Source organism: Pseudomonas sp. AC211, from assembly GCF_979258055.1.
In genome coordinates, this window is record NZ_OZ409830.1 from 4,233,404 (window position 1) to 4,290,328 (window position 56,925).

General features: G+C 62.3%; 47 protein-coding genes and 9 pseudogenes (1 of these 56 running past the window's edge). 25 read left to right on the forward strand and 31 right to left on the reverse strand.

The window, feature by feature from the left end; all coding sequences use genetic code 11:
* The first annotated feature begins 119 nt into the window (after positions 1-119).
* The 7 genes and pseudogenes from ACZZZP_RS20065 to cueR all read left to right on the forward strand — a co-directional run bounded on the left by ACZZZP_RS20065 (position 120) and on the right by cueR (position 7,621).
* Positions 120-1,007 carry a transporter substrate-binding domain-containing protein gene (locus ACZZZP_RS20065; protein ID WP_463383879.1) on the forward strand — a complete coding sequence of 296 codons (888 nt, stop codon included), beginning with the start codon at positions 120-122 and terminating at the stop codon, positions 1,005-1,007.
* A 658-nt stretch (positions 1,008-1,665) separates the two neighbouring features.
* Positions 1,666-2,307, forward strand: a complete 642-nt coding sequence (locus tag ACZZZP_RS20070) for an amino acid ABC transporter permease (RefSeq protein ID WP_122493215.1) — start codon at positions 1,666-1,668, stop codon at positions 2,305-2,307.
* Positions 2,308-2,319: 12 nt separating this feature from the next.
* On the forward strand, positions 2,320-2,982 hold the full coding sequence (locus ACZZZP_RS20075; RefSeq protein WP_463383880.1) for an amino acid ABC transporter permease: 663 nt from the start codon (positions 2,320-2,322) through the stop codon (positions 2,980-2,982).
* Positions 2,975-3,744, forward strand: a pseudogene (locus tag ACZZZP_RS20080) (amino acid ABC transporter ATP-binding protein). Before ACZZZP_RS20075 ends, ACZZZP_RS20080 begins: the two are co-directional and overlap by 8 nt.
* Positions 3,745-3,779: 35 nt before the next feature.
* Entirely contained in the window at positions 3,780-4,541 is a 762-nt protein-coding gene (locus tag ACZZZP_RS20085; RefSeq protein ID WP_122493218.1) for an SDR family NAD(P)-dependent oxidoreductase, read from the forward strand.
* A 284-nt stretch (positions 4,542-4,825) separates the two neighbouring features.
* Positions 4,826-7,226: pseudogene (locus ACZZZP_RS20090) on the forward strand (heavy metal translocating P-type ATPase).
* Positions 7,223-7,621: a Cu(I)-responsive transcriptional regulator gene (cueR, locus tag ACZZZP_RS20095; protein WP_122450727.1), complete on the forward strand. Its 399-nt coding sequence runs from the start codon at positions 7,223-7,225 to the stop codon at positions 7,619-7,621. Before ACZZZP_RS20090 ends, cueR begins: the two are co-directional and overlap by 4 nt.
* A gap of 72 nt (positions 7,622-7,693) precedes the next feature.
* On the opposite strand, the gene bfr is transcribed toward cueR, so the two are convergent.
* The 4 genes and pseudogenes from bfr to ACZZZP_RS20115 form a co-directional block, all read right to left on the reverse strand.
* Entirely contained in the window at positions 7,694-8,158 is a 465-nt protein-coding gene (gene bfr / locus ACZZZP_RS20100) for a bacterioferritin (RefSeq protein WP_122493220.1), read from the reverse strand.
* Between the two features lie 58 nt (positions 8,159-8,216).
* Complete coding sequence (locus ACZZZP_RS20105; protein ID WP_463383883.1) at positions 8,217-9,077, reverse strand: EamA family transporter; 861 nt, start codon at positions 9,075-9,077, stop codon at positions 8,217-8,219.
* 152 nt (positions 9,078-9,229) lie between these two features.
* On the reverse strand, positions 9,230-10,123 hold the full coding sequence (locus ACZZZP_RS20110) for a PA4780 family RIO1-like protein kinase (RefSeq protein WP_463536795.1): 894 nt from the start codon (positions 10,121-10,123) through the stop codon (positions 9,230-9,232).
* A gap of 112 nt (positions 10,124-10,235) precedes the next feature.
* A pseudogene (locus tag ACZZZP_RS20115) lies at positions 10,236-11,128 on the reverse strand (LysR family transcriptional regulator).
* Between the two features lie 103 nt (positions 11,129-11,231).
* On the opposite strand from ACZZZP_RS20115, the pseudogene ACZZZP_RS20120 reads away from it, so the two are divergent.
* Positions 11,232-11,874, forward strand: a pseudogene (locus tag ACZZZP_RS20120) (NAD(P)-dependent oxidoreductase).
* Between the two features lie 115 nt (positions 11,875-11,989).
* Here the strand turns inward: ACZZZP_RS20120 and ACZZZP_RS20125 are convergent.
* From ACZZZP_RS20125 to ACZZZP_RS20145, 5 genes and pseudogenes are all read right to left on the reverse strand, one after another.
* Complete coding sequence (locus ACZZZP_RS20125) at positions 11,990-13,180, reverse strand: response regulator (protein WP_463383886.1); 1,191 nt, start codon at positions 13,178-13,180, stop codon at positions 11,990-11,992.
* 28 nt (positions 13,181-13,208) lie between these two features.
* Positions 13,209-13,754, reverse strand: coding sequence for an Hpt domain-containing protein (locus tag ACZZZP_RS20130; RefSeq protein WP_463536968.1), 546 nt, complete (start codon positions 13,752-13,754; stop codon positions 13,209-13,211).
* Positions 13,715-16,723, reverse strand: coding sequence for a response regulator (locus ACZZZP_RS20135; protein ID WP_463536796.1), 3,009 nt, complete (start codon positions 16,721-16,723; stop codon positions 13,715-13,717). The genes ACZZZP_RS20130 and ACZZZP_RS20135 overlap by 40 nt, the downstream gene beginning before the upstream one ends.
* A 55-nt stretch (positions 16,724-16,778) precedes the next feature.
* Positions 16,779-17,667: pseudogene (gene yedA / locus ACZZZP_RS20140) on the reverse strand (drug/metabolite exporter YedA).
* Between the two features lie 539 nt (positions 17,668-18,206).
* A complete protein-coding gene (locus ACZZZP_RS20145) occupies positions 18,207-18,533 on the reverse strand; it encodes a DUF1820 family protein (RefSeq protein ID WP_122450718.1) in 327 nt (108 codons plus the stop codon).
* Positions 18,534-18,676: 143 nt separating this feature from the next.
* Here ACZZZP_RS20145 and miaB point away from each other — a divergent pair, with 143 nt between their 5' ends.
* From miaB to lnt, 5 genes and pseudogenes are all read left to right on the forward strand, one after another.
* Positions 18,677-20,044, forward strand: coding sequence for a tRNA (N6-isopentenyl adenosine(37)-C2)-methylthiotransferase MiaB (miaB, locus tag ACZZZP_RS20150; RefSeq protein ID WP_463383889.1), 1,368 nt, complete (start codon positions 18,677-18,679; stop codon positions 20,042-20,044).
* An 87-nt stretch (positions 20,045-20,131) separates the two neighbouring features.
* Positions 20,132-21,157: a PhoH family protein gene (locus ACZZZP_RS20155; RefSeq protein WP_122493229.1), complete on the forward strand. Its 1,026-nt coding sequence runs from the start codon at positions 20,132-20,134 to the stop codon at positions 21,155-21,157.
* A complete protein-coding gene (ybeY, locus tag ACZZZP_RS20160) occupies positions 21,150-21,605 on the forward strand; it encodes an rRNA maturation RNase YbeY (protein WP_122493230.1) in 456 nt (151 codons plus the stop codon). Before ACZZZP_RS20155 ends, ybeY begins: the two co-directional genes overlap by 8 nt.
* A gap of 41 nt (positions 21,606-21,646) precedes the next feature.
* Positions 21,647-22,487: pseudogene (locus ACZZZP_RS20165) on the forward strand (HlyC/CorC family transporter).
* A gap of 88 nt (positions 22,488-22,575) precedes the next feature.
* A pseudogene (gene lnt, locus ACZZZP_RS20170) lies at positions 22,576-24,096 on the forward strand (apolipoprotein N-acyltransferase).
* A gap of 163 nt (positions 24,097-24,259) precedes the next feature.
* Here lnt and ACZZZP_RS20175 read toward each other — a convergent pair.
* Both ACZZZP_RS20175 and ACZZZP_RS20180 read right to left on the reverse strand, forming a co-directional pair.
* Positions 24,260-25,021, reverse strand: a complete 762-nt coding sequence (locus ACZZZP_RS20175) for a YdcF family protein (protein ID WP_463383891.1) — start codon at positions 25,019-25,021, stop codon at positions 24,260-24,262.
* Between the two features lie 26 nt (positions 25,022-25,047).
* On the reverse strand, positions 25,048-25,485 hold the full coding sequence (locus ACZZZP_RS20180) for a hypothetical protein (protein ID WP_463536797.1): 438 nt from the start codon (positions 25,483-25,485) through the stop codon (positions 25,048-25,050).
* Between the two features lie 223 nt (positions 25,486-25,708).
* Between ACZZZP_RS20180 and leuS the strand changes: the two genes are divergently transcribed.
* From leuS to ACZZZP_RS20205, 5 genes and pseudogenes are all read left to right on the forward strand, one after another.
* Positions 25,709-28,330: a leucine--tRNA ligase gene (gene leuS / locus ACZZZP_RS20185; RefSeq protein ID WP_463383893.1), complete on the forward strand. Its 2,622-nt coding sequence runs from the start codon at positions 25,709-25,711 to the stop codon at positions 28,328-28,330.
* Between the two features lie 93 nt (positions 28,331-28,423).
* Entirely contained in the window at positions 28,424-29,035 is a 612-nt protein-coding gene (locus tag ACZZZP_RS20190; RefSeq protein WP_463383894.1) for an LPS-assembly lipoprotein LptE, read from the forward strand.
* Between the two features lie 54 nt (positions 29,036-29,089).
* Positions 29,090-30,127 (forward strand): DNA polymerase III subunit delta, encoded by a 1,038-nt coding sequence (gene holA, locus ACZZZP_RS20195; RefSeq protein ID WP_463383895.1) that lies wholly within the window; start codon positions 29,090-29,092, stop codon positions 30,125-30,127.
* Positions 30,128-30,217: 90 nt separating this feature from the next.
* Positions 30,218-30,403 carry an alternative ribosome rescue factor ArfA gene (arfA, locus tag ACZZZP_RS20200; RefSeq protein ID WP_122493236.1) on the forward strand — a complete coding sequence of 62 codons (186 nt, stop codon included), beginning with the start codon at positions 30,218-30,220 and terminating at the stop codon, positions 30,401-30,403.
* A 59-nt stretch (positions 30,404-30,462) separates the two neighbouring features.
* Positions 30,463-31,775 (forward strand): annotated as a pseudogene (locus tag ACZZZP_RS20205) (lytic murein transglycosylase).
* A gap of 159 nt (positions 31,776-31,934) precedes the next feature.
* Here ACZZZP_RS20205 and lipA read toward each other — a convergent pair.
* The 12 genes and pseudogenes from lipA to ACZZZP_RS20265 all read right to left on the reverse strand — a co-directional run bounded on the left by lipA (position 31,935) and on the right by ACZZZP_RS20265 (position 43,106).
* Complete coding sequence (gene lipA, locus ACZZZP_RS20210) at positions 31,935-32,939, reverse strand: lipoyl synthase (protein WP_122493238.1); 1,005 nt, start codon at positions 32,937-32,939, stop codon at positions 31,935-31,937.
* Positions 32,936-33,589 (reverse strand): lipoyl(octanoyl) transferase LipB, encoded by a 654-nt coding sequence (gene lipB, locus ACZZZP_RS20215; RefSeq protein ID WP_463383897.1) that lies wholly within the window; start codon positions 33,587-33,589, stop codon positions 32,936-32,938. The genes lipA and lipB overlap by 4 nt, the downstream gene beginning before the upstream one ends.
* Positions 33,589-33,861 (reverse strand): DUF493 domain-containing protein, encoded by a 273-nt coding sequence (locus ACZZZP_RS20220; protein ID WP_122493240.1) that lies wholly within the window; start codon positions 33,859-33,861, stop codon positions 33,589-33,591. Before ACZZZP_RS20220 ends, lipB begins: the two co-directional genes overlap by 1 nt.
* Before the next feature lie 97 nt (positions 33,862-33,958).
* Positions 33,959-35,119, reverse strand: a complete 1,161-nt coding sequence (locus ACZZZP_RS20225) for a D-alanyl-D-alanine carboxypeptidase family protein (RefSeq protein WP_463383898.1) — start codon at positions 35,117-35,119, stop codon at positions 33,959-33,961.
* 69 nt (positions 35,120-35,188) lie between these two features.
* Positions 35,189-36,191, reverse strand: a pseudogene (locus ACZZZP_RS20230) (septal ring lytic transglycosylase RlpA family protein).
* Positions 36,192-37,202 (reverse strand): lytic murein transglycosylase B, encoded by a 1,011-nt coding sequence (gene mltB, locus ACZZZP_RS20235; protein ID WP_122493243.1) that lies wholly within the window; start codon positions 37,200-37,202, stop codon positions 36,192-36,194. It lies immediately after the preceding pseudogene.
* Between the two features lie 17 nt (positions 37,203-37,219).
* Positions 37,220-38,323: a rod shape-determining protein RodA gene (rodA, locus tag ACZZZP_RS20240; protein WP_463536969.1), complete on the reverse strand. Its 1,104-nt coding sequence runs from the start codon at positions 38,321-38,323 to the stop codon at positions 37,220-37,222.
* A 60-nt stretch (positions 38,324-38,383) separates the two neighbouring features.
* Complete coding sequence (mrdA, locus tag ACZZZP_RS20245) at positions 38,384-40,276, reverse strand: penicillin-binding protein 2 (RefSeq protein ID WP_463536798.1); 1,893 nt, start codon at positions 40,274-40,276, stop codon at positions 38,384-38,386.
* 9 nt (positions 40,277-40,285) lie between these two features.
* Positions 40,286-40,753 (reverse strand): 23S rRNA (pseudouridine(1915)-N(3))-methyltransferase RlmH, encoded by a 468-nt coding sequence (rlmH, locus tag ACZZZP_RS20250; protein WP_122493246.1) that lies wholly within the window; start codon positions 40,751-40,753, stop codon positions 40,286-40,288.
* A gap of 9 nt (positions 40,754-40,762) precedes the next feature.
* On the reverse strand, positions 40,763-41,143 hold the full coding sequence (gene rsfS, locus ACZZZP_RS20255) for a ribosome silencing factor (protein WP_122450763.1): 381 nt from the start codon (positions 41,141-41,143) through the stop codon (positions 40,763-40,765).
* Positions 41,144-41,178: 35 nt separating this feature from the next.
* Positions 41,179-41,823 (reverse strand): nicotinate-nucleotide adenylyltransferase, encoded by a 645-nt coding sequence (gene nadD, locus ACZZZP_RS20260; protein WP_463384760.1) that lies wholly within the window; start codon positions 41,821-41,823, stop codon positions 41,179-41,181.
* 17 nt (positions 41,824-41,840) lie between these two features.
* Positions 41,841-43,106, reverse strand: a complete 1,266-nt coding sequence (locus ACZZZP_RS20265) for a glutamate-5-semialdehyde dehydrogenase (protein ID WP_463383901.1) — start codon at positions 43,104-43,106, stop codon at positions 41,841-41,843.
* A gap of 294 nt (positions 43,107-43,400) precedes the next feature.
* On the opposite strand from ACZZZP_RS20265, the gene ACZZZP_RS20270 reads away from it, so the two are divergent.
* On the forward strand, positions 43,401-44,630 hold the full coding sequence (locus ACZZZP_RS20270) for an alpha/beta fold hydrolase (RefSeq protein WP_463536799.1): 1,230 nt from the start codon (positions 43,401-43,403) through the stop codon (positions 44,628-44,630).
* Between the two features lie 89 nt (positions 44,631-44,719).
* Here the strand turns inward: ACZZZP_RS20270 and ACZZZP_RS20275 are convergent, their stop codons facing one another.
* The gene (locus ACZZZP_RS20275) at positions 44,720-45,559 is read right to left on the reverse strand and encodes a class I SAM-dependent methyltransferase (RefSeq protein ID WP_463383903.1); all 840 of its coding nucleotides are present in this window, start codon (positions 45,557-45,559) and stop codon (positions 44,720-44,722) included.
* A gap of 63 nt (positions 45,560-45,622) precedes the next feature.
* On the opposite strand from ACZZZP_RS20275, the gene ACZZZP_RS20280 reads away from it, so the two are divergent.
* Positions 45,623-46,360, forward strand: a complete 738-nt coding sequence (locus ACZZZP_RS20280; protein ID WP_463383904.1) for a DNA-3-methyladenine glycosylase — start codon at positions 45,623-45,625, stop codon at positions 46,358-46,360.
* Entirely contained in the window at positions 46,357-47,688 is a 1,332-nt protein-coding gene (locus ACZZZP_RS20285; protein WP_463383905.1) for a bifunctional DedA family/phosphatase PAP2 family protein, read from the forward strand. Before ACZZZP_RS20280 ends, ACZZZP_RS20285 begins: the two co-directional genes overlap by 4 nt.
* 78 nt (positions 47,689-47,766) lie before the next feature.
* On the opposite strand, the gene ACZZZP_RS20290 is transcribed toward ACZZZP_RS20285, so the two are convergent.
* From ACZZZP_RS20290 to ACZZZP_RS20300, 3 genes are read right to left on the reverse strand one after another with little or no spacing between them, the layout of a single operon-like run.
* The gene (locus tag ACZZZP_RS20290) at positions 47,767-48,354 is read right to left on the reverse strand and encodes an LON peptidase substrate-binding domain-containing protein (RefSeq protein WP_463383906.1); all 588 of its coding nucleotides are present in this window, start codon (positions 48,352-48,354) and stop codon (positions 47,767-47,769) included.
* Positions 48,355-48,408: 54 nt separating this feature from the next.
* Positions 48,409-49,122 (reverse strand): LrgB family protein, encoded by a 714-nt coding sequence (locus tag ACZZZP_RS20295; protein ID WP_463383907.1) that lies wholly within the window; start codon positions 49,120-49,122, stop codon positions 48,409-48,411.
* Positions 49,115-49,483 carry a CidA/LrgA family protein gene (locus tag ACZZZP_RS20300; RefSeq protein ID WP_122493255.1) on the reverse strand — a complete coding sequence of 123 codons (369 nt, stop codon included), beginning with the start codon at positions 49,481-49,483 and terminating at the stop codon, positions 49,115-49,117. The genes ACZZZP_RS20295 and ACZZZP_RS20300 overlap by 8 nt, the downstream gene beginning before the upstream one ends.
* A gap of 222 nt (positions 49,484-49,705) precedes the next feature.
* Between ACZZZP_RS20300 and ACZZZP_RS20305 the strand changes: the two genes are divergently transcribed.
* The 4 genes from ACZZZP_RS20305 (at position 49,706) to ACZZZP_RS20320 (ending at position 53,065) form a co-directional block, all read left to right on the forward strand.
* Positions 49,706-50,161, forward strand: a complete 456-nt coding sequence (locus tag ACZZZP_RS20305; protein ID WP_122450688.1) for a MaoC family dehydratase — start codon at positions 49,706-49,708, stop codon at positions 50,159-50,161.
* Positions 50,162-50,265: 104 nt separating this feature from the next.
* Positions 50,266-51,987: a C13 family peptidase gene (locus tag ACZZZP_RS20310; RefSeq protein WP_463383908.1), complete on the forward strand. Its 1,722-nt coding sequence runs from the start codon at positions 50,266-50,268 to the stop codon at positions 51,985-51,987.
* Positions 51,988-52,023: 36 nt separating this feature from the next.
* On the forward strand, positions 52,024-52,665 hold the full coding sequence (locus ACZZZP_RS20315; RefSeq protein WP_122493257.1) for an oxidoreductase: 642 nt from the start codon (positions 52,024-52,026) through the stop codon (positions 52,663-52,665).
* A 79-nt stretch (positions 52,666-52,744) separates the two neighbouring features.
* Complete coding sequence (locus ACZZZP_RS20320; RefSeq protein WP_463383909.1) at positions 52,745-53,065, forward strand: DUF5629 family protein; 321 nt, start codon at positions 52,745-52,747, stop codon at positions 53,063-53,065.
* 1,117 nt (positions 53,066-54,182) lie between these two features.
* Here the strand turns inward: ACZZZP_RS20320 and ACZZZP_RS20325 are convergent.
* The 4 genes from ACZZZP_RS20325 to ACZZZP_RS20340 form a co-directional block, all read right to left on the reverse strand.
* The gene (locus tag ACZZZP_RS20325; RefSeq protein ID WP_463383910.1) at positions 54,183-54,479 is read right to left on the reverse strand and encodes a YceK/YidQ family lipoprotein; all 297 of its coding nucleotides are present in this window, start codon (positions 54,477-54,479) and stop codon (positions 54,183-54,185) included.
* Complete coding sequence (gene ubiX / locus ACZZZP_RS20330; RefSeq protein ID WP_122493391.1) at positions 54,472-55,101, reverse strand: flavin prenyltransferase UbiX; 630 nt, start codon at positions 55,099-55,101, stop codon at positions 54,472-54,474. The genes ACZZZP_RS20325 and ubiX overlap by 8 nt, the downstream gene beginning before the upstream one ends.
* Positions 55,102-55,108: 7 nt before the next feature.
* The gene (gene mpl / locus ACZZZP_RS20335; RefSeq protein WP_122493259.1) at positions 55,109-56,461 is read right to left on the reverse strand and encodes a UDP-N-acetylmuramate:L-alanyl-gamma-D-glutamyl-meso-diaminopimelate ligase; all 1,353 of its coding nucleotides are present in this window, start codon (positions 56,459-56,461) and stop codon (positions 55,109-55,111) included.
* A 125-nt stretch (positions 56,462-56,586) separates the two neighbouring features.
* A protein-coding gene (locus ACZZZP_RS20340; protein ID WP_463384761.1) for a methyl-accepting chemotaxis protein crosses the window boundary here: on the reverse strand, positions 56,587-56,925 show its 3' portion. It continues 399 nt past the right edge of the window; 339 of the gene's 738 nt are visible here — the last part of the coding sequence; its start codon lies beyond the right edge, outside the window; its stop codon occupies positions 56,587-56,589.

The following is a 56,925-nucleotide window of genomic DNA, read 5'->3' on the forward strand; positions in this document are numbered from 1 at the left end:
ATGGCCAAAACTGCCCCTATCCCCTCGCTTCCAGCGCTCTCTATGGTGAATACCAGCCAACCCGAAGGCCCGTTTAAAAGTGGCCAGGCTCACCCTTCAAGACAACTGGAGCAGCACTTATGAAGCACACGAACAACGGTTCGCTGGCCCTCAAATCGCTTGGCCTGTTGCGCAAGCTGACCCTCGCCACGCTCGTGCTGAGCGCCCCGTTTGCCCACGCCGATCTGGACGAGGTGAAAAGCAAAGGCGTGCTCACGGTTGCGACCGAGGATGACTACGCGCCCTTCAACTTTATCGTCGACGGCAAGCCCGACGGTTTCCACAAGGAACTGCTCGAAGACCTGGTGGCCTACGCCAAGGAACAGAAGATCGACGTGAAGCAGGACATCCTGCCGTGGACGGGTCTGCTCGCCTCGGTGTCGTCCGGCCAGTACGACGTGGCCTTCACTGGCGCCCTGGTCACCGACGAGCGCCTGCGCGTGTTCAACTTCACCCCGCCGTTCGCCAGCGCCCAGCACTATTACGTCAAGCGCGCCGACGACAAGAGCCTGAGCGACATCGCCAGCCTGTGCGGCAAAACCGTCGGCGTACAAGCCGGCAGCGCCCTGCTGGCGCGCTTGCCTGAGCTGAAGGCGATGATGAAAGAGAAAGGCTGCGAGATGGGCAAAGTGGTGGAGTACCAATCCTATCCAGAGGTGTACGCCGACCTCGCCAACGGCCGCCTGGACTACGCCGTCAACGCGCTGATTTCGGTGAACGATTTGATCAAGACCCGTGGCGACACCTTCGCCAAAGGCATCCCGGTTTCCGGCCCTGGTTTTGCGGCTTGGCCGATGCCGAAGAACAGCCCGGAGCTGCTGAAATTCCTCACTGGGTTTATGGACAAGGTGCGCGGCAATGGACGTTTGGCGGCGTTGCAGACCAAGTGGTTTGGCGAGGCGTTCCCGGATATGCCGAAAGAGCCGATTACCAATGTGGAGCAGTTTCATACGTTGGCGGGGATGTAACACCGTTGACCCTTCTAACACCGTCATTCCCGCGAAAGTGGCGGGGATAACGGCGGGTTGGTGGGGATCGGGGATGTATGAACGCAGGTATCAAACCCCGTACATCCGTCATCCTCGCGAACGCGGCGGTCCGACGATTCGGGATCCAAAGTGGAGCGTCGTGCACCGTTCTCCTGACAGATTCTGGATCCCCGCTTTCGCGAGGATGACGGTGGGTTGGTTGGAATCGGGATGTATGAACGCAGCTATCAAATCCCATACACCCGTCATCCTCGCGAACGCGGGGATCCAGAGTGGTCCGTCGTGCACCGTTCTGACAGATTCTGGATCCCGCTTTCGCGGGAATGACGGTGGGTTGGTTGGAATCGGGGATGTATAAACGCAGCTATCAAACCCCATACATCCGTCATTCCCGCGAACGCGGCGGTCCGACGATTCGGAATCCAGAATGGAGCGTCGTGCACCGTTCTCCTGACAGATACTGGATCCCCGCCTTCGCGGGGATGACGGTGGGTAGGGTCGCGATTTTTGTATGACTGGAGTGGCAATACCGCCACAAGCCCCACCTGGCCCCCGCTTTGCTTCTCTTTCCCCAAGCCTTAAAAACCACCCCCGGTCTGGCTCGCATTAACCCTCGTTGTAAATAAGGAGCCGAGGCATGAACGCTCAAGCCTGGTTGTTGCTGTTGGAAGGCGCCTGGACCACGTTGTGGCTCTGCGGTATCGCCATTTCCATTGGCGTTGTGTTGGGCCTTGGCGTGGCGCTGTTGCGCATGGCCAAAATTCCGTTTGTGGAGCAATTGCTGGTGCTTTACATCAGCCTGGCCCGCGCCACGCCGCTGGTGACCTTTGTGTTGTTCCTGTTTCTGTCGGCGCCGATGTTTGGCATCAACATGAACCGCAACACCGCAGCCATCGTCGCCATGACGCTGAACACCGCCGCCTTCAATGCGGAAATATGGCGCGCGGCGTTTATGAGCTTTTCTCGCGACCAACGCGAAGCCGCACTGGCCTGCGGCATGACCGGCGGGGTGTTTTTCCGTCGCATCATGCTGCCGCAGATGATTACCAGCAGCTTGCCCGGGCTGGTCAATGAGATGTCCTTTCTGATCAAGGGCAGCCCGGCGATTGCGGTGATCGGCATTGTCGATCTCACCCGCGTGACCAACCGTATTTCGGCCGTCACCTACGAACCGCTGCCGCCCATTCTGTGCGCCGCTTTGCTGTACATGCTGATCATCAGCGTGCTGCTCAAGCTGCAAGCGATGGCGGAAAAGAAAGCCAACCGACTGGCTATGTAAGGGAGGCTCGCTATGACCGAATGGACGATTTTGTGGGAAGCGCGCGAGACCTTCGTCAACGGCCTGATCGGCACGCTGGTGCTGTTCGTGTTGGCGACGCTGTGCGCATTTGTGCTGGGCTGCCTGGCGGTGTATCGCCTGGAGGAAGGCGACCGTATCTCCTGGGTGATTCGCGCGCTGATGAACCTGATGCGCACCCTGCCGTTTCTGATTCTGGCCTATTTGCTCTACTACGGTTTGCCGCAATTGGGCGTGCGCCTGGACGCCTGGACCGCCGGGTTTATCGCGCTGGTGATTTACCACGCGGCCTACTTTGGCGAAATTCTGCGTGGCAGCCGGTTGGTGATGCCAGCCGGTTACGTGGAGGCGGCCAAGGCCCATGGTTTTACGCCGGGGCGACTGTTCTGGCGCATCATCCTGCCGCAGCTGGTGATCAAGACCCGGCCGTTGCTGGGCAACCAACTGATCATCGCGCTGAAAGACACCGCGTTCCTGACCATCATCACCGTGCAGGAATTGACGGCCGCCGCCAACTCGGCGCAGTCCACCTACTTCATTCCAACCCAGGCGTTTGTGCTGGTGATCATCCTGTATTGGTTGATCAGCATCGGCCTGGAATTGGCACTCAAATGGGCTGGCCGCTTCGGCGCCAAACGAGGTTTTGATTATGTCTAACGCCCCGGCGGCACCTGCCGTCAGCATCAAGCGCATGTCCAAGAGCTTTGGCGATATCGAGGTGTTGCGCGATATCGATCTGGAAGTGAACAAGGGTGAAGTGGTGAGCGTGCTGGGCTCCAGCGGCTCGGGTAAATCCACCATGCTGCGCTGCATCAACTGGCTGGAAGTACCTGATCGCGGCAGCATTCATATCGCTGGGCAACGCATCGGGGTGAATGAAGAAGCCGGCCGCAAAATGACCAGCAAAGAGCTGGCCACGCTGCGCGCCAAGACCGGCATGGTGTTCCAGGGCTTCAATTTATGGCCGCACCTGAGCGTGATCCAGAACGTGATGGAAGCGCCCATTTATGTGAAGGGCATGCCCAAGGACCAAGCCCACGCCATTGCCGAACAGTTGCTGGAAAAGGTCGGCATGAGCGAGCGCAAAGACGCCTACCCGTTTACCCTGTCCGGCGGTCAGAAGCAGCGCGTGGCCATTGCTCGCGCGCTGGCGATGAGCCCGGAGGTAATATTGTTCGACGAGCCCACCTCCGCCCTGACCCCGAGCGGGTCGGCGAGGTGTTGCAGGTGATGAAAAACCTGTCGAGTGAGGGTTACACCATGATCGTGGTCACCCACGAAATGGAATTCGCCCGCGCTGTGTCGGACCAAGTGGTGTTTCTGGAAAAAGGCCTGATCATCGAAAAATCGGCCCCGGCAAAATTCTTCAGCAACCCCGAGACCGAGCGGGTGCGCAAATTTCTCGAGCTGTCGCACTGACCGCTCCATCAAGTCTCCGTGAAGGCGAGGTAAACATGAGCAAGGTGGTATTTATCACAGGCGCAACATCGGGTTTTGGTCGGGCCACCGCACGGCGTTTCGCCGAAGCGGGCTGGTCGCTGGTACTGAGCGGTCGCCGCGAAGAACGCCTGATCGAGTTGCAAAAAGAACTGGCCGCCAAGGTGCCGGTGCATATCGCGGTACTCGACGTACGTGACGCCGCCGCCGTGCAGAAAATGGTCGACGACCTGCCCGAAGGTTTCCGCACCATCCGCAGCTTGATCAACAACGCCGGCCTGGCACTGGCGCCGGAGCCGGCGCAAAAGGTGGCCCTGGAAGACTGGCACACCATGATCGACACCAACATCACCGGCCTGGTCAACGTCACCCACGCGGTGCTGCCAAAGCTGCTGGAAACCGGCAAAGGCGCGAGCATCGTCAACATCGGTTCGGTGGCCGGCGAGTGGCCGTATCCGGGCGGCCATGTGTATGGCGCGAGCAAGGCGTTCGTTAAACAGTTCAGCTACAACCTGCGCTGCGACCTGATCGCCACCGGCGTACGCGTCACCGACATCGCCCCCGGCATGGCCGAAACCGAATTCACCCTGGTGCGCACCAAAGGCAACCAGGCGGCGTCAGATGCCATGTACGGCACCACTACGCCGCTGAGCGCTGAAGATATCGCCGAGCAGATTTATTACGTGGCGAGTTTGCCGGATCACATCAACATCAACCGGCTGGAAATTATGCCGAGCCGGCAGGCGTGGTCGGCGTTTGCGGTGGATCGGGATAAGTAACGGGCGCGGTTGTAGGCGTTGCGACGGGTACCGATTCATCCGGAAGCCTGATCCCCGCGTGCGCGAGGATGACGGTGGGGGGGTTAGAGATGCAGGCCATCCTGACATAGCGCGTCACCAAAACCTCCGTCATCCTCGCGCACGCGGGGATCCAGAGTTTTGGATCAGCGTGCGATCCCGAACCCCACTTCATAGCCCCCTCGCTCCGCCAGACCGACCTTTCCCCTTGACCTTCCCCTCCGGTCAAGGTTGATTCTATGGGCGAACTCACTGGAGACCGCCCGATGTCCAGCCCCCAAGCGTTCGACCTTCCCATCCAAGGCATGACCTGCGCCGGTTGCGCCGGCCGTGTTGAGCGCGCGTTGCAAGCCGTGCCCGGCGTCGCCCAGGCCAGCGTCAACCTGGCCACCGAACACGCGCGCATCACCGCCAGCCCCGACGCCCTGCCGCGTTTGCTTGAGGCGGTAAAAGCCGCCGGCTACCACGTGGCCAGCCAACGTATCGACCTCACACTCACTGGCATGACCTGCGCCGGTTGTGCCGGGCGCATCGAACGCGCTTTGGCGCAGGTACCAGGCGTAAGCGCCGCTAGCGTCAACCTCGCCACCGAGCACGCGAGCGTTGAGGTGATCGGCACCGTTGAACCGTCGACGCTTATTGCCGCCGTCGCCCACGCCGGCTATGGCGCCAGCCTGATCGGCGACATCGTCCCGCCCTCCGACCCGCGCCCCGCCCTGCAACGCGAGCGCTGGACCGTGATCATTGCCCTGGCGCTGTGCGTGCTGCTGCTGGCGCCAATGCTGCTGGAATGGTTCGGCCTGCATTGGATGCTGCCGGCCTGGGCGCAGTTCGCCTTGGCCGCGCCGGTGCAATTTATCTTCGGTGCGCGCTTCTATGTGGCGGCATTCAAGGCCGTGCGCGCTGGCGCCGGCAATATGGATTTGCTCGTGGCCCTTGGCACCAGCGCCGGCCTTCGGCCTAAGCGTTTATCAATGGTGGGCCGCGCCTGCGGGCACCCAGCCGCATCTGTATTTCGAAGCGGCGGCGGTGGTCATCAGCCTGGTGTTGCTGGGCAAATACCTGGAAAGCCGCGCCAAGCGCCAGACCGCCAGCGCCATCCGCGCCTTGGAAGCGCTGCGCCCGGACAGCGCTGTGCGAGTGCGTGATGGCGTCGAAGAAACTGTCTCCATCACCGCGCTAAAGGTGGGCGATCTGATTGTGGTGAAACCCGGCGAGCGCTTCGCCGTGGATGGCGAGGTGGTAGACGGCCAAAGCCATGCCGACGAAGCGCTAATCACTGGCGAAAGCCTGCCGCAAGCCAAGCAGCCTGGCGATCGTGTGACCAGCGGCGCCATTAACGGCGAAGGCCGCTTGCTGGTACGCACGCAAGCGCTGGGCGGCGAAACGGTGCTGGCCCGCATCATTCGGCTGGTGGAAGACGCTCAGGCCGAAAAAGCGCCGATTCAGCATCTGGTTGATCGCGTCAGCCAGGTGTTTGTGCCGGTGGTGCTGGTCGCTGCCCTGCTCACTCTGGCCGCCTGGCTGTTGGCGGGCAGCGGTGTGGAAACCGCGCTGCTTAACGCCGTGGCAGTTTTGGTCATCGCCTGCCCATGCGCCCTGGGTCTGGCCACGCCGACGGCAATCATGGCCGGCACCGGCGTGGCGGCCAAACACGGCATTTTGATTAAGGATGCCCACGCCTTAGAAATCGCCCACCAGGTCAGCGTGGTCGCTTTCGACAAAACCGGCACGCTCACGTCGGGCTCCCCGCGCGTGGTGCATATGCAGGCCAGCGCTGCTGAAACCGAGTTGCTCAGCTTGGCCGGCGCGCTGCAACGCGGCAGCGAACATCCTTTGGCCAAAGCGGTATTGGCAATGTGCAAAGAGCGCGACGTGCAAATACTCCCAGCCAACGCCAGCCGAGCCTTGGCCGGGCGCGGCATCGCCGGCACAGTTGAAGGTCGCCAACTGGCGCTCGGTAATCGCCGCTTGCTGGAAGAAAGCCAAATGCCCGGCGAGCAGTTCGACGCCCAGGCCCGCGCCTGGGAAGCCGAAGGCCGCACCGTGTCGTGGCTACTGGAACTGCAACCGAACCCGCAGGTGCTCGGCGTGCTGGCGTTTGGCGACAGCCTGAAGCCCGGCGCCGCGGCGGCCATCGCCGCCCTGCAGGAACGGCAAATCGCCTGCCACCTCATCAGCGGCGACAACGCGGGCAGCGCCCAGGCGGTGGCATCGGCGCTGGGCATCGACTCGGTACACGCGCAGGTATTGCCCGGAGAAAAATCGGCGCTGATCAATGGCCTTAAACAGCAGGCCACGGTGGCGATGGTCGGCGACGGCATCAACGACGCACCGGCACTGGCGGCGGCGGACGTAGGCATCGCCATGGGCGGCGGCACCGATGTGGCCATGCATGCGGCCGGCATTACGCTGATGCGCGGGGATCCACGTCTGGTGGCCGCCGCGTTGGATATCAGCCGGCGCACCTATGCCAAGATTCGGCAGAATTTGTTCTGGGCGTTTATCTATAACGTGGTCGGCATTGCGCTGGCCGCCTTCGGCCTGCTCAACCCGATGCTGGCCGGCGCCGCCATGGCGCTGTCGAGCGTCAGCGTGGTGAGCAACGCGTTGCTGCTCAAACGTTGGAAACCCGATTTCACTGCCTTACAGGAGACCGCGCCATGAACATTGGCCAAGCGGCAAAACGCTCAGGCCTGAGCGCCAAGATGATTCGCTACTACGAAGCCATCGGTCTGCTGCAACCGGCGCACCGCAGCGAAGCCGGTTATCGCCATTACCAACCGCAAGACCTGCACACACTGGCGTTTATCAAACGCTCGCGCGACCTGGGGTTTTCGCTGGAAGAAGTCGGCAAGCTGCTGACCTTGTGGCAAGACCGGCAACGCGCCAGCGCTGATGTGAAAGCCCTGGCACGGGATCATATCGACGAGTTGAACCGCAAAATCGAAGAACTCACCAGCCTGCGCGACACCCTGCAGGAGCTGGCGCAAAGCTGCCACGGCGACGACCGCCCGGATTGTCCGATATTGAAAGACTTGGAGCGGGGGTGTTGTGCTTGAAAAGCATCGCGGCTAAAGCCGCTCCCACAGGTTTTGCGCTATCTGTGGGAGCGGCTTTAGCCGCGATGGGTTTTACGCCTGCGATTGCAGGTAGTTTTCCAGACCAATGCGGTCGATCAGGCCGAGTTGCTGTTCCAGCCAGTAGGCGTGGTCTTCCTCGGTGTCTTGCAGTTGCAGAATCAGAATGTCGCGGCTGATGTAGTCCTTATGGCTTTCGCACAAGGCCACGCCTTTGCTCAGGGCGGCGCGCACTTCGTATTCCAGCTTGAGGTCGGCGCGCAGCATGTCGGGCACGGTGCGGCCGGGGAACATGGGCTTGGGCGTCATGTCCGGGGTGCTTTCCAGGAACAGAATGCGTTGCAGCAGGGCATCGGCGTGCTGGGTTTCTTCTTCCATTTCGTGGTTGATGCGATCAAAGAGCTTGTTGAAGCCCCAGTCCTGGTACATGCGCGAATGCAGGAAATACTGATCGCGGGCGGACAACTCGCCGCGCAGCAGATCCTTGAGGTATTCGACGACTTCGCTATTGCCCTGCATTGCTGTTTCCCCGCACTAAAAACCAGAACCGAAAGCTTCGGCCGACAACACCGAGCGGTCAAGCCCGGCGTTTGGGCAATACCGTCACGGCCAGGCCGACAAACACCAGCGCGCACGCCAGCCAGCTCAGCGTACTGAGCTGTTCATTCAGCAGCAGCCAACCGGCCAACAGCCCGGAAACCGGCACCGCCAGGGCAAACGGCGTGACCACGCTGGCCGGGTAACGGCGCAGCAAAAAGCTCCAGATGGCAAAGCCGACAGTGGTGGCGAGAAAGGCGATAAACAGCAGCGCGCCGATGCCACGCCATGTCAGGTGGGTTAGCGCATGGCTGATGGCGTCCGGCCCTTCGAATATGTAGGAAAGCGCCAGCAGCGGCAGCGGAGGAATAAGGCTGATCCAGCAGATCAGGCGCAGCATGTCGGTGGCACCCGAGCGCTTGGTGGCGATGTTGGCGCAGGCCCACATCAGCGCCGCGAACACCACAAGGGCGAAGGCCAGCAAGCTGTCGCCCATCGGCCGCTGCCAGCCGATCAACACCAGCCCGCTGGCGGCCAACGCCAGGCCCGCCAAGGCACGGTGGCTGGGGCGTTCGCCGAGCATCACGGCGGCAATCAGAATGGTGAAAAACACCTGGCTTTGCAGCACCAGCGACGACAGCCCGGCCGGCATGCCCAGGTGCATGCCGACAAACAACACACCGAACTTGAACACGCCGAGCAGCAAGCCAATCTGCACGATTCGCCACAGCGGCGCCGGCATCGGCCCACGCAAAAACAGCAACGGCAAGGCGGCCAGGGCGAAGCGCAGCGCGCAGAACAACAGCGGCGGGAAGTCTTCCAGGCCGACCTTGATCACCACAAAATTCACACCCCAAATCAGGGTGACCAACAGGGCAAGCAAGGCGTGGCGTAGCGGCATGGCGAGGCTCCAGAAAAACTGGGGCGTACGCTAGCAGGTGAGCGGGGAAATGTATGGATACAGCTGGAGGCGAACAGTTGTGGCCTGGCCTGTGGAAGCGGCTGGGCGGAATGCCGATCAGCCGCTCCTACGGGTATTTCATCGTCTGACGATCATTGCAACCAAGGCGGCGGTGGCGGCTCGTCGCTTTTGGCTGGCCCTTCGGCATCGGCCCGCGCCGCTTGCTTGCGTTGCTCGTCGATGCGCGCGGCCTCGATTTCACGCATCACGGCGCCCACGTCAGCGCTCTCCTCTTCTTCGGCAAACTCACCAGTCAGCACGCTGCCGGGGTGCAACGTGCCGGCCTCGTACAGCGCCCACATTTCCTTGGCGTAACGGGTTTCTTTGAGCTCCGGTGCGTAACGACCGAAGTAGGCAGCCATGTTGCCGACGTCCCGTTCCAACATGCTGAAGGCGTGGTTGCTGCCAGCGGCGTCGACGGCTTGCGGCAAGTCGATGATGACCGGGCCGTTGGCGTCGAGCAGTACGTTGAATTCCGAGAGGTCGCCATGCACCAGACCGGCACACAGCATCAGCACGATCTGGCGAATCAGAAAGGCGTGATATTCGCGCGCTTCGTCGGGCTCCATCACCACGTCGTTCAAACGCGGCGCGGCATCGCCGTCGGCGCCGGCAATCATTTCCATCAGCAGCACGCCGTCGAGGAAGTCGAACGGTTTAGGAACCCGCACGCCGGCGCTGGCCAGACGGAACAGCGCAGCCACCTCGGCGTTCTGCCAGTTTTCTTCCTGTTCCTTGCGCCCGTGCTTGGAGCCCTTGGCCATGGCGCGAGCGTCACGGCTGTTGCGCACCTTGCGGCCTTCCTGATACTCGGCTGCCTGGCGGAAGCTGCGTTTGTTGGCTTCCTTGTAGACCTTGGCACAACGTAACTCTTTACCGCAGCGCACCACATACACCGCTGCTTCCTTACCGCTCATAAGCGGGCGCAGCACCTCATCGACCAAGCCATCTTCAATCAGGGGTTCAATGCGTTTAGGAGTCTTCATCAGCTTTTTATCAAGGGTCCTTATGTGCCAGAAGTCGAAGGGCATGCCTGGGCGCGAGCGCCGGCTGGGGTCCATCCTCTCACAGCCGCTGGAAGATGCCGACCCCGCACACCTATCCCTTCTGCAAATTCTGTCTCAACGCTTCCAAGGCATAGCGCACCTTGGCCGGTTGCGCATCGCGCCGGGGCGTAACCAGGTAAATCGGCATGGGCGCCGGCTGCCAGGCGGGCAACACCCGCTGCAAGCGGCCGCTGGCCAGTTCGCCGCGCACTTCCGGTTCCGGCTGCACCGACAAGCCCATGCCCGCCAAGGTGAATTCCCGTGCCGCAATCAGGTTGTTGCAGCTCACCCGGCTGAGCAGCTTGAGCCGCCGTTCCTCACCGTCTGCACTCACCAGCACAAGCTGCTGCGGGAGGTGCTGAGTGCTCAGGCTCAGCCAGTCGTGGTCGGCCAATTGCTCTGGCGTTTCGATGGCCGCGTGCTGCGCCAACTAAGCCGGCGAAGCGCAGAGCACCGCGTTCCAGTCGGCCACATGGCGAGCGACCAGACTGGAGTTTTCGAGCCGACCCACGCGCACGGCAATGTCGATGCGCTGCTCGATTAAGTCGACCTGCTCGTCATCGAAAAACACGTTCAGCCGCAGTTGCCGATGGGCCGCCAACAACGGCGCCAGCGCGCGGCTCAAGTGTCCGCCGGCAAAGCCTACCGGCGCGGTAATGCGTAACTCACCCACCGGCGCATCGCGCAGTTCGAGCAAACGTTGCTCGGCTTCCTGGGCCAGCGCCAGCACTTGGCGCGCAGCTGCGGTAAAACGCGGCGCCGGCCTTCGGTGAGTGTGAGCTTGCGGGTGGTGCGGTGCAGCAGGCTGACCTGGGTGCTGGCTTCGAGCTTGCTGATTTGCTGGCTGACGGCGGATGAGGTCATGCCCAACTCCGCCGCCGCAGCGACCATCGAGCCTTTGTCGACCACCGTGGCAAACACGGCCATGCGTTTTAGCTGTTCCATTGTTAAGCCGCTGCTTAATTGTTCAAGCCGTTTTAGCCTATTTCTCACGCGTTTATCCATCGCTGATGATGGCCGCCAGTTCATCACTCACTTGGAGACACCCATGAAAATCGCCTTGATCGGTGCCAGCGGCTTTGTTGGCGCAGCCGTTTTGCAAGAAGCCCTGAACCGTGGCCACGACGTTAGCGGCATCGTTCAGCACCCGGAAAAACTGCCTGCGCACGCGAAGCTCAAGGCCGTGAAGGCCGACGCCTACGACGCCGAAGCCCTGGCCGCCGCCCTTAAAGGCCACGACGCGGTGGTGAGCGCCTTCAATCCGGGTTGGGACAAAGCCGACATCCTGCCGCTGTTCCTTAAAGGCAGCGCGGCCATCGTGGCCGCGACCAAACAGGCCGGCGTAGATCGTCTGCTGGTGGTGGGCGGTGCGGGCAGTTTGTATGTGGCGCCGGGGCTGCAACTGATCGACACGCCGGACTTCCCAGCGGCCTACAAAAATGGCGCCGAGGGCGCACGCCAGCATCTGAATCAGTTGCGCGAAGAACAGCAATTGGCTTGGACCTTCCTGTCGCCGCCCGCGCTGCTGAAGCCGGGCATCCGTACCGATAAATACCGAGTGGGCGGTGAACAGCTACTAATGGACGGCGAACGGCCGGCCAGCATCAGCGTGGAAGATTTGGCGGTGGCGATTATCGATGAGCTGGAAAACGCCAAGCACGTGCAGAGCGCGGTTTACCGTAGCGAATTGATCGATAACTGCTCTGTCCGTAGGAGCCAGCTTGCTGGCGAACCCTGCAACCTTCGATTGCCGAGGTTTGCAGGGTTCGCCAGCGAGCTGCCTCCTACAAAAGCATTAAGGCGTTGTTAGGCAGGCTCTTGCGGCAGCGTTAGCTCAATCGTCTCGCCGAACGATTCATCCAACCGCTGCAAATCGGTGTTGATCGCTTCGGTGTCGTCGGCCAGCCCCAGCGCCAGGCTGCAAAACTCATCCGCGGCGCCGAGGAAGGCCAGCACGATCATGGGGTCGAACTCGGTGCCGCTGGCGGCGCTGATGTGTTCCACCGCTTCGGCATGGCTGCTGGTTTGCCGGTACGGGTGGTGGGCGGTGAGTTCTTCGTAGCGGCCGACCACGGCCATCAACCGCGCTGGCAGTGGGATCTGTTCGCCGCGCAGGCCTTGCGGGTAACCGCTGCCATCCCAGCGCTCGTACTGGCTGTGCACGATGTGCTTGGCGTCGCTGAGAAAGGTTTCGGTGGTGCCGAGTTTGTCTTCCGCCGCTTGCAGGGCGTGATAACCCGCCACCGCGTGACGGTGCAGCACTTCGATGTCGGCCGGCGTCAGCGGCACCAGGCTGTGCAGGATGCGGTCGGGCAAGGTCAGCCGGCCAATGCCGTGCAGCAGGGCCGATTTGCCCAGGCGAGCAATGCGCGCCGGGCTCAACTCATCCGCAAGCGCCGGTTGTTGGCGGGCCAAGGCGCTGGCCAGCTCCACCATGTACGGTTCAATGCGGGCGAAGTGCCCGCCGCCCGGGTTCTCGCGCATCCGCGCCAGGCCGGCCATGGCTTCGATGGTGACGTCTTGCAGCTTCTCGATATCGCGCGTGCGACGGCGCACTTCCAGTTCGAGGTATTCGCTTTTGTCGCGCAGAAAGTCGGCGCTGGCTTTGAGCTGTAGCTGCGCTTTAACGCGCGCAAGCACCAGCGGCGGGCTGATGGGTTTGGTGATGTAGTCCACGGCGCCCAGGTTGAAGCCGTGCTGCTCATCGGCCAACTCGGTTTTGGCGGTGAGAAAAATGACCGGAATATCCCGTGTTTGCGGATCGGCCTTCAGGCGTCTGCACACTTCGTAGCCGTCCATCAGCGGCATCATGATGTCGAGCAGAATCAGGTCTGGCGGCGGGCTGCTGATGGCAATGCGCAGCGCTTTGAGCCCGGAACTGGCGACTTTGACGCGATAGGTGGGCAACAGCAGCTCACTCATCAACTCCAGATTTTCCGGGGTGTCGTCCACCAGCAGCACCAGCGGCTGCTCCGGTCGGTCGAGTATTCCGTCCATGCCATCTCCTGTCGTTCTAGGCTGAGCGTCAGAGGCTCAGACCACGCTGTTCACCGGTTTGCCGCAATAACGTCAGGGCCTGTTCAAAATCGTAGCAGCGAACCGCCTCGGCGAGCGGCGGATAGTCGCCATCGAACGCGCTGCGTAACAGGCCCGCCTGGGCCTCGAACACCTTGCCGGCACGCGGGTCGTCGTGAGCGAACAAGCCCGCGAGTTCCTGACACACCGCACTCAGCACGTCGGGATCCACCGCGACCGGGCCCCCGTCCATCGCCGTCGGCCATTGCGCGGCGATGGCCTGGAGCAAGGCGCTGAGGCTGTCGCTGACGTCGTTGATCAACGGCTCCAGCTCGTCGCTGGCGTAGGCGTCTTTCAACGCGTTTTCCAGCAAGGCGGCCTGGGTGTGCAAATCGACGGCGCCGAGGTTGCCGGCCAGGCCCTTGAGGCTATGGGCCAGGCGTTCGGCAGCTTCCTCGCCTTGGTTCAACGCCAACTCGCAGCCGCGCGGTGAAATCTTTTGGCTGCTGGCAAACTTCAGCAGCAGGCGCTGATACAGCTCCGGTTTGCCGAGCACCCGGCGCAAGCCGCTGGCCAGATCGACCCCCTCGGCAACTGCCAGGTTGGCGGCGCGGCTGAGCGCGCGCTGCCAGCCGCCGGCGCTGCGATGCGCAGCCAGTGCGCGAGGGTGCGCCAGAGCTGCTCGGGGTCCAACGGTTTACCGAGGTGATCGTCCATGCCCGCTTCCAAACAGCGCTCACGGTCGGCGGGCATGGCGTTGGCCGTCATGGCAATGATCGGCAGCTGGGCGAATTGCGCTTCAGCGCGCACGCGGCGCGTGGCGGCGAGGCCGTCGAGCACGGGCATTTGCATGTCCATCAGCACGGCATCGAAATAGCCTTCGCCTTTGCTCAGTAGAATTTCCACCGCGCGCGCACCGTTCTCGGCCTGTTCAATGTGCAAACCGCTTTCCTCCAGCAGCCCGCAGGCCACTTCGCGGTTCAGCTCGTTGTCTTCCACCAGCAGCACCCGCTTGCCGGCCAGGTTGGGCAAAGCGCCGTTGGCGGACAGCGCCACGCCGGCCGGGCCGGGCGCTTGATGACTGGCTAAGGTGCTGACCACGGCGTCGAGCAGCACGGAGGGGTTGAGCGGTTTAAGCAGCACGTCATCGACACCCACGGACCGCGCCTCTTGCAGCACCTCTTCGCGGCCGTGGGCAGTCACCATTAATAGACGCGGTTGGGCCTGCAAGCCGATTTGCTGCAATTGGCGGGCGGTTTCGATGCCGTCCATGTCGGGCATCTGCCAGTCGAGCAGCACCAGGTCGAAGGGGCGGCGCTGGTCGGCCAACTGCACCTGGCGCAGGGCGGCGCTGCCCGACACGGCGGTTTCCACCCGAAAGCGCATGCCCACCAACATGTCGTGCAGCACGCGGCGGGCGCTGTCGTTGTCGTCCACCACCAACACGCGGCGCCCGCGCAAGCTGGGCTGCGCCTGCAACACTTGCTGCTTCTGCGCAGAAATGCCCAACGGCAGCCGGCACCAGAACAGGCTGCCGCGCCCGGCCTGGCTTTGCACGCCCACGCGCCCGCCCATGGCCTCGGCCAGCCGTTTGCAAATCGCCAGGCCCAACCCGGTGCCGCCGTATTTGCGCGTGGTGGAGCTGTCGGCCTGCTGGAACGATTCGAACAATCGCTCGAGCTGTTCGTGGGTGATGCCAATGCCGGTATCGCGCACCGCGAAATACACCTGCACCTGATCGGCATCCTGCTGCTCGGCGCGAATGAGCAATTCAATTTCGCCGCGCTCGGTGAATTTCACCGCGTTATTGGCGTAGTTGATCAATATCTGACCAATGCGCAGCGGATCGCCCACCAGTTGCAGCGGCAATTTCGGGTCGAGGTTGAACACCAGCTCCAGGTGCTTGCCCGCGACTTTCTCGCCAATCAGGTTGGCGACGTTTTCCAGCACCTGCTGCAGGTTGAAGTCGATGTGCTCGATGCCCAGCTTGCCGGCTTCGATTTTCGAGAAGTCGAGAATGTCGTTGATCACCCCGAGCAGGTGCCCGCTGGCTTGCTGAATCTTGTCAATGTAACTGCGTTGGCGTGGCGCCAGTTCGGTTTTCTGCACCAGGTGCGCCATGCCAATAATGGCGTTCATGGGCGTGCGAATTTCGTGGCTCATGTTGGCGAGAAAGTCCGACTTCAAGCGCGCCGCTTCTTCGGCCAACTCCTTGGCATCGGCCATGGCCGCTTCGGCTTGTTTGCGTGCGGTGATGTCGCGGCTTACACCAACCAGGCCCAGGGGCACGCCCCGGTCGTCGCGAAAAATGGTGCGCAAGGTATCGAACACCACCCAGTGGCCATCGGGGTAACGCACCCGCCCTTCGCTTTCATAGGTGCCGTCGCGGGTCAGCGCCGTGTAGTCGTGCTCCTCGCGTTTGGACGCCCATTCGACGTTGAGCAATTCATGGTCGCGCTTGCCCAGCACTTGCTCGCTGCTTTGCCCGAACAGATCGGCGCAGGCCTGGTTGATGCCCAGATAGCGGCCCTGAATGTCTTTGAACCAGATCGGATCGGGAATGGCATTGATGATCGCCAGCAAGGTACTGCGCTGGCGCACCACCTCCGCCTCGGCCAGTTGGCGCTGGCGAATCTGCGTGCGCAGGTGGCGGTTCCACAGCACCACAACCACGAGCGCCACCAATACGCCGAGCAGGTAAGGCCAACCCACCGCAAACAGCCCCTGCCAGCTGAAGGCAGTCAGAGGCGGCAGCCAGCGATCGAGAATCTGGTCGTGCTCCTCGCGCTCGAGGCTGTCGAGGGCTTTGTCCAGCACACCGACCAGCTGCGGCCAGTCCCGGCGCACGGCAAAGTGCAACTCGCTGCGCAGCAGGCCCGACTCACCGCGCAGCTCAAGGTTGGCCAGGCTGAGTTTGCGGATCAGGTAACTGGCCACAATCATGTTGCCGACATAGGCATCGGCGCCGCCGGACGACACGGTTCGCAGCGCCTCCTCAGCGCTGCCCACTTCAACAACCTGCGCCAGCGGCACGGCCGCGCGCAGCAGGCTTTCGGTGACGTAGCCCCGTTCTATGGCGACGCGCTTGCCGGCGAGGTCTTGTGTATTACGAATGGGGGATTCGTGACGGGTGAATATCAGGCTGTTGCTGGTCAGGTAGGAGTCGGTGAAGGCCATGCGGCCCTCACGCTCAGGCGTCTGCGCCACCGAGGGCAGCATGTCGACCTGGCCAGAACCCAGCGCCGCGAGGGTGGCGTTCCAATCGTCGAACTGCACCGTTTCGAAACGAATGCCCAGACGCTGGCCGAGCAAGGCCAGGTAATCGCCGGAAATGCCCGTGTGCTGGCCTTGTGCGCCCATGACATCGAACGGCTCCCAGCCACCGCGCTGCAAGCCAACGCGTACCACCGGATGCGCCTGCACCCACGCGCGCTCCTCGCTGTTGAGCTGCAACGGCGCGGCCCACGCCTGAACACCGCACAGCGCGACCAGCAGGCCGACCAGCCATGCCTTGCAACCACCCATACTGCCTCCATTGCGTGATCTTGCTCAGCTAGCTTAGTCAGCCACGGCGGGGGCGCTACTGCTTGGCGGACCCGCGCCGCCACTGCGGCAGACCGATCAACACCACCGCGCTGATGATCACCAGCATGGCCAGCCATTCCTCGATGCCGATCTGCTCATTGGCAAACCAGATACCCAACAACACCGCGACCACCGGGTTGACGTAGGCATAACTGGTGGCGGCGGCCGGGCGCACGTGTTTAAGCAGGTACACGTACGAGCTGAACGCGATAATCGAGCCGAAGAAAATCAGATACAGCAGCGCGCCCCAGCCAGCGGCGCTGGGCAGTTGCGTCATGCGCTCACCGCTGAGCGCGCTGCCCACCAACATCACCGCGCCGCCGCCAAGCATCTCCGTCGCGCTGGCCATGGGACCGTTCGGCAGCGGTAAGGTTTTGCCCCACACCGACCCGAACGCCCAACTGGCGGCGGCAAACAGAATCAAGGCCGCACCGGCCGGGCTGGCCTGCAAGTTGGAACCGAGATTGAGCAGCGCGATGCCGGTCATACCGAGCGCGATGCCGGCCCACTCAAGCTTCGAATTGCAGGTGCCCGAACCAGCGATTGAACACCAGCGTGAACAACGGCACGGTCGCCACCGCCAACGCCGCCACACCGGACGCCACGCCCGCATGTTCCGCCAACGTGACTCCGCCGTTGCCCAACGCCAACAACAACGTGCCCACCAACGCCGCCGCCCGCCACTCCCGCCACGTCGGCGCCGGCGTACCACGCCAGCGCAGCCAGGCATACATCAACCCGCCGGCAATCAGAAAACGCACCGCCGCCATTAACAGAGGCGGCCAGGTTTCTACGCCGATGCGGATGACCAAGTACGTGGAACCCCAAATGACATAGAGCGCAGCGAAGGCGGCGATGAGTAACAGCGGGAAACGCGAGTGCATGAGAAGGCTCGGCGGGCGGCAGGCAAGAGAGGGAGTGTAGAAGCGCGGGCGGTGGGGCGAACAGAGACAGTGGGGGGTGGGATTGGGGATACAGCGGTGGATTGTGGCCGAACGGAGACCGCGTTGGGGCTTGCCCTCACCCCCTAGCCCCTCTCCCGCAGGCGGAGAGGGGAATTTAATCGCGGTCTGGCTTGTGATTTTGATCTGGCTTGTGATCGCGGTCTGGCTTGTGATCGTGATCTGGCTTGTGATCTACCCGCCCCGTTTATCGCAGGCCGAGTGGAGTCGACGTGGAGGGGGTTGAGCGGCCGGGAGCCGCGAGAGGAACATCGGGCCATGGATGGCCCGTTGTGACGTGCCCCCGGAGCGGCGGCGGAACGAGGGGAGTCGCAGCGCAGCGCAGACCCAAGGTAGGGGCAAGCCGTTTTTGCTTACTTTTTAGGGCGACTGCTGAAAGTGAGTCGCGCGTAAGGCGCGAAAGCAAACGTTCAGCACACGCGGTAATGAATACCAGCGCAAAAACCGCAAAAACGAAACACTTACTTATCCGGCATAGGCATCGGAAACGGCATCACATTCCCCGCCCCCGGCCGTGCCTCGCTGATCTTCGGCGTGCCCAACCGCTCCACCTCATCAATCCGCACAATCGCATGCATCGGCACAAAACTGCGCACAACCCCCTCAAACTGCGCCTTCAGCTTTTCTTCGCTGGGATCAACCACCACCTGCGTGCGCTCACCAAAAACGAATTCCTCCACTTCCAGAAAGCCCCACAGATCGCTTTGGTAGATCTGCTTGGCGTACATCTCGAACACCTGGCCTTGGTTGAGGAAGATCACCTTATAGATAGGTTCACGCTTGCTCATGGGAGGGAGAAAAACCGGGGGAAATTTTGGGGGGGCGCGATCATAGCATAGGCTCCCGTCAGGCAATGCTAGGCCGCAGCCATCGGCGTCCCTATAATACGCGGTTCGTTTTACACCCCATCTCGTTGAGATCCGGAACGCGCATGAGCAAGAAGCTGTATATCGAAACCCACGGTTGCCAAATGAACGAGTACGACAGCTCGCGCATGATCGACCTGCTGGGCGAACATCAGGCCCTGGAAGTGACCGCCCGCGCTGAAGACGCCGATGTCATCCTGCTCAATACCTGCTCCATCCGCGAGCGCGCTCAAGACCGGGTGTATTCGCAACTGGGCCGCTGGCGCGAGCTGAAGCTGGCCAAACCCGACATGGTGATCGCCGTTGGCGGTTGCGTGGCCAGTCAGGAAGGCGCCGCCATTCGCGACCGCGCGCCCTATGTGGATGTGGTGTTCGGCCCGCAGACGCTGCACCGCTTGCCGGAAATGATCGACGCCGCGCGCGTCACCCGCCTGCCGCAGGTGGATGTCAGCTTTCCCGAAATCGAAAAATTCGACCGCCTGCCCGAGCCGCGCATCGACGGGCCCAGCGCCTTCGTGTCGATCATGGAAGGCTGCAGCAAGTACTGCACGTTCTGTGTGGTGCCTTACACCCGTGGCGAAGAGGTCAGCCGGCCATTCGATGACGTGCTGGCCGAGGTGATTCACCTGGCCGAGCACGGCGTGCGCGAAGTGACGCTGCTGGGGCAGAACGTCAACGGCTTCCGTGGCGTGACCCATGACGGCCGCACGGCCGATTTGGCCGAGCTGATCCGCGTGGTCGCCGCCATCGATGGCATCGACCGCATTCGCTACACCACCTCGCACCCGCTGGAGTTTTCCGACAGCCTGATCCGCGCCCACGCCGAAGTGCCGGAATTGGTGAAGCACCTGCACCTGCCCGTGCAGGCCGGCTCCGACCGCATTCTGGCGGCCATGAAGCGCAACCACACGGTGCTGGAGTACAAGTCGAAAATCCGCAAGCTGAAGGCGGCGGTGCCGGATATCAGCATCACCTCGGACTTTATCGTCGGCTTCCCCGGCGAAACCGAAAAAGACTTCGAGAACACCATGCAACTGGTGGCCGACGTTGGTTTCGACTTCTCCTATTCCTTCGTTTATAGCGCTCGCCCCGGCACGCCAGCGGCGGATTTGCCCGACGATATTCCGGCCGAAACCAACCGCGAACGCCTGGCCCGCTTGCAGCATCGGCTTGATCAGCAAGGCTTTGAAATCAGCCGCAAGATGGTCGGCAGCATTCAGCGCGTGCTGGTCAATGACTTCTCCAAGCGCGACCCGGGGCAGCTCACCGGCCGCACCGAGAACAACCGTATCGTTAACTTCCGCTGCGATAATCCGCGCTTGATCGGGCAATTCGCCGACGTACGGATCGACGAGGCCAGACCTCACTCCTTGCGCGGCAGCCTGGTCGTGGAAAACGACGCGCAAGCGGCAGCTGTGGCCGAGTGCCACTAACGGCGCAGATGCCCGAGCTTTCCCACTCGGGCATCCGGAGTTATCCTGCGGTTCTTCCTACTTGCCGAGTGGCGGCTACACACGACCTTGAACGCACCCATAGAACCGCATCGTTTTATCCTCGAACCCTTTGAAGCGCGCCGCTTCGCTAATCTGTGCGGGCAATTCGACGAGCACTTACGCTTGATCGAACAGCGCCTCGCTATCGAAATCCGCAACCGCGGAAATCAATTCGAATTGGTGGGTCCACCCGAAACCACCCAGGCCGCCGAGCAACTGCTGCGCCGCCTGTACCGCGAAACCAACGCCACCCAACTGTCGCCGGACATCGTCCATCTGTTCCTGCAGGAATCTGCGGTTGAGCAATTGGCTGCCAGCAGCACAGTAGAAGCGAACGTGGCGCTGCGCACCCGCAAGGGCATGATTCGCCCGCGCGGTTTGAATCAGCAGCGCTACGTTAAATCGATCCTCGATCACGACATCAACTTCGGCATCGGCCCAGCCGGTACGGGTAAAACCTACCTGGCCGTGGCCTGCGCCGTGGATGCGCTGGAGCGCGAACAAATCCGCCGGATTCTGCTGGTGCGTCCAGCGGTCGAAGCTGGCGAGAAATTGGGCTTTTTGCCAGGCGACCTGTCGCAGAAAATCGACCCGTATCTGCGCCCGTTGTACGACGCGCTGTACGAAATGCTCGGCTTTGAACAAGTGGCCAAGCTCATCGAGAAACAGGTGATCGAAGTTGCGCCGCTGGCTTATATGCGCGGCCGCACGCTGAATAACAGCTTCATCATTCTCGACGAAAGCCAGAACACCACGCTGGAACAGATGAAAATGTTCCTCACGCGGATTGGCTTTGGTTCTACGGCGGTGATCACCGGCGACATCACCCAGGTCGACCTGCCGCGCGGCACCAAGTCGGGCCTGACCCACGTGATCGACGTGTTGAAGGATGTGCCTGGTATTTCCTTTACGCACTTCCTGTCCAAAGACGTGGTTCGCCACCCGCTGGTGCAGCGCATCGTCGAGGCGTATGAAGCCTTCGAAACCGCAGCCGAACGCAAAAGCGCCGACAGCAAAAAAGCAGCCTCCGAGGCAGACCGCGGCGATGCTTGAGCTTGATCTGCAGAACGCCAGCAGTGCCGCCAGCCCCACCGAAGCCCAGTTCCGCCAATGGTGTGAACTGGCGCTGCGCCAACGCACGGCAGATTCGGAGCTGACCATTCGCCTGGTCGACGAAGCCGAAGCGCGCGAACTCAACCACACCTACCGGCAGAAAGACTACGCCACCAACGTGCTGTCTTTCCCCGCCGACGTGCCCGATGAACTGCTCGACATTCCCCTGCTCGGCGATCTGGTGATCTGTGTGCAGGTGGTCGACCGTGAGGCCGCCGAACAGGGCAAAAGCCTGGAAGCGCACTGGGCGCACCTGGTGATTCACGGCTGCTTGCATTTATTAGGCTACGACCATATCGACGAGGAAGAAGCCGTCGAGATGGAAACCTTGGAACAACAATTGCTCGCTGAACTGGGTCACCCCGACCCATACGCCAGCGACGAATAGCCTGATTCACAGGCACCAGAACGGAACACTGAGTACACAGCATGAGCGAAGACCGATCGAGCAACCGGGCAAAAATCCTGGTTAGGCAAACTCACCCAGGCTTTTGCCCATGAGCCGAAAAACCGCCAGGAGCTGCTGGAGCTGCTGCGCGACGCCCATCAGAACAAACTCCTCGACAGCGAAGCGCTGGCCATTGTCGAAGGCGCCATTCAGGTAGCCGACCTGCAAGTGCGCGACATCATGGTGCCGCGCTCGCAGATGGTCAGCATCAAAGCGGGCCTGACGCCCAAAGAGCTGATTCCGGCCATTATCGAATCGGCCCACTCGCGCTACCCCGTCGTCGGCGAAAGCCTGGACGACGTGATCGGCGTGCTGCTGGCCAAAGACTTGCTGCCCCTGGTGCTGCAAGACGAAAGCCAGCCGTTCAACATCAAAGACATGCTGGCGACCGGCCACTTTGTGCCCGAGTCCAAGCGCCTCAACGTGCTGCTGCGCGAATTCCGCGCCAACCATAACCACATGGCCATCGTCATCGACGAGTACGGCGGCGTGGCGGGGTTGGTGACGATTGAAGACGTGCTGGAGCAGATCGTCGGCGACATCGAAGACGAGCACGACGTCGAAGAAGACAGCTACATCAAACCGCTGCCCAGCGGCGATTTCCTGATCAAAGCGCTGACGCCCATCGACGCCTTCAACGAGTCGTTCGACAGCGAATTCACCGACGACGAGTTCCACACTGTCGGCGGCCTGGTCATGAGCGCCTTCGGTCATCTGCCCAAACGCAACGAAATTGCCGAAATCGGCGACTTCCGTTTCCGCGTACTGAGCGCAGACAGCCGCCGCATCCACCTGCTGCGACTGACCCGAATCGACCGTTAAAAAACATTGCTCACGTAGGTTGGGTTGAGCCAAAGGCGAAGCCCAACGCCGTGCGCACACTCGATACCGAGCTACGAACAGGAAAACAATGAACTGGATTTCCAGGAGCGGCTGGGTTGGCAACCTGATCGCGCTCGCCGCCGGCGCTTCCACCACCCTCGCACTCGCCCCCTTCGACATCTGGCCCTTGGCCCTGCTCGCCATTGCCGTGTTCTACCTCGGCCTGCGCGACCTCACGCCACGTCAGGCGTTGGGCCGTGGTTGGTGCTATGGCTTCGGCGTGTTCGTGGCCGGCACCAGCTGGATTTACGTCAGCATTCACGACTACGGCGGCGCCTCCGCGCCGTTGGCGTTGTTCCTCACCGTAGGTTTCTGCGCCTGTATCGCCTGGTTCTTCGCCCTGCCCGCCTTTGTCTGGGCGCGTTGGTTGCGCCGGGTTGAAGCGCCATTGGCCGACGCCCTGGCCTTCGCCGCGTTGTGGCTGGCACAGGAAGCGTTTCGCGGTTGGTTCCTGACCGGCTTCCCCTGGCTGTACGCCGGCTACAGCCAGCTCGACGGCCCGCTCAGTGGCTTGGCGCCCGTTGGCGGCATGTGGCTGATTTCCTTTGTGCTGGCATTAACCGCCGCGCTGCTGATCAACCTGCCGCGCCTCGGTCAGCGCAAGGCCTTTTGGCAGTTGGCGTGGTGATGCTGATCGCACCCTGGCTGGTGGCGTTCGGCCTGAAGAATCACGCCTGGACCGAGCCGGCTGGCGCGCCGCTTAAAGTCGCCGCCATCCAGGGCAACGTTGCCCAGGAAATGAAGTGGAATCCCGAGCACCTAAACGCACAGCTGGCGCTGTACCGCGACATGACCTTCAGCGCCAAACCGGTGGACCTGATCGTCTGGCCAGAAACAGCGGTGCCGATTCTGAAAGAGTTCGCCGAAGGTTACTTAAGCGTGATGGCGCGTTTCGCCAACGACCGTAAGGCCACGCTGATCACCGGCGTGCCCGTTCGCGAAACCAACGAGCGTGGCGACAAGCGCTACTACAACGGCATTACCGTAGTGGGCGATGGCAGCGGCACTTACCTGAAGCAGAAGTTGGTGCCATTTGGCGAGTACGTGCCGCTGCAAGACCTCGCTGCGCGGCTTGATCGCCTTCTTTGATTTACCGATGTCCGACTTCGCGCGCGGCCCGGCAAATCAGGCGTTGCTGGAGGCCAAGGGCTACAAGATCGCGCCGTTCATTTGCTACGAAGTGGTGTACCCGGAATTCGCCGCGTCCTTGTCGGCACAGAGCCAGGTGCTGCTCACGGTGAGCAACGACACCTGGTTCGGCACCTCCATCGGCCCTCTGCAACACCTGCAAATGGCGCAGATGCGCGCGCTGGAAGCGGGCCGCTGGATGATTCGCGCCACCAACAATGGCGTGACCGGGTTGATCGACCCGTTTGGCCATATCACCACGCAGATTCCGCAGTTCCAGCAAGGCGTGCTTTACGGCGAAGTGGTGCCGATGCAGAAGCTCACGCCCTACCTGCAATGGCGCTCGTGGCCGCTGGTGATTGTGTGTCTGCTGATCTTTGGCTGGGCGCTGCTGGCGAGTCGGATAGCGAAAACGGTTTAACCGGGGAATGGCTGAACGGCATTCCCATTAGCCGGCGTTCAAAATCAAGAGCATCGCGACTGAAGTCGCTCCTACGGGACGGTGTCGTTGCGTGGGACGCTGATGCGCTTTGGGTGGGAGCGGCTTTAGCCGCGATGCCCTTGATCTTTCCCCGCCTCGCGACTCACCGGTAAAACAACGGATAGGCAATCTGCCCCGCCACTTCGTTTAACAGCTGCCCGGTCTGCCACATGGCTTTGCTCTCGGGCAACCAGCCGCCTAAGGGCCGCTGGTTAGGCACGCTGATAAATCCGACTGGCGCGGCCACCACTTCGAATCCGGCGCGTTCGAAACACCAGCGCGCGCGGGGCATGTGCGCAGCGTGAGTGACCAACACCACGCGCCGAATGCCCTCGTCGCGCAGCATCTGCGCGCTGTAGTCAGCGTTTTCCAAGGTCGTGCGGCTGCGGCCTTCTTGCCAGCGCACGGGCACTCGCAAGTCACGCACCATCACCTCCGTCATCAGCTCGGCCTCGCTCACGCGTTCGCCATACGGCGCGCCGCCGCTGATCAGCACCGGCAGGCCGGACGCGCGCGCCAGCCGCGAGGCATAGCGCACGCGCTCCACGGCCAGGTGGCTGGCTTGGTCGCCGGCCCAGGCCGGATCGTCGCGTTCGCGGCCAACGCCGAGCACCACAATGGCGTCTGCTTGCTTGGCCAGCTCGCCCCATTGCGCGACTGCGATGGCGGGCTCGCGCTCGACGATTTTCGCCAGGTTTTCGACGGCTATCGGCAGGCTGCTCAACCACAAGCCGCCAAAGCCCAGCACGAAACAGCCCAGGGCAAAACGCGGCATGCGTCGACGCAACCACCAGGCCAGTAGCAGCAGCAGAAACAGGCAGCCCGGCGGCAGCAGCAGTTGTTTGAAAAAGTAGCGCAGGATCATCGAGCACCTCCCAGGGTGCGCGAAGCCTACCGGGGTTTGGCGGCGCGGAACAACTGTGAGCCGCAGGCGCTACAGGCCTGAACGCCTTCGCCCGGACGCCATATCGCGGGGGTGCCGCACAGCGCACATTGCAGCTTGTTGCGCCGCTTCATCAGGCCTTTGGGCTTGACCACTTTGGCGCTCTGCAAGGAACGCGGCGGCTTGAAGGTGGGCGCGGGACTTTGCTCGATCAGGGCCACTTCCTTGGCCGCTGCATGCCAGCCACGCAGCCAGTGCAGGTCTCGATCCAGATAGGCGCGAATCAGCTCCAGCTCGGCCGGGCTGAGGCCGCGCAGTTCGAGTTCTTCGGGGGTTTGGTTACGCAGGCGGGTGTCGCTGTCGGCTTCGTCCAGGGCGATGGCAAGCCGGTGCAAAAGACGCTCGTAAAGACCGCCCTGTGCGTTTTCCCGCCCGAACTGCGCCATGCTCACCCTCGCCCGCTCCGTGCTCTTGATGCTTTCAGCAAGCTTAGCGCTGCCCCCATAACCAGCCGGCTGCTGCGACCAACGGCGAAGCCTTGGGCGACAGGCGTAATCAGGGTTTCCCAGCCCCCAGCGGGCTCATGTATGCTACGGCGTTCTTCGAACAGGCCGCGCCCGAACACCGCTGCTGCGCCCTGTAGCTCACTTATTTCAGCCAAAAGTAGCCATGCACGAACACTATCAGCCCCGTGAAACCGAAGCCGCCGCGCAAACCTACTGGGACGAGCAGAAGTCCTTCGTGGTCAGCGAACAGCCAGGCAAAGACACCTTCTATTGCCTGTCGATGTTCCCCTACCCCAGCGGCAAGCTGCACATGGGCCATGTGCGCAACTACACCATCGGCGACGTAATCGCTCGCTACCAACGCATGCAAGGCAAAAACGTGCTGCAGCCCATGGGCTGGGACGCCTTCGGTATGCCGGCGGAAAACGCCGCGATGAAAAACAACGTCGCGCCCGCCAAGTGGACGTACGAAAACATCGCCTACATGAAGAACCAGCTCAAAAGCCTGGGCCTGGCGGTGGACTGGACGCGCGAAGTCACCACCTGCAAACCGGACTACTACCGCTGGGAACAATGGCTGTTCACCCGGCTGTTCGAGAAGGGCGTGATCTACCGCAAAAACGGCACCGTGAACTGGGATCCGATTGACCAGACCGTGCTGGCCAACGAGCAGGTTATCGACGGCCGTGGCTGGCGTTCGGGCGCGCTGATCGAGAAGCGCGAAATCCCGATGTACTACTTCAAGATCACTGCGTACGCCGAAGAGCTGTTGACCAGCCTCGACGACCTGGATGGCTGGCCGGAACAGGTCAAAACCATGCAGCGCAACTGGATCGGCAAATCGCGCGGCATGGAAGTCAGCTTCCCCTACGACCAAGCCTCGATTGGCCAGACCGGCGCATTGAAAGTCTTCACCACCCGCGCCGACACGCTGATGGGCGCCACCTATGTGGCCGTTGCCGCCGAACACGCGCTGGCAACCGTTGCCTTGCAAAAGCTGCCGGCCGTCCAGGCTGCCGAGCTGCAAGCGTTTATCGATGAATGCAAACGCGGCGGCGTGGCCGAAGCCGACATCGCCACCCAGGAAAAGAAAGGCCTGGCCACTGGCCTGTTCGTAGAGCACCCGCTGACCGGCGAGAAGTTGCCTGTGTGGGTCGCCAATTACGTGCTCATGCACTACGGCGACGGCGCTGTGATGGCAGTGCCCGCGCACGATGAGCGCGATTTCGAATTCGCCCACAAGTACAACCTGCCGGTTAAAACCGTGGTGCGCACCAGCGCCGGCGACGAAACCCCGGCGCCGTGGCAAGCCGCGTATGGCGAGCACGGCCAGCTGATCAATTCCGGTGAGTTCGACGGTCTGGATTTTGCCGGCGCGTTCGATGCCATCGAAGTGGCCTTGCAGAAAAAATCGCTCGGCCAGGCCCGTACCCAATTCCGCCTGCGCGATTGGGGTATCAGCCGTCAGCGTTACTGGGGCTGCCCGATCCCGATCATTCACTGCGACGCCTGCGGTGACGTGCCGGTGCCGGAAGACCAACTTCCCGTCGTGCTGCCAGAAGACGTGGTGCCCGATGGCGCCGGCAGTCCGCTGGCGCGCATGCCCGACTTCTACACCTGCACCTGCCCGAAATGCGGCGGCGCAGCCAAGCGCGAAACCGACACCATGGACACCTTCGTGGAGTCGTCGTGGTACTTCGCCCGCTACGCCTCGCCGAACTACACCAAGGGCATGGTCGACCCAGCCGCAGCCAACCACTGGCTGCCCGTGGATCAGTACATCGGCGGCATCGAACACGCGATTCTGCACCTGCTCTACGCACGTTTCTTCCACAAGCTGATGCGCGACGAAGGCCTGGTCGACTCCAACGAGCCGTTCAAAAACCTGCTCACGCAGGGCATGGTCATCGCCGAAACCTACTACCGCCTCGAAGCCAACGGCAGCAAAACCTGGTTCAACCCGGCAGATGTGGAAATCGAGCGCGATGCCAAAGCCAAGATCATCGGCGCCAAGCTGAAAACCGACGGCCTGCCCGTCGAAATCGGCGGCACCGAGAAAATGGCCAAGTCGAAAAACAACGGCGTTGATCCGCAGTCGATGATCGACCAGTACGGCGCCGATACCTGCCGTCTGTTCATGATGTTTGCCTCGCCGCCCGACATGAGCCTGGAATGGTCCGATTCCGGCGTGGAAGGCGCGCACCGTTTCTTGCGCCGCGTCTGGCGTTTGGCCCAGGCGCACGTCGCGCGCGGCGTGCCCGGCAGCCTCGATGTCGCCAGCCTCAGCGATGCGCAGAAAGACATCCGCCGCGCCATTCACCTGGCCATCAAGCAAGCCAGCCAGGACATTGGCCAACACCACAAATTCAACACCGCCATCGCCCAGGTGATGACGCTGATGAACGTGCTGGAAAAAGCGCCGCAAGAGAGTGACACCGACCGCGCCCTGTTGCAGGAAGGTCTGGAAACTGTGGCCCTGTTGCTCGCCCCGATCACGCCCCACATCAGCCATGAATTGTGGTTGGAGCTGGGCCATGAGAGCGCCGTGATCGACGCCCAATGGCCGGTGCTGGACGAAAGCGCCCTGGTGCAAGACAACCTGCAACTGGTGGTGCAAGTGAACGGTAAGCTGCGTGGCCAGATCGACGTGCCGGCAACGGCCAGCCGCGAAGAAGTCGAAGCCGCCGCGCGGGTTAACGAGAACGTGCTGCGCTTCCTCGATGGCCTGACCATTCGCAAGGTCATCGTGGTGCCAGGCAAGTTGGTCAACATCGTCGCGAGCTGATGACGCATCGCGGCTGCCAAGCGCCGCGATCACAAATTGATGTAAGCGCTGCGCCGATTCGCAGCGCTACCGAAGGGTTAAGGGGATACACACATGATCAAACGGAATCTGATGGTAATCGGCCTGGCTACCATGCTCAGCGCCTGTGGCTTCCAGCTGCGCGGCTCAGGCGACATGGCGTTCGCCCTTAGCGACATCAACCTCACCGCCCGCGATGCCTACGGCCCGCTGGTCAAAGACCTGCGTCAAACGCTGATCAACAGCGGCGTTAACGTGCACCCGGGCGCGCAGTACACCATGGCCCTGACCAGCGAAACCGCCAGTTACCGTACCGTCAGCTACACCGGCAGTGCCCGTAGCGCTGAATACGAAGCCAACATGGCCGTGGCCTACGAACTTCGCGGCGCTAACAATACGGTGTTGTTGAAGAATTCGGTCGACGTGCAAAACACCTACGTAAACGATGAAAACAACCTGATCGGTTCGGAGCAGGAAGCGACACAGCTGCGAGACGAACTGCGCCACGAGTTGGTGCTGCAACTGGCGCAACGCATGCAGCTGATTACTCCAGCGCAACTGGACCAGCTGCAACAGGCCGCCGACGCCAAAGCCCAGGCCGAAGCCGACGCCATCGAAGCGGCGCGCAAAGCCGAAGCCGAACAGCCGCAGCAATCGCCGCTGCAACTGCCGATCCAAACCCAGTAAGTTCGCTCAGGCCGCTGCGGCGGCCCAGCCTCCCCTTCTTATGTTTCCCCGCCTATGAAGCTCGCCCCCGCGCAACTCGCCAAACACCTGCAAAGCGGCCTCGCGCCCGTTTATGCCATCAGTGGCGACGACCCGCTGCTGTGCCAGGAAGCGGCCGACGCCATCCGCGCCGCCACGCGCAGCCAGGGTTACAGCGAGCGCCAGGTATTCAACGCCGACGCCAGCTTTGACTGGGGCACGCTGTTGCAGGCGGGAAACAGCATGTCGTTGTTCGCCGAGAAGCGCGTGCTTGAATTGCGCATTCCTAACGGTAAGCCGGGCGACAAGGGCACCGCTGCCCTGCTGGAATACCTGTCGCGTCCGCCTGAAGACACCTTGCTGCTGATCAGCCTGCCCAAACTTGATGGCAGCACGCAAAAAACCAAATGGGCGAAAGCCGTTATCGACGGGCCGAACTCGCAGTTCGTGCAGATTTGGCCGGTGGACGTTCACCAATTGCCGCAGTGGATTCGCCAGCGCATGAGCCAGGCCGGCATGACCGCCAGCCAGGAAGCGGTGGACATGATTGCTGCGCGCGTCGAGGGCAACTTGCTCGCGGCCGCGCAGGAAATCGAAAAGCTCAAACTGCTCGCCGACGGTAACCAGATTGACGCCAGTACCGTACAAGCGGCGGTCGCCGACAGTGCCCGCTATGACGTCTTCGGCCTGATCGACGCCGCCCTCAATGGCGAGGCCAGTCATGCCCTGCGCACGCTCGAAGGGCTGCGCGGCGAAGGCGTCGACAGCACCGTTGTGCTCTGGGCGCTAGCCCGCGAGTTGCGCTTGCTGGCGACCATCGCTCAGCAATACGGTCAAGGCGTGCCGCTGGAGAAAGCCTTCAGCCAGGCTCGCCCGCCCGTGTGGGATAAGCGCCGTCCGCTTGTGAGCAAAGCGCTTCAGCGTCACTCGGCCGCACGTTGGAACCTGATGCTTAGAGATGCCCAGCGCGTCGATGCGCAAATCAAAGGCCAGGCGCCGGGCGATCCGTGGTTGGAGATCAGCCGACTGACGCTGATGCTCGCCGGACAACGTTTGTCGCTTCCTCAGGAGTGATAAACGGCTCTGGACAGCGGCCTCCAGCAGGCCGATGATCCGCGCCGCGGGGCACGCCTCCTCAATCACCCGCCCCGCCCGAGGATTGTCATGGCCACATCGAAGAAACGTCCCAATAAAGCGAAATCCATCATTGCCCAGCCTCTGTTCCGCAGCCGTCAGGAACGCGCGAAGAAAGGCAAAGGCAGTTACCGCCGCGAAGCCTCCCAGCAAAACTGGGGGGCTTCTGTCTTTACGGGCACTGGCTTTTCGCTCACCGGCTTTATCGCGGCGTGAAGGCTTCGCCCCCGGCAGCGTGATAAGGTGGCCGCTGTTTACCGTCTTGGGACCTGCTGATGTTTAACCTGTCACCGCGCATCCTGGCCTGCGCCGCACTGAGCTTTCATTTCAATCTGCTCACCGCTTGCGCCGAAGCGCCACAAGCGCCCCAGCCAACGCCGCCTGCCATTCCCGCCGCCGCCCATGCACCGACCGCTGCCGGCACAACCACCGCGCCCGCGCCTGTCTTGCCACAACAAAGCTTCGAAGAATGGCGCAACCAATTGCGCAGCGATGCAGTGAACGCCGGCATCAGCGCCGCGCTGTTCGACCGCGCCTTTGCCAACGTCACCCTCGACCCGGCCGTGGTCGCCGCCGACAATAGCCAACCTGAATTCACCCGCCCGATCTGGGAATACCTGGACGGCGCCGTCTCGGCCCGCCGCATCGCCAACGGCCAGGCGCAATACGCGCAGCAGCAGGCCACGCTGAGCCGCATCGAACAACGCTACGGCGTGCAAGCCGAAACCCTGGTGGCCATCTGGGGCATGGAAAGCGCGTACGGCAACAACATCGGCAACAACAGCGTGATCCGCTCGCTGGCCACCCTGGCGTATGAAGGACGCCGCGCCGCGTTCTGGCGTGAACAACTGATCGCCGCGCTGCAAATTCTTCAACATGGCGACATCCAGCCGGAGCGCCTCGTGGGCTCCTGGGCCGGCGCCATGGGCCAGACCCAGTTCATGCCGACCACCTACAACCAGCACGCCGTGGATTTCGACGGCGACGGCCGCCGCGACGTTTGGTACTCCTCCGCCGATGCCCTCGCTTCCGCTGCCCATTACTTGCAGCAATCAGGCTGGCAGTTGGGCAAACCGTGGGGCTTCGAAGTGCGTTTGCCGCAAGGGTTCGACTACGCCCTGGCTGACCCCGAGCAGCGCAAAAGCGTGGCTGAATGGACGCGCCTTGGCGTGATGCCCGCCAGTGGCTCGGCCGTTGCGCCGACGCTCGCCGGCGAGTCGGCGACCTTGCGCTGTTGCCCGCCGGCCATCGCGGCCCGGCGTTTTTGCTGCTGAGCAATTTCCGCAGCATCCTCAAGTACAACAACTCGTCGTCCTACGCGTTGGCTGTAGGTTTGCTCTCCGACGGCATTCGTGGCGCCAACGCCGCCGTGATCGCCGACTGGCCACGGGACGACCCGCAACTGGGCCGCAGCGAGCGCATTGAACTGCAGGAACTGCTCGCCGCCCATGGCTTTGAGCCGGGCAGTGCCGACGGCATTGTTGGCGCCAATACTCGCAAAGCAGTTCGGGCCTATCAGCAGCAGTTGGGGTTGCCGGCGGATGGGTATGCGGATCACAGCTTGTTGAATCGGTTACGCGGGAAATAAACGGCGCCCCGCTGCTTTTGTGGAGCCAGCTTGCTGGCGAACCTTGGAAACGCCGAGGTGTGCAGGGTTCGCCAGCAAGCTGGCTGCTACAGAGCATGAATATTCAGGCAAATAAAAAGGGCGACCCATGGGCCGCCCTTTTTGTTTGCTCCGAAAGGCTTAGCCTTTCTTGGCCTCATGCGCTTGCTGATCAGCGTGATAGGAAGAACGCACGAGCGGGCCGGACGCCACGTTCTTGAACCCCATCTTCGTACCCTCTTCGGCAAACCAGGCAAAAATGTCCGGGTGCACGAAGCGCTGTACCGGCAGGTGGTTGCGCGACGGCTGCAGGTACTGACCGAGGGTGAGCATGTCGATGTCGTGTTCGCGCATGCGCTTCATCACTTCAATGACTTCTTCGTCAGTCTCGCCCAGGCCGAGCATCAGGCCCGATTTGGTCGGCACGTGCGGTACGCGTTTTTTGAAGTTTTCCAGCAGGTCCAGTGACCACTCGAAATCCGAGCCCGGACGCGCGGCCTTGTAAAGGCGCGGTACGGTTTCCAGGTTGTGGTTGAACACGTCTGGCGGCTCTTGCTCGGTGATGGCCAACGCCACGTCCATGCGGCCGCGGTAGTCCGGCACCAGCGTTTCCAGCTGCACGCCCGGCGACAGCTTGCGGATTTCGCGCAGGCAGTCGACGAAGTGCTGGGCACCGCCGTCGCGCAGGTCGTCACGGTCTACCGAGGTGATCACTACGTATTTCAAGCGAAGGTCGGCGATGGCCACCGCGAGGTTCATCGGCTCGTCTGCATCCAATGGTTTTGGACGACCATGGCCAACGTCGCAGAACGGGCAGCGACGGGTGCAGATGTCGCCCATGATCATGAACGTGGCGGTGCCGCCGGAGAAACATTCGCCCAGGTTCGGGCAGGACGCTTCTTCGCACACGCTGTGCAGTTTGTGTTTACGCAGCAGTTGTTTGATGCGGTCGACTTCCGGCGAGACCGGCACGCGGACGCGGATCCAGTCTGGCTTGCGCGGCAATTCCGCGGTCGGCAGGATCTTCACCGGGATACGCGCCATCTTCTCGGCACCGCGCAGTTTCACGCCCATTTCCACCTTGGCCGGTGGGGCTTTAACAGCGGTGCCGGTTGCTTCGTTGCCAGCTACTTCGAGGGTGCTCATAGCGATTCAATTCCGCCCGTCAGGGTCGTCTGTTCAGCGTAGTCGAGGTGTGTGACGAGCTGCGCGCGCAGCCGGGCACTTACTTCGGCAAATTCTATCGGTCCCACCAGTTCACGCAGTTGGGTCATGGGCAAGCCGGCATAACCACAGGGGTTGATGCGCTGAAAGGGTTGCAGGTCCATGTCCACGTTCAAGGCCAGGCCATGAAACGAGCGGCCGTTGCGGATACGCAGGCCAAGCGAGGCAATTTTCGCCCCGTCCACATACACGCCCGGCGCGTCGGGCTTGGCTTCGGCTTTTACGCCGTAGCTGGCCAGCAGTTCGATCAAACTCAGTTCGATGCGGCTGACCAGCTCGCGCACACCGAGACTGGAACGGCGGACATCCAGCAGCAGGTAAGCCACCAGCTGACCAGGACCGTGGTACGTCACTTGACCGCCACGGTCCACTTTCACCACCGGAATATCGCCGGGGAACAACACATGTTCGGCCTTGCCAGCCTGCCCTTGGGTAAACACGGGCGGGTGTTCCAGCAGCCAGACTTCATCGGGCGTGTCCGCCACGCGGCTGTCGGTGAAGTGCTGCATGGCATGCCAGGTGGGTTCGTAGGGAACCTGGCCGAGCTCGCGAAAGCCCAGGCGTTGGCTCATCAGAGCACCATGTGCACGCGGCCAGTGGCGCGCAGGTCGCTGTTGATGTCTTGCAGTTGTTCGATGCCGGTGGCGGTGATCAGGTATTGCACGGTCAGGTATTTACCGTTGCGGCTGTCACGCTGCACCAGGGTGCCGACGTCCAGGTCCGGGGCGTGGCGTTGCAGAATCTCGGTTACCAGCGCAACGAAACCCTCGCCGGCATCGCCGATGACTTTGATCGGGTAGCGCTCGCAGGGAAATTCGATGGTGACGTTTTGGGCATCGGTCATGGGCGGTCTCGGCGAACTTGTGGTCCGCAAAAGCGGACACCGGCCCGCTCTTTTGGAGCGAAAGGCCGGTGCCTCGGTTATTCGGTGAACGCGGCGATCAGTTGAACAAGCCGAAGAAGAATAGGCGGATGCTATCCCACACGCGGCGGAAGAAGCCACCTTCGTCCACGGTCTCGAGGGCGATCAGGTCGGCGCTGTGCACCACCTTGTCTTCGAGCTTCACTTCAACTTTACCGATCACGTCGCCCTGCTTAATCGGGGCAACCAGTTGCGGATTCAAGGTCATGCTGGCAGCGAGCTTTTTCAGCTGACCGCGCGGCAGGGTCATGGTCAGGTCTTCGGCCAGACCGGCTTTCACCTGGCGGCTCGCGCCTTTCCACACAGTGCCTTGCGCCAGCTCCGCGCCCTTCTGATAGAAGGTCTGGGTTTCGAAGAAGCGGAAGCCGTAGGTCAGCAGCTTCTGGGTTTCAGCAGCGCGGGCTTGTTCGCTGTTGGTGCCGAATACCACGGCGATCAGACGCATACCGTCGCGCACAGCCGAGGCCACCAGGCAGTAGCCGGCTTCGTCGGTGTGGCCGGTTTTCAGGCCATCAACGGTTTTGTCGCGCCACAGCAGCAGGTTGCGGTTGGGCTGCTTGATGTTGTTCCAGAAGAACTCTTTCTGCGAGTAGATGGCGTAGTGCGCCGGGTCTTCGTAGATGATCGCGCGGGCCAGACGCGCCATGTCGTGCGCCGTGGAGTAATGCTCGGGGTTAGGCAGGCCGGTGGCGTTCATGAAGTGGCTGCCGGACATACCGAGTTTTTCGGCGGTGGTGTTCATCATGTCGGCGAAGGCGTCTTCGCTGCCAGCGATGTGCTCGGCGGTGGCGACGCTGGCGTCGTTACCCGACTGAATGATGATGCCGTGCAGCAAGTCGCCCAGCGACACCTCGGTGCCCACTTTGATGAACATGCGCGAGCCGCCGGTACGCCAGGCGTGTTCGCTGACCATCACTTTGTCGTTTTCGCTGATCTGGCCACGACGGATTTCCAGGGTGGCGATGTAGGCGGTCATCAGCTTGGTCAGGCTGGCCGGCGGCAGGCGCTGGTCACCGTTGTTCTCCACCAGCACGTTGCCGCTGGCGGCGTCCATCAGCACGTAGGCCTTGGCGGCCAGCTCCGGTGCGGCAGGAACGGCCGTTTCGGCGGCCCAGGTGGCCGGGGCAGTGATCAGGAGGGCGAACAGACTCAGACGACGGGTAAAGGCGGTGATATTCATCAGTCTCTCAAGTTACTAATGGCAAACAGGCTCTGGCGAGCAAGTCGGTCGAAGCCGGCGCGCGAGGCGCTATTCCGGCTTCACTAAAGTCGGCTGGCCAAGGTTGGCCGACCGCACACTGTTCTGGATGTTCTGGGCTTCACCCTGCGTGTTTACCGGGCCCATCCGCACGCGGTGCAACGTCTGCTGATTGCGCACGATAGAGCTGATAAAAACCGGCGCACTCACCACGGTCGTCAGCTTGTCCTTCAGGAGCTGCGCAGCGTCCGGGTTGGCGAAGGCTCCGACCTGGAGATACAGGCCAGATGGAGCGAGTGAAGCGTTTTTTTGCGTCGATTTGCACGGGCACCACCGCAGCGGCGTGCTGCTGTGGCGGCGGAGTGTATTGCTCGATGGGCTGGCCCATGATCTGCGTGGTGGTGGTCTTCACCGGCTGCACTTGAGCCATTTTCGGCTGCGCCAGCACCATTGGCACCGGGCGACCCTGCTGGGCCCACCACTCGGCTGGGTCGATGCCTTCGACCTTCACGCGGGCGGTGCCGATTTCGGCGTAACCGAGTTTTTTCGCGGCGGCAAACGACAAGTCGATGATGCGATCCGAGTAAAACGGCCCACGGTCGTTCACCCGCAGAATCACGCTTTTGCCGTTATCCAGATTGGTCACGCGTACATAGCTGGGCAGCGGCAGGGTTTTGTGCGCGGCGCTCATGCCGTACAGGTCGTACTTCTCGCCGTTGGCGGTGGCCTGGCCGTGGAATTTGGTGCCGTACCAGGAGGCGGTGCCGGTGGCCAGGTAGCGCTTGCCGTCGGGCATCGGGTAATAGGTTTTGCCGAGCACGGTGTACGGGTTGGCCTTATAGGCGCCGTAGTGCGGCATGGGCACGGCATCGGGCACTTTGGAAATGTCGACGTCCCACCATGGCGCGCCGTCGCGGTGCGGACGGGCGAAGTCGCCAGGGCCGGAAACAGTGGTGGGCGTTGGGGTCGGCTGCGGCGCACGGCTGCTGGAGCAGCTGACCAACATTACGGCCAGTGCGCCAAAGGCGATGAGCTTGAACGGCGTTGCCTGCATTTACTTCGTGCCCCGGGCCTGAACCAACAAATCGGATAACTGATGCACCGCCATGGCGTACATCGCGCTGCGATTGTAACGAGTGATGACATAAAAATTGGGTAAGCCTAACCAATATTCCGGTCCCGCTTCACCCTCCAGACGAAAGGCAGTCACGCGCTCGTCGTCGCGCACCGCTTCGTGGCTCGACCAGCCCATGGCACGCAGCTCGCCCACGGTTTTTACCGGGTCCAGCCCTTGGGTCAATCCTTGCTCGGCTTGCTCGCCGCTGATTTGCGCGGTGCTGACCACCGCTTCACCGGTGACCCAGCCGTGACGTTTGAAATAGCTGGCGACGCTGCCGATGGCGTCGTCTGGGTCGCTCCAGATATTGATGTGGCCGTCGCCGTCAAAATCCACGGCGTACGCACGGAAGCTGCTCGGCATAAATTGCGGCAAGCCCATGGCGCCGGCGTAGGAGCCTTTCAGGGTCAGCGGATCGACCTGCTGCTCGCGGGCCAGCAACAGGAATTGCTTGAGTTCTTTGCGGAAGAATTCGGCGCGTGGCGGGTAGTCGAAGCCCAGGGTCGACAACGCGTCGATCACCCGGTAGCTGCCGGTGTTGCCGCCGTAGGAGGTTTCAACGCCGATGATGGCCACGATCACCTGCGCCGGTACGCCGTATTCCTGCTCGGCGCGGGCCAGTGCTGCTTCGTGCTGACGCCAGAATTCGACGCCTTGGGAAATGCGCCGGTCGGTGATGAAGATCGGACGGTATTCGGCCCAGGTTTTTACCTTTTCGGCCGGACGGGAAATGGCGTCGAGAATCGACTGTTTGCGTTCCACTTCACGGAACAGGGTCACCAGCTGCTCGCCGGCAAAACCGTAGTCGCGGGTCATTTCGGAAACGAATTCGGCAACCTGCGGCGACCCTTCGTAATCAGCGGCGACAGCCTGCTGGGCGAAACCGCAGATACCAGCAAGGCTGGCCAAATGTGCCGTGCGCGTAGCCCAGCGACGCAAACCTAGCATTAAATCCCTCACCCCAATCAAACCTGAGCGATCCACTTACGGTGCGTGTGGACAGCCATTAAAAGCCCAAACCCTGACATCAGCGTCACCAGCGAAGTTCCGCCGTAGCTAATGAAAGGAAGCGGCACCCCAACCACCGGCAACAGGCCACTGACCATGCCGATATTGACGAACACATAAACGAAGAAGGTCATCGTCAGGCTGCCGGCGAGCAGCTTACCGAACAGCGTCTGCGCTTGGACAGTAATTACCAGACCGCGCGCAATCAGCAGCGCGTAAACCAGCAACAACAAACAGATGCCGACCAGGCCGAACTCTTCGCCCAAAACCGCGATGATAAAGTCCGTATGGCTTTCGGGCAAAAAATCCAGGTGCGATTGCGTGCCCAACAGCCAGCCTTTTCCGAAAACGCCGCCCGAGCCGATGGCCGCTTTCGATTGAATAATGTTCCAGCCGGTGCCCAGCGGATCACTCTCCGGATCGAGGAATGTGAGCACCCGCTGCTTCTGGTAATCGTGCATCACGAAGAACCACATCGCGATCGCCACCGGCACTACAGCCGCCACCGCGCCTAGGATCCAGCGCCATTGCAGCCCGGCCATAAACAGTACGAACGCACCCGAGGCGAGAATCAACAGCGAGGTGCCAAGGTCGGGTTGGCGGATCACCAACACGAACGGAATGCCGATCAAGGCGAGGCTGATAACGATGTGTTTAAGCCGTGGCGGTAAATTGTGTCGAGCCATGTACCAGGCGATGGTCGCGGGCATGAGGATCTTCATAAACTCCGCCGGCTGGAACCGAATGATGCCGGGGATGTTGATCCAGCGAGTCGCGCCCATGGCGTTGTGGCCCATGACGTCCACCACCACCAACAACCCGACGCCCGCCAGGTAACCGAGCGGCACCCAGCGCGCCAGGAAGCGCGGTTCGAACTGAGCGATCACACACATGGCCACGGCGCCCAGGCCGAACGAGGTGGCTTGTTTCAACAGCAGGTCAACGTCCTTGCCGCTGGCCGAATACAGCACGAACAGGCTGCCGGCTGCGAGCACCGTAAGCAGCACGAACAGTTGGCCGTCGATGTGCAGGCGCTGCAACAGGCTGGCGCGCCGACGCATCACGTCTTCGTTGGAAATTGTCCGGTCGAAGTTATTACTCATGCTGCCCCACAGTAAGCGCTATTCATGACGGGGCGCCTCAGCCGTAACCGGCGGTGCGTATTGCGGTTTCAGTTGGCCGTTTTCGCCCAGCAGCCAGGCGTCCATCACAGCCTTGGCCACCGGCGCCGCCACGCTGGAACCGCCCTCGCCGTTTTCAATCATCACAGCCACGGCAATTTTCGGCGATTCGGCCGGCGCGAAGGCGATGAACAGCGCGTGGTCGCGGTGGCGTTCGTCGAGCTTGGAACGGTCGTACTTCTCGCCCTGCTTGATCGCCACTACCTGCGCGGTGCCGCTCTTGCCGGCGATGCGGTAGGTCGAGGTGTCGCCGACTTTGTGCGCAGTGCCGCGCGGGTTGTGCATCACCTGCTGCATACCGGCGCTCACTTGCGCCCAGTCGCCGGGGTTACGCAGCACGATATCGGGCATGGGGTTGGGGTCGACCGGCGGCACGCCGTCCACGGTTTTCGCCAAGTGCGGACGAATCCATTTGCCGTGGTTGGCCACCAGCGCCGACACCTGCGCCAACTGCAACGGTGTGGTTTGCATGTAGCCCTGGCCAATGCCGAGAATCAGCGTTTCGCCCGGAAACCAGGCTTGGCGATAGCGACCGCGCTTCCAATCGCGGCTGGGCATCAGGCCGGGCGATTCTTCGAACATGTCCAGCGACACCTTCTGGCCGATGCCAAAACGGCTCATGTAGGTGTACAGGCGGTCAATGCCGAGCTTGTGCGCGAGGTCGTAAAAGTAGGTGTCGTTGGACCGCATGATCGCGGCTTGCAAGTCCACCGAGCCGTCGCCACTGCGGTTCCAGTTGCGGTATTTGTGGTCGTAGTTGGGCAATTGGTAAAAGCCCGGGTCGTACACGCGCGTGCTCGGTGTCACCACGCCGGAGTCCAGCCCGGCAATCGCCACGGCGGGCTTGATGGTCGAGCCGGGCGGATACAACCCGCGCAGCACGCGGTTGAACAACGGCCGGTCCGGCGAGTCGCGCAGCTCGGAGTAAGCCTTGAAGCCGATGCCGGTGACGAACAGGTTGGGGTCGAAACTCGGCTGGCTGACCATCGCCAGCACTTCGCCGGTGTTTGGGTCCAGCGCCACAACGGACCCTCGACGCCCGCCCAGCGCAGCTTCTGCCGCTTCCTGCAGATGAATGTCCATGCTCAGCACAATGTCGGCGCCGGGCACCGCGTCGGTGCGTTTGAGCACGCGCAGAACGCGGCCACGGGCGTTGGTTTCAACTTCTTCGTAGCCCACCTGGCCATGCAACTGCGCCTCGTAGAAGCGCTCGATACCGGTTTTGCCGATATGGTGGGTGCCGCTGTAATTCACCGGGTCAAGCACCTTCAGCTCGGCCTCGTTGATGCGCCCCACATACCCCACCGAGTGCGCGAAGTGTTCGCCTTGCGGGTAATGGCGAACCAACTGCGCCACCACTTCCACGCCCGGCAGGCGGAATTGGTTCACGGCGATGCGGGCGATCTGTTCTTCGCTCAGCTCGAACAGAATGGGCACCGGCTCGAAGGGGCGACGGCCCTGACGCATACGCCGCTCAAACAGCGTGCGGTCTTCGGGGGTCAGCTCCAGCACTTCGACGATGACGTCGAGCACTTGCTGCCAGTCGCCGGCACGCTCGCGGGTCATGCTCAGGCTGAAGCTTGGCCGGTTGTCGGCCACCACCACGCCATTGCGGTCGAAAATCAGCCCACGGGTGGGCGGAATCGGCTGCACGTGCACGCGGTTGTTTTCAGAAAGGGTCGAGTGGTACTCGTATTGAATGACCTGCAGGTAATACAGGCGCGCAATCAGCACCACGATCAATAAACAGATGGCGACCGCCCCCACCACCACGCGATTGCGAACTTGGCGGGCGTCTTTCTCGTGGTCCTTGAGGCGGATCGGCTGCGGCATTACGAGGCTTTATTTGTGATAAGGGTGCCCGGACAACACGGTCCAGGCGCGATAAATCTGTTCGCCGAGCAGAATGCGCACCAGCGGATGCGGCAAGGTCAGCGGCGACAACGACCAGCGTTGTTCGCTGCGAGCCTGCACTTCGGGCGCCAGACCCTCCGGGCCGCCGACCATCAAGTTGATGGTGCGCGCATCCAGACGCCAACGCTCCAGCTCCGCCGCCAACTGCTCAGTGCTCCACGGTTTACCCGTGACCTCCAGCGTGACGATCTTTTCCCCCGGTTGCACCTTCGCCAGCATGGCCTCGCCTTCCTGACGGATCAGGCGCGCCACGTCGGCATTCTTGCCACGGGTGTTCAGGGGAATTTCCACCAGTTCAAGCGGCAGCTCGGCAGGCAGACGTTTGGCATATTCCTGCCAACCGTCCTCCACCCAGCGCGGCATGCGCGAACCAACAGCGATCAGTCGTATACGCAAGGGGTGCCCTTACTCGCCGTCGCTGTTGAACTGTTCCGCGCTGTTCTGGTTCTGCGCACGGCTTTGCTCAGCGCCCTGCCACAGACGCTCCAGGTCGTAGAACTGGCGAGCGGTTGGCAGCATCACGTGAACGACGATGTCGCCCAGGTCGAGCAGTGCCCATTCGCCGGTGTCCAGGCCTTCGCTGCCCAGCGGGCGAACGCCCTTTTCTTTGACCTTTTCCAGCACGTTGTCCACCAGGGACTTCACGTGACGGTTGGAGGTACCGCTGGCGATCACCATGAAATCGGTGATGCTGGTTTTGCCGCGTACATCGATGGTGGTGATGTCTTGGGCTTTGATGTCTTCAAGGGCGGCGACGGCCAATTTGACCAGGTCTTCGCTCGGCATTACGGGCTTGCTCATAGTTAACTCGTTTCTCGTGTCTAGTTCTGCGCGCGGTACAGTCCGTGCGCATTGATGTAGGCCAGCACCGCGTCGGGCACCAGAAAACGCACCGACTTTCCGCTGGCCAGCAGATTCCGGATCTGGGTGGCAGACACCGCAAGCGGGGTCTGCCAGATAAAAGCAATCTGGCCGCCGGGACCGCTCATGGTCAGCGGATCGCTGACACTGCGGGCTGCCAGAACATCACGCAGCGCTTGCGGCGCTTCGCTGTCGGCATCCGGGCGTTGCAACACCAGGATGTGACAGTGGTCCAGCAATTCTTCCCAACGATGCCAGGTCGGCAGGCCGCAAAACGCGTCCCACCCCAGCAGTAAAAACAGTTGATCCTCAACCGCCAGTTCAGCGCGCAACGACTCTAGCGTTTCGATGCTGTAAGAGGGCCGATCGCGCTTGAGTTCGCGGTCGTCCACCGTCAGCAACGGCACGCCGGCAACGGCCTGCTCGACCATGGCCAAGCGGTCCGGCGCCGACACTTGCGGGGCGTCGCGGTGCGGTGGGCGCGCGTTGGGAATCAAGCGCAGCTCGTCCAACCCCATGAACTCCGCCACTTCCAGGGCGCTGCGCAAATGGCCGACGTGCACGGGATTGAACGTGCCGCCGAGCACGCCAATGCGTTTGCCCACCGCTGTCGGTTCAGTGTTCAAGTACGGATGTGACCGTCGCCGAACACCACGTACTTCTCGCTGGTCAGCCCTTCCAGGCCAACCGGACCGCGCGCGTGCAGCTTGTCGGTGCTGATACCGATTTCTGCGCCCAGGCCGTATTCGAAGCCATCGGCGAAGCGCGTCGAGGCGTTGATCATCACCGAGGCGGAATCCACTTCAGTGATAAAGCGCCGGCCGTGGGTGAAGTTCTCAGTGACGATGGAGTCGGTGTGCTGCGAGCCGTAGGTGTTGATGTGCTCGATGGCCTCGTCGAGGCTGTCGACGATACGAATCGACAAGATCGGCGCGGTGTATTCGGTGCGCCAGTCTTCTTCAGTGGCTTCCAGCACATCGCTGCCCAGCAGCGCGCGAGTGCGCGGGCAGCCGCGCAGCTCAACCTTTTTGTCGCGATAAATAGCGGCCAGCGGCGGCAACACGCGCTCAGCAATAGCGGCGTGCACCAGCAAGGTTTCCATGGTGTTGCACGGCGCGTAGCGCTGGGTTTTGGCGTTGTCGGCAATGCGAATGGCTTTGTCGATATCGGCCGCGGCATCGATAAACACGTGGCAGATGCCGTCCAGGTGTTTGATCACCGGCACCTTGGCGTCGCGGCTGATGCGTTCGATCAGGCTCTTGCCGCCGCGCGGCACGATCACATCCACATACTCGGGCATGGTGATCAGCGCGCCCACGGCGGCGCGGTCAGTGGTTTCCACCACTTGCACCGCAGCGGCCGGCAAGCCGGCTTCGGCCAGACCTTGCTGAATGCAGGCGGCGATGGCGCGGTTGGAATTAATCGCTTCCGAGCCGCCGCGCAAAATGGTGGCGTTGCCCGACTTCAGGCACAGGCTGGCGGCGTCGATGGTCACGTTCGGACGCGACTCGTAAATGATGCCGATCACACCCAACGGCACGCGCATTTTGCCCACCTGAATGCCGGAGGGCAGGTAACGCATGTCGCGGATTTCGCCGATGGGGTCTGGCAGCGTAGCCACCTGACGCAAGCCTTCGATCATCTCGTCGATGCGCGCAGGGGTCAGGGCCAGGCGGTCCAGCAGGGCGGGTTCAAGGTTGTTGGCGCGGCCGTTGGCGAGGTCTTGCTCGTTGGCGGCGGTGAGGTCGGCGCGGGCTGCATCCAGGGCAGCGGCGGCGGCGTGCAGGGCACGGTTCTTCTGCGCAGTGCTAGCGCGGGCCACCACACGGGAGGCCTCACGGGCAGTGCGACCCAGGCGGGTCATGTAGTCGAGCACGGACTCAGTCATGTCGAGGCGGTCTGGCAGTCGGGAAAGCGGCTGATTATAGCGGCGCGGCGGGCCCACGCCCAGCGGCGTCTGGCGGGTGGTAAACAGCGCGTTACAACTCAGCCGCCGGTAACACTGGCAAGCACAGCGCGCGCGCCTTGCCGCGAGACGGTGACACTTGCCACGCCACCGGCCCGCTGCTCCCCCCGAAGGTTAGGTAAACAAACGGGGCGCAGATGTCTACCGTGCAGTCATAGCCAATTGCCCACCGCCAGGGACGGGCAACACAACAATGACAGTGAAGGGAGACGCGCCATGCGCTATCGCACCGACTACAGTCCGGCGCTGTTGGTAGAGAGCAGCCCGTTTGTGCAACTGGGGCAGTGGCGCGTGCAGTACCAAGCCTATTCCAGCCGCGCCGACGACCCGCGCAGCCCGGTGCTGTTACTAGGCGGCGCGTTCCAGTGCTTCCGCTCGTTTGCCAGCGAAGTGGAGGAGCTGCTGGTCAATCACCCGGTGATTCTGCTCGACCTGCCGAGCCAGGGCGGCAACCTGCAGTTGGCGCCTGAACTGAGCCTGGAAGCGCTCGCCGACCTGATCGCCGCCTTCGCCGACGAACTCAACGTGCCGCCACTGATGCCCATTGGTTTGTCTTACGGTTCGGCGTTGGCCGCGCTGTTTGCGGGCCGCCACCCGCAGCACTGCGCACGCCTGCTGCTGGCCGGCATCACCGCGCTTGGCCGCCGAGGCGCGCGGGTATTACTGGAAGAAAGCCTGGCGCTGTTGGCCGAAGGGCGCTGCGCCGAGTTTGCCCACGGCGCCGTCACCGGCCTACTCAACCCCACTCGCAGTCAGGAAACCGGCGTAGCGCCGGTGTTTCGCAAAGCCCTGCTGCGCCAGTTGCAACGCTTGTCGGCGACCGAAATCGAGCGCTACCGGCAAAACAGCCAGCGCCTGCTGGCCTTTTCCGGCTTCCGCCAACATCCCCGTTGCCCGACCCTGGTATTGGCCGGCGAATACGACCACTTCACCCAGCCGTGGGAGCACACCGTGTTTGCCAGCGCCTGCGCCGACGCCCAGTGCGCGCTGATTCACAACGCCGACCACCTCGCCCAATTCGAACAGCGCAACGCCTGCGCCAGTTTGTACAACCCGTTCCTGCGCGGCGAACCGCTGCCGTTGATCAGCCCCGGCAGCACCCACCTGCCGCGCAGCCAGTGGCCGCACCTGGAAAAACGCCACGAACCGCGAAATCCGCCGCTGCATAACCGCGCGCGGTTGCTGCATCCGGTGATAGGTGAACTGAATGTCGACGTGAACGAACTCGGATTTTTTGGCGGGCTCTTACAGGGCGACTTGCCAACCCTAATGCCGCAACGCGGCTGGCAACTGCAGATGGTTGATATGCCCGCCATGGCGATTCTGCCCGTGCGAAGCAGCAGCGCGGAATTGGCCTGGGTGTTTGCGCATACCGATGCAGCAGGGAGTGCGGCGCTGGCCGAACGGGTGAGGCAAGGGGCGATGCCCGCCGTGGCGTGCGCATGAGTCAAAAAAATCGAGGCTAAAGCCTCTCCCACAGGTGACCGAGTTCATTGTGGGAGAGGCTTTAGCCTCGATTCCTGCAAACGCCGATATCAGACCGATGCCTCAATCACCCGCACCAACGTCGCCTGCGTCACTGGCGGCAAGCCTTGGCTGTGCAGCGCCGGGTCGAGCACCTCGGTGTGGCGAAAACCGCAGCGTTCAAACGCTTCGATAATCTCCCTGGCATCGCTGTAGTGCAGCGGGTAATTGCCCCGCGTCAGCCGCCCAATAATCCCCACGCCCCAGCGCAACTGGCGGTAACGCGGGTGCTCTTTAAGGTCGGGGTATAAATCGGTGAGGTAGGTGCCTTGGGGAAATCCCCTCAACTGCGCCGCCAGCGCCGTCCAGAAACGTTCAATCACCGGCCGCTCAAAATAGTTCACCAGTCCCTCGGTGATCACCACCACCGGCTCGGACCGATCCAGCCCGGCGAACAACGCTTCCAAACTCTGCTCGGCCAGAATATCCACCGAGCGCACCTGATGGCGGCCATTGAGCCAGCCCTCGCTGTGCAGCAGCAGGCGTTTGCGCACGGCCATGCCCGGCAGGTCGGCTTCCAGATAACGCACGTCGGGGTAACGCTGGCAAAAGCGCCGACCACGCGGCGACAGCCCGCAGGCAATTTCCACCACCTGGCACACGCCGCGCTCTTCGATGGCGGCGGTCAGCCGAGCATCGAGCAGCAGGTGCCGCTGCAACAACAGGTGTTCGATATCCAGCCCAAAGCCGACCCGCGCGCCCCAGGCAATCGGGCTCAGCAAGCCATGCACCCAGCGGCCAAAGGGCGTGGCAAAAGCGGCGTCACTGAGTTGGTGGCGGTACCAGACATAACCCGTGTAATGGGCGCTGGGGCTGATGTGGGCACTGTCGGCACGGCTGCGGTCGGGCATGGCCAAAGCTCTTATTGTTATGATCGCCCGAGCCTAAGCCTTGCCCCAGTGTGATGACAGCCCATGCCGAGTGATCCCACCCTTAGTTTGCCCAACGCCCAACACCCCACTTGGCCAGAAGGCCGCGCCCTGCCCGACTGCTTTTTCGACCGCGACGCCCAATTGTTGGCGCAGTCCTTATTGGGCAAGGTGATCCGCCACCGCGTCGGCGACGTGTGGCTCGCCGCGCGCATCATCGAAACCGAGGCGTACTACTTCGCCGAAAAAGGCAGCCACTCTTCCTTGGGCTACACGGAAAAACGCCGGGCGCTGTTTCTCGATGGCGGGCACATCTATATGTACTACGCGCGCGGCGGCGACTCGCTGAACTTCAGCGCCCACGGGCCAGGCAACGCGGTGCTGATCAAGTCGGCGTTTCCTTATACCGATGCCCACAGCGGCCCCGAATGCCTTGAGCGCATGCAGCAAAACAACCCCGACAGCCAGGGCCAGCCGCGCTCGCTGGAAAAACTCTGTAACGGTCAGACCCTGCTGTGCCGCGCCCTCGGCCTTAAAGTGCCGGCCTGGGATGGCAAACGCTTCGACCCCGAGCGGTTTTTTGTCGAAGATGTCGGCTACGCCCCCGAGCAGATTATTCAAACCACCCGCCTGGGCATTCCCCTCGGCCGCGATGAACATTTGCTCTACCGCTTTGTCGATGCTGCTTACGCCCGCCACTGCACGCGCAATCCTCTGCGCCGTGGGCAACTGGAAAATCAGGACTTCTATTACATGATCTCGCAACAGGACCTTGCCCCATGACGGAGTGGCTCAACCAACTCACCGGCTGGCTCAGCGCCAACCCTCAATGGCTGGGCATCGCCATTTTTGTCGTGGCCTGCGTGGAGTGCCTGGCGATTGCCGGCATCATCGTGCCCGGCACGGTGCTGCTGTTCGCCATTGCCGTGCTGGCCGGCAGCGGCGCCCTGACCCTCGGCGAAACGCTGCTGTTGGGTTACACGGGCGGCCTGCTGGGCGATGCCATTTCCTATGCGCTGGGCCGGCGTTTTCACCAAAACATCCGCAACCTGCCGGGCCTGCGCACCCATCCCGAATGGCTGGCCAGCGCCGAAAGTTACTTCCAGCGTTATGGCGTCGCGAGTCTGTTGGTTGGCCGCTATATCGGTCCGCTGCGCCCGATGTTGCCGATGGTGGCCGGCATGCTCGACATGCCGCTGCCGCGCTTTATCATCGTCAGCCTGATTGCCGCGGCCGGCTGGTCGATTGCCTATTTGATGCCCGGCTGGGCCACTGGCGCCGCCATGCGCTTGCCGTTGCCGGAGGGCTTCTGGGGACAAGCCGCCGTGGTGGCGGCCGCGCTGGCAGTGTTCATCGGCGCCAGCCTGCAAGGCACGCTGCGCCAACAACACCGCGCGACCGCCTGGATGGCCGGCATGGGCTTTGTGCTGCTGATCGCCATGCTGATCGGCTACCCGCGCCTGGGTCAGCTCGACCAGGGCCTGATGGCGCTGGTGCAAGAGCAACGGCAACCGGCGATGGACAGCATCATCACCATCATCACGCGCCTGGGCGACTTCCGCACCCAGCTCACCGTCGGCATCATGCTCTGCCTGATGCTGCTGGTGGCCCGCCAATACCGCAGCTTTTTCTTCGCCACCGGCACGATGCTGGGCTGCGCCATCGCCAACCATTTCCTGAAACTGTTCTTTGGCCGCGCCCGCCCGGAAATTCTGCTGGAGCCGCTGCACAGCTTCAGCATGCCCAGCGGCCATAGCTCGGGCGCGTTCGCCTTTTTCCTGACGCTGGCGGTGTTGGCGGGGCGTGGTCAGCCGGTGCGAATGCGCCTGACCTGGCTACTGCTGGCAGTAATTCCGGCGCTGGCGATTGCCTTGTCGCGGGTGTATTTGGGCGTGCATTGGCCAACCGACATCATCGCCGGCGCGCTGCTTGCCGCCACGGCGTGTGCCGCAAGCCTGACGTGCTCGCAATGGCGTCAGCCCTTGCCGGCCATGGCACCGCGCGTGTGGTGGTTGGTGCTGCCGGCGTGCCTGGCCGTGCTGGCCGCCCATGCCAGTTGGGCGCTGCCACAGGCGTTGGAGCAGTATCGGTATGCGCCGATAGTGCCGTGAAAAAATCGCGGCTAAAGCCGCTCCTACAGGTTCGCATTTAACCTCTGTAGGAGCGGCTTCAGCCGCGATGCTTTTGAGCTACGCCGTCATCTCGCCCTGCAACTCATCCAGCATCCCCTGAATGGCATCAAGCCGTTCCAGCGGATCATCCATCGCCAGCAGTTGCAGCTTTTGCTCGACATCGAACGGCAGCAGATACGCCAGCTGATACCCCAAGCTCTGCTGCCCCGTCGCCTCATTGCCCATGCCCAATTCCGACACCATCGGGTGCTGGGCCAGCGCTTGCAGCAGCGCGGCCAGGTCGGCGTGTTCGGGCAGCAGCGGGAAGTCCGAGGCCTCGTCGGCCCAGGTAACCTCGGCGGTGGTCAGTTGGTCGCGCTGCACGTGCGAGCGTTGCACATTGAAGCGCCGGGCGCCCTCCACGCGAATGCCGAGCAAGCCGTTGGGTTGTTGTTTCCAGTCGCGAATCACCGCTTCGCAGCCGACCTGGGCGAAGCTGTCTGCCGCCTCGCCCACTTCCCGACCTTCGAGAATGCACACCACGCCGAAGCCTTCGTTGCGTTTCATGCAGGCGCTGATCATGTCCAGATAACGGGCTTCGAAAATTTGCAGGTCGAGCACGCTGCCGGGGAACAGCACCACATTGAGGGGAAACAACGGCACCATCTTTCTCGCTCCTGATTCACTCGTAGGGCTGTGACAACGGTTGCGCCGGGATGATCAGCTGAAAAGCGCCACGGCCAGCGGCAGCGCCACCGCCGTACCAACGCCCATCAGGCTCATGGCCAGCGCGGCAAACGCCCCACATTCTTCGCCTTCTTGCAGGGCACGCGAGGTGCCGACGGCGTGGGCGGTCATGCCCATGGCCAAGCCTTGCGCCGCCGGGTGGCGAACGCCGATGCGGCGCAACAGCTCAGGCCCGAGGATGGCGCCGATCACGCCGGTGATCAGCACGAACACCGCGGCCAGCGCAGCAATGCCGCCAATCTGGTCAGCCACCAGCATGGCAATCGGCGAGGTCACCGATTTGGGCGCCATGCTCATCAGCATCATATGGTCGGCGCCAAACCACCACGCCAACAACACGCCCATGCCGGTGGCCACCATGCCGCCGATTAACAGGGTCAGCAAAGTCGGCCAGAACAGTTGGCGAATCCGTTTGAGGTTCAAAAACAGCGGCACCGCCAGGGCCACAGTGGCCGGGCCGAGGAAAATAGTCAGGGCTTTGGCGCTGTCTTTGTACTCGTCGTAGCTCAGGCCACAGGCCACCAGCACGGCGATCACGGCAAGCATCGAGACCAGCACCGGCTGCAGGAAAAACCAGCGGGTTTTCTCGTAGGCGGCCAGCGCTAATTGGTAAGCGGCCAGGGTCACGCCGACGCCAAACAAGGGGTGATGGATGAGCGCCTGCCAGGCGCCGGCGACATCAAACATCGCGCTCACCTCGCTTGCGCTGCTGACGGTCGATGAGCTTTTGCATCATCCACCCGGCGAACAGCATCGACAGCAGCACCGACAACACCAACGAGCCGCCCACCGCCCAGAAGTCGGCGGCAATCGCCTTGGCGTAAACCATCACGCCCACGGCCGCCGGCACCAGCAACAAGGGCAAATAACGCAGCAAACTCGACGAGGCCACGGAGATCGACTCGTCCACCTCGCCCTGCCAAATCAGGTAACCGAGCAGCAGCACCAGCCCAATGATCGGGCCCGGCAGCATGTGCAAGAACAGCACGTTCAAGACCGTGCCAAGCAGTTGGAAAACCACCAACCAAGTCAGGCCACGTAACAGCATGGAGTTCTCCAATCCAGACCCGACGGGGGCAGCGCCGGGGTAAAAAAATCGCGTCGGGCATTATAAGCACGCTAAGCAAAACGCCCCAACCAGCCCGTCGCGCCGGCTGTATGGGCTGTTATTCGCCGCAGCGATGCAGGGTTGACCGTCTTCACCTCGCGTGATGATCTACGGGCATGGACGTTTCAACAAAAACAAAACCCGTCTCCCCAAGGAGGACATATGCCATTGGTACCCGTCGCTGAACTGAAATCCTACATCGGCAAAGAACTTGGCCACTCCGAGTGGCTGACGATTGACCAGGAACGCATCAACCAATTCGCCGAGTGCACGGGCGACCATCAATTCATTCACGTCGACCCGGAAAAAGCCGCCAAGACGCCGTTCGGCAGCACCATCGCCCACGGCTTTTTGTCGCTGTCGCTGATTCCGGTGCTGATGGAGAAAATCGCCCTGGCCCCCGAAGGGCTGAAAATGGCGGTGAACTACGGCTTGGACAGCGTGCGTTTTATCCAGCCGGTGAAAGTGAATTCGCGCGTGCGTGTGTCGGCCAGCGTGATCGACATCACCGAGAAAAACCCGGGCCAGTGGCTGCTCAAAGCCAAGTGCACCCTGGAAATCGAAGGCCAGGCCAAGCCGGCGTATATCGCTGAATCGCTGAGCTTGTACTTCGTCTGATTTCGGACGGTGTGGAACAACAGGGCGCTTCGGCGCCCTGTTTTTTTGGGGAAGCATCGCGGCATACTCCGCCCAAACCCCGATCCAACATGGACGTTTCCCCCATGCGCCACCTCTCCCACCTCGCCCTTGCCCTGCTGCTTACCGCCTGCGGCAAAGGCGAACCGCTGACCCCGCCCAACGCCGTGCTCCCTGACGGCGGCCGTTATCGCGGCGAGGTCGTCGAGGGTTTGCTGCAAGGCAAAGGCCGGATCGATTACCCCAACGGCAGTTGGTATGAAGGCACGTTCAAAGACGGCCTGATGGACGGCGAAGGCGAACTGCACCACTCGGACGGCACTCATTACAAAGGCGGTTTCGCCAATGGCGACTTCGCCGGGCAAGGCACGCTGACGTACAGCGAAGGCAGCAGCTACACCGGCGCTTTCAAGGCAGGCAAACAAGACGGCGTCGGTGCGCTGGTCATCAAAGACGGCGACCGCTATCAGGGCGAATTCAAAAACGATCAGTACCACGGCATCGGCAAGCTGCAACGTGCCGACGGCAGCGGCTTTGAAGGCAGCTTCAAGAAAGGCGAGCCCGAAGGCTTCGGCACCACCACCGATGAGCGCGGCAACCAGCTCACCGGCACCTTCAAAAAGGGCGTGATCAATGGCGAAGGAACGCTCAAGGGCGAAGACGGCAGCACGTATGTCGGCAGCTTCAAAAATTCGAATCTTGAGGGCAAAGGCCGCTATCAAAGCGCGGACGGTGACGTCTGGCTCGGCCAGTTCAGCCAGGGCAGCCTGACCGGCAAAGGCCAGTTGGAGCGCACCGACGGCAGCCGTTACGACGGCGATTTCAAATACTGGCGTTACCACGGCGAAGGCGTTTTGAAACTGGCAGACGGCGGCCGCTATCAAGGCCACTTCGCCCGTGGCAACTACGACGGCGCCGGCACGCTCACCCTGGCCGATGGCACAGTGCAGAACGGCACGTGGAAGAACGGCAAGCTGGCCCGCGATGCGCAAGGCAATGCCCTGCCCGATCAGTTGGAAGTCGGCCTGTTGCAACAAGGCAAGCTGCTGGACCAGGCCCTGGCCGCCATTCCCGCCTCCACCCCGGCCGTCGAGCTGTACACCCTGACCCTGGCTGGCGACGGCGAGCAAAGCGTGTTCCTGCGCGAGGCCGACTACGTCAGCAACCTGCTGCGCGAGCGCTTCGGCGCCTATGGCCAGATCACGTTGGTCAATCACCGCGACCACATGCTCGACCGCCCACTGGCCACCCGCGAAAACCTGCGCCGCGCGGTAAAAACCCTGGCCGAACGATCGGGGGCCGAAGACGTGGTGTTCATCTACCTTACCAGTCACGGCTCCAGCGACCACCAGCTCAGCCTGGTGCAGCCGGGCCTGGAACTGGCGAATATGCCGGCCCAGGAACTGGCGGAACTGCTCGTGCCATTAAAGAGTCATTACAAAGTGGTCGTCGTTTCGGCGTGTTATTCGGGTGGCTTCATCCCGCACATCAAGGATGACAACACCCTGGTAATGGCCGCCGCGCGCAGTGACAGAACCTCATTCGGCTGCTCCGATGAGGCCGACTTCACCTACTTCGGCCGTGCGTTGTTTGCCGAAGCACTGAGCAGCACCGACGACCTGGAACGGGCCTTCGAGCAAGCCAAGGCCAGCGTGGCCAAACGCGAGCTGGAAGATGAGTTCGAACCGTCGGAGCCGCAACTCTGGGCGCCCAAAGGGGTAATCACCCAGTGGCGCACGTTGCGCGCCGGTCAGGCCAAACACGCCCTGGCCAACAGCGCAGCGAGCAACCCCGACGGCAGCAACTAGACTTGAAGTTGTTGGATTCCAGGAGGGAGTAGAACCATGTATTTGACCCCACAGAACATCCTGCTGACCGGCGCCACCGGCCTGACCGGCGAACACTTACTCGACCGTCTGCTCAGCGAGCCTACGGTGCAACGCGTGCTCGCCCCAACCCGTCGAGCGCTCGCCGAACACACTCACCTGGACAACCCGCAAGGCGACCTGCTGACGCTGCTGCCGATGCTCGCCGGCAAACAAGACATCGCCTTCTGCTGCCTGGGCACCACGATCAAACAGGCCGGCTCGCAGGAAGCGTTTCGCGCCGTCGATTACGACATGGTTCTGGCGGTCAGCCAGCGCGCTCGCGACTTGGGTGCGCGGCACTTCCTGCTGATCAGCGCGATGGGCGCCAACCCGAAATCGTCGGTGTTCTACAACCGCGTGAAGGGTGAAGTGGAGCAAGCGCTGATCGCCCAGAACTGGCCGCAGCTGACCATCGCCCGCCCTTCGTTACTGATCGGCGACCGCCTGGAACCGCGCCTTGGCGAACGCCTGCTGGCGCCGATCATGCGCTGGGTTCCGGGTAAATACCGTGGCATTCCGGCCTGCACGCTGGCCCGCGCGCTATGGCGCCTGGCTTTGGAAGAAGGCGAAGGCGTGCGCATTGTGGAGTCGGACGAATTGCGCCGTCTGGGCCGCTGAGCGCTGCCTATTGCACATTGTTTAACGCACATCGAGCGGCCACTATGGCCGCTCTTTTTTTTACCGCTCGAGATTGGCCATGACCACCACCTTGCTCTCCGTGCTGCAAACCGCCGACATGCTGGAAATCAACGGCCTGTACGCCTGGCAATTCGAACTGCACAGCGACCCGGCCCACCCCGGCCCGGCGTTGCGTATCGAATGCATGGACGGCCGCGAATTGCGCAAATGGCAATTCACCCTGGAGCAGATCGCCGCCGCCCAACACAACGTCGCCAGCGACACCTGGGCCATCAGCGATGGCAAAGCCAGCCATGAAATCAAAGCACTGGCCGGCATCAACGCCGACAACGCCGATGCGGCGGATGACATGCCGGATGATGATGTGGCTAAGTTGTAAAACCATCGCGGCTAATCGGAATACCCCCAACCGCTCCTCCAGCAGATTGAGGTCTCCTTCAGCAGAGGCGCCACCTTCGATAGCCTGGGTCCCCGCGTTCGCGAGGACGACGGAGGTTTATCAGTTATCCCCGTCGTCCTCGCGAACGCGGGGACCCAGAGTCGTAAGGCGAGCACCCATTACAACCCGCCGCTCACCCCCGAGACTGAACCTTGATTTGGCAGAGTTGTGAAAAAGCATCGCGGCTCATCGGAATGCCGCCGAACCGCACATTCAGCAGATTGGGGTCTCCTTCAGGAGAGGCGCCACCTTCGGTAGCCTGGGTCCCCGCGTTCGCGAGGACGACGGAGGTTTACGGGTTATCCCCGTCGTCCTCGCGAACGCGGGGACCCAGAGTCGCAAGCCGAGCACCCATCACAACCCGCCGCTCACCCCAAGACTGAACCTTGATTTGGCAGAGTTGTGAAAAAGCATCGCGGCTAATCGGAATGCCGCCGAACCGCACATTCAGCAGATTGGGGTCTCCTTCAGGAGAGGCGCCACCTTCGGTAGCCTGGGTCCCCGCGTTCGCGAGGACGACGGAGGTTTATGGGTTATCCCCGTCGTCTTCGCGAACGCGGGGACCCAGAATCGCAAGGCGAGCACCCATCACAACCCGCCGCTCACCCGAGACTGAACCCCCGATGTGGCTGAGTTGTGAAACAAGCGTCGCGGCTCATCGGAATGCCGCCGAACCGCACATTCAGCAGATTGGGGTCTCCTTCAGGAGAGGCGCCACCTTCGGTAGCCTGGGTCCCCGCGTTCGCGAGGACGACGGAGGTTTATGGGTTATCCCCGTCGTCTTCGCGAACGCGGGGACCCAGAATCGCAAGGCGAGCACCCATCACAACCCGCCGCTCACCCCAAGACTGAACCTTGATTTGGCAGAGTTGTGAAAAAGCATCGCGGCTAATCGGAATGCCGCCGAACCGCACATTCAGCAGATTGGGGTCTCCTTCAGGAGAGGCGCCACCTTCGGTAGCCTGGGTCCCCGCGTTCGCGAGGACGACGGAGGTTTATGGGTTATCCCCGTCGTCTTCGCGAACGCGGGGACCCAGAATCGCAAGGCGAGCACCCATCACAACCCGCCGCTTACCCCAAGACTGAACCCCAACGCCGCCGCCAGCGACAACGGCAGCAACAGCGTGTCGAGTAACGCGCTGGCGGGCAAATCCAGCCCTGCGTATTTCGGCGCTTCGGCGCCAAAGCGGTCGAGCGGACAGCAGCCGCCGTTCAAGGTGTACCAATTCAGTCGCGTGCCGGCATACACCACGGGCGCACCCGGCTTGGCGGCGTTCAAGGTGCGGGTGGTGGCGCAGCCGAACAACTGAACCGCCAGCAGCACCAGCAGCACGGCCCGGGCGGTTTTATTCATCGCTGCTCAGGTGATGCTCACCCCAGCGCGGCAGCATGTCTTGGGGAATGCCGAGCACATTGAGGATGCGCGCGACAACGAAGTCGATCAGGTCGTCGATGGTTTGCGGCTGGTGATAGAAGCCCGGTGCGGCGGGGAGAATCACCGCGCCCATGTTGGACAGCTTGAGCATGTTTTCCAGGTGAATGCTGGAGAACGGCGCTTCACGCGGCACCAGAATCAGTTGACGGCGTTCCTTCAGCGCCACGTCGGCGGCGCGTTCGATCAGGTTGTTGCAGGCACCCGTGGCAATTGCCGACAACGTGCCGGTCGAACACGGCACCACCACCATCGCCCCCGGTGCGCCGGAGCCCGAGGCCACGGGCGCCATCCAGTCTTCCTTGCCGTACACGCGAATCTGCCCGGGCGCGGCGCCGGTGTATTCGCTGAGAAAGGCCTGCATCATTTTTGACTTGGCCGGCAGGCTGACGTCGGTTTCAGTGGCCATCACCAGCTGCGCCGCTTTGGAAATCAGAAAGTGCACTTCGCGCTCTTCCTGCACCAGGCAGTCGAGCAGGCGCAGGCCGTATTGCGCGCCGGAAGCGCCAGTCATGGCCAGGGTGACGCGTTCGGGTCCGTTCATCATGGCCTCAGCCCTCCAGCGCTGCCGCGAGTTTGCCGTGCAGGCCACCGAAGCCGCCGTTGCTCATAACCACCACTTGCGTGCCCGGGGTGGCCTGGGCTTTGACAGCGGCGATGATGGCTTCCAGCGAGTCGCATACCTGTGAGGGCACGGTGCAACTGGCGGTGGTGGCGGCCAGGTCCCAGCCAAGATTCGGCGGCGCGAACCAGTACACCTGATCGGCCTGGGTCACGGAGTCCGGCAAGCCGTCGCGGTGGGCGCCGAGTTTCATTGAGTTAGAGCGCGGTTCGATGATGGCGATGATCTGTGCCGAACCGACCCGTTTGCGCAGGCCGTCCAGCGTGGTGGCGATGGCGGTTGGGTGGTGGGCAAAGTCGTCGTAGATGGTCACGCCGTTCACCTCGGCGACCTTTTCCATCCGCCGCTTGACGTTCTTGAACGCGCTCAGCGCTTCGACGCCTTGCGCCGGAACCACACCGACATGCCGCGCAGCGGCGAGGCACACCAGCGCGTTGGCGACGTTGTGCTGGCCGGTCAGCGGCCAATCGACCTCACCTTGCGCCACACCTTCGAAGCTCACTTCAAAGCGCGAGCCATCTTCGCTGAGCAGCTTGGCTTGCCATTGCGCGCCGTCGCCGGTGGTTTGCACCGGGGTCCAGCAGCCCATGTCGATCACGCGCTTGAGCGCGGTTTCGGCGGCCGGGTAAATCACCAGGCCTTCGCTCGGAATAGTGCGCACCAAGTGGTGGAATTGGCGCTCGATGGCGGCCAGGTCCGGGAAGATATCGGCGTGGTCGAATTCGAGGTTGTTAAGGATGGCGGTGCGCGGGCGGTAATGAACGAACTTGGAGCGTTTGTCGAAAAACGCGCTGTCGTATTCGTCCGCCTCGACCACGAAGAACGGCGTGCCGCCCAGGCGTGCCGACACCGCGAAGTTCTGCGGCACGCCGCCAATCAAAAAGCCCGGGCTCATGCCGGCATGTTCCAACACCCAGGCCAGCATGCTGCTGGTGGTGGTCTTGCCATGGGTGCCGGCCACGGCCAACACCCAGCGACCTTGCAGCACGTGGTCGGCCAGCCACTGTGGGCCAGACACATACGGCAGGCCTTTATTGAGCACATATTCCACCGCTGGGTTGCCGCGCGAAAGGGCGTTGCCCACCACCACCAAATCAGGCGCCGGGTCGAGATGGGAAGGGTCGTAGCCCTGCATCAGTTCGATGCCCTGAGCTTGCAGTTGGGTGCTCATGGGCGGGTACACATTGGCGTCAGAACCGGTCACCCGGTGGCCCAGCTCCTTGGCCAGAACGGCCAGCGAGCCCATGAAAGTGCCGCAAATACCCAGAACATGAATGTGCATAACCAACCCCCGGAGAACAGGCGGGCAGGTTACCGCAGGCGTTGGGGATGAACCAGAGAGGTTTGCCAGCGCCCTCTTCCATCACCCACACGGGCAATGGCAGAGGGGCTGAACGGCGGACGAATTTACAGGCGGAAGCTGCCCATTTGTTTGCCCAAATCATCGGCCAGACCGAGCAGGGTTTTGCAGTCCTGGCGGCAGACTTGCACTTCATCCGAGGTGGCGTGGGCCAGGTCGGCGATGCCCTGCACGTTGCGGTTGATTTCTTCGGTCACCGACGATTGCTCTTCGGTGGCCGCCGCCACCTGGGTGTTCATGTCGCTGATGCGCTCGATTTGCGCCGTGATCGAACCCAGCGATTCGCCTGTGCGCTGGCTCGACTGCACGCCATTGCCGGTCGCCGCCTGGCCAGCCTGCATGGAGCTGACCGCCGCCTGCGCCCCGGTTTTCAGGCGCTGAATCAT

Excerpts from the sequence above, each read along its gene's own strand:
- ACZZZP_RS20325 (WP_463383910.1), bottom strand. The coding sequence starts at position 54,479 with ATGAATAAAACCGCCCGGGCCGTGCTGCTGGTGCTGCTGGCGGTTCAG.
- mpl (WP_122493259.1), bottom strand. The coding sequence starts at position 56,461 with ATGCACATTCATGTTCTGGGTATTTGCGGCACTTTCATGGGCTCGCTG.
- leuS (WP_463383893.1), top strand. The coding sequence starts at position 25,709 with ATGCACGAACACTATCAGCCCCGTGAAACCGAAGCCGCCGCGCAAACC.
- ACZZZP_RS20320 (WP_463383909.1), top strand. The coding sequence starts at position 52,745 with ATGACCACCACCTTGCTCTCCGTGCTGCAAACCGCCGACATGCTGGAA.
- arfA (WP_122493236.1), top strand. The coding sequence starts at position 30,218 with ATGGCCACATCGAAGAAACGTCCCAATAAAGCGAAATCCATCATTGCC.
- ACZZZP_RS20285 (WP_463383905.1), top strand. The coding sequence starts at position 46,357 with ATGACGGAGTGGCTCAACCAACTCACCGGCTGGCTCAGCGCCAACCCT.
- ybeY (WP_122493230.1), top strand. The coding sequence starts at position 21,150 with ATGCTTGAGCTTGATCTGCAGAACGCCAGCAGTGCCGCCAGCCCCACC.
- ACZZZP_RS20265 (WP_463383901.1), bottom strand. The coding sequence starts at position 43,106 with ATGACTGAGTCCGTGCTCGACTACATGACCCGCCTGGGTCGCACTGCC.
- ACZZZP_RS20175 (WP_463383891.1), bottom strand. The coding sequence starts at position 25,021 with ATGATCCTGCGCTACTTTTTCAAACAACTGCTGCTGCCGCCGGGCTGC.
- ACZZZP_RS20225 (WP_463383898.1), bottom strand. The coding sequence starts at position 35,119 with ATGAATATCACCGCCTTTACCCGTCGTCTGAGTCTGTTCGCCCTCCTG.
- ACZZZP_RS20310 (WP_463383908.1), top strand. The coding sequence starts at position 50,266 with ATGCGCCACCTCTCCCACCTCGCCCTTGCCCTGCTGCTTACCGCCTGC.
- ACZZZP_RS20300 (WP_122493255.1), bottom strand. The coding sequence starts at position 49,483 with ATGCTGTTACGTGGCCTGACTTGGTTGGTGGTTTTCCAACTGCTTGGC.
- lipA (WP_122493238.1), bottom strand. The coding sequence starts at position 32,939 with ATGAGCACCCTCGAAGTAGCTGGCAACGAAGCAACCGGCACCGCTGTT.
- ubiX (WP_122493391.1), bottom strand. The coding sequence starts at position 55,101 with ATGAACGGACCCGAACGCGTCACCCTGGCCATGACTGGCGCTTCCGGC.
- ACZZZP_RS20125 (WP_463383886.1), bottom strand. The coding sequence starts at position 13,180 with ATGGACGGAATACTCGACCGACCGGAGCAGCCGCTGGTGCTGCTGGTG.
- ACZZZP_RS20220 (WP_122493240.1), bottom strand. The coding sequence starts at position 33,861 with ATGACCGATGCCCAAAACGTCACCATCGAATTTCCCTGCGAGCGCTAC.
- ACZZZP_RS20190 (WP_463383894.1), top strand. The coding sequence starts at position 28,424 with ATGATCAAACGGAATCTGATGGTAATCGGCCTGGCTACCATGCTCAGC.
- rsfS (WP_122450763.1), bottom strand. The coding sequence starts at position 41,143 with ATGCCGAGCGAAGACCTGGTCAAATTGGCCGTCGCCGCCCTTGAAGAC.
- bfr (WP_122493220.1), bottom strand. The coding sequence starts at position 8,158 with ATGCAGGGCAATAGCGAAGTCGTCGAATACCTCAAGGATCTGCTGCGC.
- ACZZZP_RS20110 (WP_463536795.1), bottom strand. The coding sequence starts at position 10,123 with ATGAAGACTCCTAAACGCATTGAACCCCTGATTGAAGATGGCTTGGTC.
- ACZZZP_RS20180 (WP_463536797.1), bottom strand. The coding sequence starts at position 25,485 with ATGGCGCAGTTCGGGCGGGAAAACGCACAGGGCGGTCTTTACGAGCGT.
- ACZZZP_RS20065 (WP_463383879.1), top strand. The coding sequence starts at position 120 with ATGAAGCACACGAACAACGGTTCGCTGGCCCTCAAATCGCTTGGCCTG.
- cueR (WP_122450727.1), top strand. The coding sequence starts at position 7,223 with ATGAACATTGGCCAAGCGGCAAAACGCTCAGGCCTGAGCGCCAAGATG.
- ACZZZP_RS20145 (WP_122450718.1), bottom strand. The coding sequence starts at position 18,533 with ATGAGCAAGCGTGAACCTATCTATAAGGTGATCTTCCTCAACCAAGGC.
- rodA (WP_463536969.1), bottom strand. The coding sequence starts at position 38,323 with ATGCGTCGGCGCGCCAGCCTGTTGCAGCGCCTGCACATCGACGGCCAA.
- ACZZZP_RS20275 (WP_463383903.1), bottom strand. The coding sequence starts at position 45,559 with ATGCCCGACCGCAGCCGTGCCGACAGTGCCCACATCAGCCCCAGCGCC.
- ACZZZP_RS20305 (WP_122450688.1), top strand. The coding sequence starts at position 49,706 with ATGCCATTGGTACCCGTCGCTGAACTGAAATCCTACATCGGCAAAGAA.
- miaB (WP_463383889.1), top strand. The coding sequence starts at position 18,677 with ATGAGCAAGAAGCTGTATATCGAAACCCACGGTTGCCAAATGAACGAG.
- ACZZZP_RS20075 (WP_463383880.1), top strand. The coding sequence starts at position 2,320 with ATGACCGAATGGACGATTTTGTGGGAAGCGCGCGAGACCTTCGTCAAC.
- mrdA (WP_463536798.1), bottom strand. The coding sequence starts at position 40,276 with ATGCCGCAGCCGATCCGCCTCAAGGACCACGAGAAAGACGCCCGCCAA.
- ACZZZP_RS20070 (WP_122493215.1), top strand. The coding sequence starts at position 1,666 with ATGAACGCTCAAGCCTGGTTGTTGCTGTTGGAAGGCGCCTGGACCACG.
- ACZZZP_RS20280 (WP_463383904.1), top strand. The coding sequence starts at position 45,623 with ATGCCGAGTGATCCCACCCTTAGTTTGCCCAACGCCCAACACCCCACT.
- ACZZZP_RS20105 (WP_463383883.1), bottom strand. The coding sequence starts at position 9,077 with ATGCCGCTACGCCACGCCTTGCTTGCCCTGTTGGTCACCCTGATTTGG.
- mltB (WP_122493243.1), bottom strand. The coding sequence starts at position 37,202 with ATGCTAGGTTTGCGTCGCTGGGCTACGCGCACGGCACATTTGGCCAGC.
- ACZZZP_RS20315 (WP_122493257.1), top strand. The coding sequence starts at position 52,024 with ATGTATTTGACCCCACAGAACATCCTGCTGACCGGCGCCACCGGCCTG.
- ACZZZP_RS20295 (WP_463383907.1), bottom strand. The coding sequence starts at position 49,122 with ATGTTTGATGTCGCCGGCGCCTGGCAGGCGCTCATCCATCACCCCTTG.
- lipB (WP_463383897.1), bottom strand. The coding sequence starts at position 33,589 with ATGAGCCAACGCCTGGGCTTTCGCGAGCTCGGCCAGGTTCCCTACGAA.
- holA (WP_463383895.1), top strand. The coding sequence starts at position 29,090 with ATGAAGCTCGCCCCCGCGCAACTCGCCAAACACCTGCAAAGCGGCCTC.
- ACZZZP_RS20290 (WP_463383906.1), bottom strand. The coding sequence starts at position 48,354 with ATGGTGCCGTTGTTTCCCCTCAATGTGGTGCTGTTCCCCGGCAGCGTG.
- ACZZZP_RS20135 (WP_463536796.1), bottom strand. The coding sequence starts at position 16,723 with ATGGGTGGTTGCAAGGCATGGCTGGTCGGCCTGCTGGTCGCGCTGTGC.
- ACZZZP_RS20270 (WP_463536799.1), top strand. The coding sequence starts at position 43,401 with ATGCGCTATCGCACCGACTACAGTCCGGCGCTGTTGGTAGAGAGCAGC.
- ACZZZP_RS20085 (WP_122493218.1), top strand. The coding sequence starts at position 3,780 with ATGAGCAAGGTGGTATTTATCACAGGCGCAACATCGGGTTTTGGTCGG.